56 protein-coding genes and 1 pseudogene (2 of these 57 only partly in view) are annotated in these 57,671 nt (G+C 39.8%); 33 read left to right on the top strand and 24 right to left on the bottom strand.

Translation table 11 applies throughout. From position 1 onward, the window contains the following. Together eda and edd are read right to left on the bottom strand one after the other, a co-directional pair. Positions 1–275, bottom strand: the start of a protein-coding gene (eda, locus tag HJG58_RS01075; RefSeq protein ID WP_009390833.1) for a bifunctional 4-hydroxy-2-oxoglutarate aldolase/2-dehydro-3-deoxy-phosphogluconate aldolase. The gene continues 355 nt to the left of window position 1, outside the view; the window shows 275 of its 630 coding nt (coding positions 1–275); it begins with the start codon at positions 273–275; its stop codon lies off the left edge, out of view. Positions 276–295: 20 nt separating this feature from the next. Then, positions 296–2,149 (bottom strand): phosphogluconate dehydratase, encoded by a 1,854-nt coding sequence (edd, locus tag HJG58_RS01070; protein ID WP_170247637.1) that lies wholly within the window; start codon positions 2,147–2,149, stop codon positions 296–298. A gap of 659 nt (positions 2,150–2,808) precedes the next feature. Here edd and HJG58_RS18845 point away from each other — a divergent pair. The 5 genes from HJG58_RS18845 (at position 2,809) to HJG58_RS01045 (ending at position 8,755) form a co-directional block, all read left to right on the top strand. Further along, positions 2,809–2,928, top strand: coding sequence for a hypothetical protein (locus tag HJG58_RS18845; protein ID WP_079380912.1), 120 nt, complete (start codon positions 2,809–2,811; stop codon positions 2,926–2,928). Beyond that, positions 2,910–4,112: an acetate/propionate family kinase gene (locus HJG58_RS01060; RefSeq protein WP_005079149.1), complete on the top strand. Its 1,203-nt coding sequence runs from the start codon at positions 2,910–2,912 to the stop codon at positions 4,110–4,112. Before HJG58_RS18845 ends, HJG58_RS01060 begins: the two co-directional genes overlap by 19 nt. Before the next feature lie 45 nt (positions 4,113–4,157). Beyond that, complete coding sequence (gene pta / locus HJG58_RS01055) at positions 4,158–6,302, top strand: phosphate acetyltransferase (protein WP_170247636.1); 2,145 nt, start codon at positions 4,158–4,160, stop codon at positions 6,300–6,302. Positions 6,303–6,531: 229 nt separating this feature from the next. Continuing rightward, entirely contained in the window at positions 6,532–8,058 is a 1,527-nt protein-coding gene (locus HJG58_RS01050) for a fumarate hydratase (protein ID WP_002115045.1), read from the top strand. A gap of 142 nt (positions 8,059–8,200) precedes the next feature. After that, positions 8,201–8,755, top strand: coding sequence for a DUF2059 domain-containing protein (locus tag HJG58_RS01045; RefSeq protein ID WP_033849457.1), 555 nt, complete (start codon positions 8,201–8,203; stop codon positions 8,753–8,755). A gap of 24 nt (positions 8,756–8,779) precedes the next feature. On the opposite strand, the gene HJG58_RS01040 is transcribed toward HJG58_RS01045, so the two are convergent. From HJG58_RS01040 to tig, 4 genes are all read right to left on the bottom strand, one after another. Next, positions 8,780–9,496: a DUF2846 domain-containing protein gene (locus tag HJG58_RS01040; RefSeq protein WP_170247635.1), complete on the bottom strand. Its 717-nt coding sequence runs from the start codon at positions 9,494–9,496 to the stop codon at positions 8,780–8,782. A gap of 151 nt (positions 9,497–9,647) precedes the next feature. Continuing rightward, on the bottom strand, positions 9,648–10,961 hold the full coding sequence (clpX, locus tag HJG58_RS01035) for an ATP-dependent Clp protease ATP-binding subunit ClpX (RefSeq protein ID WP_002114726.1): 1,314 nt from the start codon (positions 10,959–10,961) through the stop codon (positions 9,648–9,650). Between the two features lie 105 nt (positions 10,962–11,066). Further along, a complete protein-coding gene (clpP, locus tag HJG58_RS01030; protein ID WP_002114870.1) occupies positions 11,067–11,672 on the bottom strand; it encodes an ATP-dependent Clp endopeptidase proteolytic subunit ClpP in 606 nt (201 codons plus the stop codon). A 193-nt stretch (positions 11,673–11,865) separates the two neighbouring features. After that, the gene (tig, locus tag HJG58_RS01025) at positions 11,866–13,200 is read right to left on the bottom strand and encodes a trigger factor (protein ID WP_002114878.1); all 1,335 of its coding nucleotides are present in this window, start codon (positions 13,198–13,200) and stop codon (positions 11,866–11,868) included. Between the two features lie 414 nt (positions 13,201–13,614). Here tig and HJG58_RS01020 point away from each other — a divergent pair, with 414 nt between their 5' ends. The 7 genes from HJG58_RS01020 (at position 13,615) to rdgB (ending at position 22,071) form a co-directional block, all read left to right on the top strand. Continuing rightward, the gene (locus HJG58_RS01020; RefSeq protein WP_170247634.1) at positions 13,615–15,903 is read left to right on the top strand and encodes a TonB-dependent receptor; all 2,289 of its coding nucleotides are present in this window, start codon (positions 13,615–13,617) and stop codon (positions 15,901–15,903) included. Positions 15,904–16,009: 106 nt separating this feature from the next. Beyond that, positions 16,010–16,693: a Fe2+-dependent dioxygenase gene (locus tag HJG58_RS01015; RefSeq protein WP_309171548.1), complete on the top strand. Its 684-nt coding sequence runs from the start codon at positions 16,010–16,012 to the stop codon at positions 16,691–16,693. A gap of 458 nt (positions 16,694–17,151) precedes the next feature. Then, on the top strand, positions 17,152–18,849 hold the full coding sequence (gene leuA / locus HJG58_RS01010; protein WP_046811427.1) for a 2-isopropylmalate synthase: 1,698 nt from the start codon (positions 17,152–17,154) through the stop codon (positions 18,847–18,849). 83 nt (positions 18,850–18,932) lie between these two features. Further along, positions 18,933–20,093: a homoserine O-succinyltransferase MetX gene (gene metX, locus HJG58_RS01005; RefSeq protein ID WP_002114709.1), complete on the top strand. Its 1,161-nt coding sequence runs from the start codon at positions 18,933–18,935 to the stop codon at positions 20,091–20,093. Continuing rightward, positions 20,093–20,686 (top strand): methionine biosynthesis protein MetW, encoded by a 594-nt coding sequence (metW, locus tag HJG58_RS01000; RefSeq protein WP_001217230.1) that lies wholly within the window; start codon positions 20,093–20,095, stop codon positions 20,684–20,686. The genes metX and metW overlap by 1 nt, the downstream gene beginning before the upstream one ends. Next, entirely contained in the window at positions 20,683–21,270 is a 588-nt protein-coding gene (locus HJG58_RS00995; protein ID WP_017385717.1) for a tetratricopeptide repeat protein, read from the top strand. The genes metW and HJG58_RS00995 overlap by 4 nt, the downstream gene beginning before the upstream one ends. Before the next feature lie 174 nt (positions 21,271–21,444). Next, positions 21,445–22,071: an RdgB/HAM1 family non-canonical purine NTP pyrophosphatase gene (gene rdgB, locus HJG58_RS00990; protein WP_170247632.1), complete on the top strand. Its 627-nt coding sequence runs from the start codon at positions 21,445–21,447 to the stop codon at positions 22,069–22,071. A 210-nt stretch (positions 22,072–22,281) separates the two neighbouring features. Here rdgB and HJG58_RS00985 read toward each other — a convergent pair whose 3' ends face one another. Continuing rightward, positions 22,282–23,157 carry an AEC family transporter gene (locus HJG58_RS00985; protein WP_170247631.1) on the bottom strand — a complete coding sequence of 292 codons (876 nt, stop codon included), beginning with the start codon at positions 23,155–23,157 and terminating at the stop codon, positions 22,282–22,284. 253 nt (positions 23,158–23,410) lie between these two features. On the opposite strand from HJG58_RS00985, the gene HJG58_RS00980 reads away from it, so the two are divergent. The 5 genes from HJG58_RS00980 to HJG58_RS00960 all read left to right on the top strand — a co-directional run bounded on the left by HJG58_RS00980 (position 23,411) and on the right by HJG58_RS00960 (position 29,372). After that, positions 23,411–23,629, top strand: coding sequence for a Sec-independent protein translocase subunit TatA (locus tag HJG58_RS00980; RefSeq protein WP_002114991.1), 219 nt, complete (start codon positions 23,411–23,413; stop codon positions 23,627–23,629). A gap of 12 nt (positions 23,630–23,641) precedes the next feature. After that, on the top strand, positions 23,642–24,079 hold the full coding sequence (tatB, locus tag HJG58_RS00975) for a Sec-independent protein translocase protein TatB (RefSeq protein ID WP_086265047.1): 438 nt from the start codon (positions 23,642–23,644) through the stop codon (positions 24,077–24,079). Continuing rightward, entirely contained in the window at positions 24,076–24,846 is a 771-nt protein-coding gene (tatC, locus tag HJG58_RS00970; RefSeq protein WP_032005632.1) for a twin-arginine translocase subunit TatC, read from the top strand. Before tatB ends, tatC begins: the two co-directional genes overlap by 4 nt. 175 nt (positions 24,847–25,021) lie before the next feature. After that, complete coding sequence (locus tag HJG58_RS00965; protein ID WP_170247630.1) at positions 25,022–26,974, top strand: PhoX family protein; 1,953 nt, start codon at positions 25,022–25,024, stop codon at positions 26,972–26,974. Positions 26,975–27,179: 205 nt separating this feature from the next. Beyond that, positions 27,180–29,372: a PhoX family protein gene (locus HJG58_RS00960; RefSeq protein WP_170247629.1), complete on the top strand. Its 2,193-nt coding sequence runs from the start codon at positions 27,180–27,182 to the stop codon at positions 29,370–29,372. A 49-nt stretch (positions 29,373–29,421) separates the two neighbouring features. Here HJG58_RS00960 and HJG58_RS00955 read toward each other — a convergent pair whose 3' ends face one another. After that, positions 29,422–30,201, bottom strand: a complete 780-nt coding sequence (locus HJG58_RS00955; RefSeq protein ID WP_171545189.1) for an NRDE family protein — start codon at positions 30,199–30,201, stop codon at positions 29,422–29,424. A 93-nt stretch (positions 30,202–30,294) separates the two neighbouring features. Between HJG58_RS00955 and lgt the strand changes: the two genes are divergently transcribed. From lgt to msrA, 7 genes and pseudogenes are all read left to right on the top strand, one after another. Continuing rightward, a complete protein-coding gene (lgt, locus tag HJG58_RS00950) occupies positions 30,295–31,113 on the top strand; it encodes a prolipoprotein diacylglyceryl transferase (protein ID WP_170247628.1) in 819 nt (272 codons plus the stop codon). 80 nt (positions 31,114–31,193) lie between these two features. Beyond that, positions 31,194–31,553, top strand: a complete 360-nt coding sequence (locus HJG58_RS00945; protein WP_033849483.1) for a hypothetical protein — start codon at positions 31,194–31,196, stop codon at positions 31,551–31,553. 9 nt (positions 31,554–31,562) lie between these two features. After that, a pseudogene (locus tag HJG58_RS00940) lies at positions 31,563–31,950 on the top strand (hypothetical protein); the annotation flags it as partial. Positions 31,951–32,093: 143 nt separating this feature from the next. After that, positions 32,094–32,936, top strand: a complete 843-nt coding sequence (gene thyA, locus HJG58_RS00935) for a thymidylate synthase (RefSeq protein ID WP_017482022.1) — start codon at positions 32,094–32,096, stop codon at positions 32,934–32,936. A 44-nt stretch (positions 32,937–32,980) separates the two neighbouring features. Further along, positions 32,981–33,490 (top strand): dihydrofolate reductase, encoded by a 510-nt coding sequence (locus HJG58_RS00930; protein WP_032035374.1) that lies wholly within the window; start codon positions 32,981–32,983, stop codon positions 33,488–33,490. 14 nt (positions 33,491–33,504) lie between these two features. After that, positions 33,505–34,560: an Lnb N-terminal periplasmic domain-containing protein gene (locus tag HJG58_RS00925; protein ID WP_170247627.1), complete on the top strand. Its 1,056-nt coding sequence runs from the start codon at positions 33,505–33,507 to the stop codon at positions 34,558–34,560. A 100-nt stretch (positions 34,561–34,660) separates the two neighbouring features. Further along, on the top strand, positions 34,661–35,185 hold the full coding sequence (gene msrA, locus HJG58_RS00920) for a peptide-methionine (S)-S-oxide reductase MsrA (protein WP_086400286.1): 525 nt from the start codon (positions 34,661–34,663) through the stop codon (positions 35,183–35,185). Positions 35,186–35,243: 58 nt separating this feature from the next. Here msrA and HJG58_RS00915 read toward each other — a convergent pair whose 3' ends face one another. From HJG58_RS00915 to HJG58_RS00895, 5 genes are all read right to left on the bottom strand, one after another. Next, entirely contained in the window at positions 35,244–35,648 is a 405-nt protein-coding gene (locus HJG58_RS00915; RefSeq protein WP_000885432.1) for an ExbD/TolR family protein, read from the bottom strand. Beyond that, positions 35,648–36,268: a MotA/TolQ/ExbB proton channel family protein gene (locus HJG58_RS00910; RefSeq protein WP_001011664.1), complete on the bottom strand. Its 621-nt coding sequence runs from the start codon at positions 36,266–36,268 to the stop codon at positions 35,648–35,650. The genes HJG58_RS00915 and HJG58_RS00910 overlap by 1 nt, the downstream gene beginning before the upstream one ends. 43 nt (positions 36,269–36,311) lie before the next feature. Continuing rightward, the gene (locus HJG58_RS00905) at positions 36,312–37,070 is read right to left on the bottom strand and encodes an energy transducer TonB (protein WP_216076481.1); all 759 of its coding nucleotides are present in this window, start codon (positions 37,068–37,070) and stop codon (positions 36,312–36,314) included. Between the two features lie 383 nt (positions 37,071–37,453). Further along, on the bottom strand, positions 37,454–38,317 hold the full coding sequence (purU, locus tag HJG58_RS00900; RefSeq protein ID WP_005066088.1) for a formyltetrahydrofolate deformylase: 864 nt from the start codon (positions 38,315–38,317) through the stop codon (positions 37,454–37,456). Between the two features lie 74 nt (positions 38,318–38,391). Then, complete coding sequence (locus HJG58_RS00895; RefSeq protein ID WP_086265051.1) at positions 38,392–39,084, bottom strand: TetR/AcrR family transcriptional regulator; 693 nt, start codon at positions 39,082–39,084, stop codon at positions 38,392–38,394. Positions 39,085–39,196: 112 nt separating this feature from the next. Between HJG58_RS00895 and HJG58_RS00890 the strand changes: the two genes are divergently transcribed. The 4 genes from HJG58_RS00890 (at position 39,197) to HJG58_RS00875 (ending at position 43,074) form a co-directional block, all read left to right on the top strand. After that, the gene (locus tag HJG58_RS00890; RefSeq protein WP_086265052.1) at positions 39,197–40,645 is read left to right on the top strand and encodes a coniferyl aldehyde dehydrogenase; all 1,449 of its coding nucleotides are present in this window, start codon (positions 39,197–39,199) and stop codon (positions 40,643–40,645) included. A 167-nt stretch (positions 40,646–40,812) separates the two neighbouring features. Continuing rightward, the gene (gene rpmB / locus HJG58_RS00885) at positions 40,813–41,049 is read left to right on the top strand and encodes a 50S ribosomal protein L28 (protein ID WP_000048256.1); all 237 of its coding nucleotides are present in this window, start codon (positions 40,813–40,815) and stop codon (positions 41,047–41,049) included. Positions 41,050–41,061: 12 nt separating this feature from the next. After that, positions 41,062–41,217, top strand: coding sequence for a 50S ribosomal protein L33 (gene rpmG / locus HJG58_RS00880; RefSeq protein ID WP_001205031.1), 156 nt, complete (start codon positions 41,062–41,064; stop codon positions 41,215–41,217). 147 nt (positions 41,218–41,364) lie between these two features. Further along, entirely contained in the window at positions 41,365–43,074 is a 1,710-nt protein-coding gene (locus HJG58_RS00875) for a cation:proton antiporter (RefSeq protein ID WP_170247626.1), read from the top strand. 36 nt (positions 43,075–43,110) lie between these two features. Here the strand turns inward: HJG58_RS00875 and HJG58_RS00870 are convergent, their stop codons facing one another. The 10 genes from HJG58_RS00870 to HJG58_RS00825 form a co-directional block, all read right to left on the bottom strand. Then, positions 43,111–43,389, bottom strand: a complete 279-nt coding sequence (locus HJG58_RS00870; RefSeq protein WP_002114792.1) for a hypothetical protein — start codon at positions 43,387–43,389, stop codon at positions 43,111–43,113. Positions 43,390–43,501: 112 nt separating this feature from the next. Next, positions 43,502–44,005 carry a DUF6586 family protein gene (locus HJG58_RS00865; protein ID WP_005066079.1) on the bottom strand — a complete coding sequence of 168 codons (504 nt, stop codon included), beginning with the start codon at positions 44,003–44,005 and terminating at the stop codon, positions 43,502–43,504. Positions 44,006–44,085: 80 nt separating this feature from the next. After that, complete coding sequence (locus HJG58_RS00860) at positions 44,086–44,448, bottom strand: ASCH domain-containing protein (protein WP_170247625.1); 363 nt, start codon at positions 44,446–44,448, stop codon at positions 44,086–44,088. Between the two features lie 9 nt (positions 44,449–44,457). Beyond that, positions 44,458–44,697 carry an RNA recognition motif domain-containing protein gene (locus HJG58_RS00855; RefSeq protein ID WP_170247624.1) on the bottom strand — a complete coding sequence of 80 codons (240 nt, stop codon included), beginning with the start codon at positions 44,695–44,697 and terminating at the stop codon, positions 44,458–44,460. 73 nt (positions 44,698–44,770) lie between these two features. Beyond that, positions 44,771–46,750 (bottom strand): ATP-dependent helicase, encoded by a 1,980-nt coding sequence (locus HJG58_RS00850; protein WP_170247623.1) that lies wholly within the window; start codon positions 46,748–46,750, stop codon positions 44,771–44,773. A 114-nt stretch (positions 46,751–46,864) separates the two neighbouring features. Then, the gene (locus tag HJG58_RS00845; protein ID WP_170247622.1) at positions 46,865–47,446 is read right to left on the bottom strand and encodes an HdeD family acid-resistance protein; all 582 of its coding nucleotides are present in this window, start codon (positions 47,444–47,446) and stop codon (positions 46,865–46,867) included. A gap of 126 nt (positions 47,447–47,572) precedes the next feature. Then, entirely contained in the window at positions 47,573–48,331 is a 759-nt protein-coding gene (locus HJG58_RS00840) for a hypothetical protein (RefSeq protein ID WP_170247621.1), read from the bottom strand. A gap of 88 nt (positions 48,332–48,419) precedes the next feature. Further along, positions 48,420–51,056 carry a type I DNA topoisomerase gene (topA, locus tag HJG58_RS00835; protein ID WP_170247620.1) on the bottom strand — a complete coding sequence of 879 codons (2,637 nt, stop codon included), beginning with the start codon at positions 51,054–51,056 and terminating at the stop codon, positions 48,420–48,422. A gap of 35 nt (positions 51,057–51,091) precedes the next feature. After that, positions 51,092–51,541: an ammonium transporter gene (locus HJG58_RS00830; RefSeq protein WP_170247619.1), complete on the bottom strand. Its 450-nt coding sequence runs from the start codon at positions 51,539–51,541 to the stop codon at positions 51,092–51,094. 148 nt (positions 51,542–51,689) lie between these two features. Next, positions 51,690–52,067 (bottom strand): winged helix-turn-helix transcriptional regulator, encoded by a 378-nt coding sequence (locus HJG58_RS00825; RefSeq protein ID WP_069141742.1) that lies wholly within the window; start codon positions 52,065–52,067, stop codon positions 51,690–51,692. Positions 52,068–52,166: 99 nt separating this feature from the next. Here HJG58_RS00825 and HJG58_RS00820 point away from each other — a divergent pair, with 99 nt between their 5' ends. Then, a complete protein-coding gene (locus HJG58_RS00820; protein ID WP_170247618.1) occupies positions 52,167–53,177 on the top strand; it encodes a zinc-binding alcohol dehydrogenase family protein in 1,011 nt (336 codons plus the stop codon). Positions 53,178–53,232: 55 nt separating this feature from the next. Here the strand turns inward: HJG58_RS00820 and HJG58_RS00815 are convergent, their stop codons facing one another. Then, entirely contained in the window at positions 53,233–53,478 is a 246-nt protein-coding gene (locus tag HJG58_RS00815; protein ID WP_002115104.1) for a SlyX family protein, read from the bottom strand. Positions 53,479–53,510: 32 nt separating this feature from the next. Here HJG58_RS00815 and HJG58_RS00810 point away from each other — a divergent pair, with 32 nt between their 5' ends. The 4 genes from HJG58_RS00810 to HJG58_RS00795 all read left to right on the top strand — a co-directional run. Further along, positions 53,511–55,421 (top strand): ATP-binding cassette domain-containing protein, encoded by a 1,911-nt coding sequence (locus tag HJG58_RS00810; protein ID WP_002114959.1) that lies wholly within the window; start codon positions 53,511–53,513, stop codon positions 55,419–55,421. A gap of 227 nt (positions 55,422–55,648) precedes the next feature. Continuing rightward, positions 55,649–56,281: a LysE family translocator gene (locus tag HJG58_RS00805; protein ID WP_170247617.1), complete on the top strand. Its 633-nt coding sequence runs from the start codon at positions 55,649–55,651 to the stop codon at positions 56,279–56,281. 110 nt (positions 56,282–56,391) lie between these two features. Then, complete coding sequence (locus HJG58_RS00800; protein ID WP_170247616.1) at positions 56,392–57,327, top strand: LpxL/LpxP family acyltransferase; 936 nt, start codon at positions 56,392–56,394, stop codon at positions 57,325–57,327. 263 nt (positions 57,328–57,590) lie between these two features. Further along, positions 57,591–57,671: the 5' end (the start) of a glycosyltransferase family 4 protein gene (locus HJG58_RS00795; RefSeq protein WP_170247615.1), read on the top strand. It continues 1,020 nt past the right edge of the window; the window shows 81 of its 1,101 coding nt (coding positions 1–81); its start codon is at positions 57,591–57,593; its stop codon lies off the right edge, out of view.

Here is a 57,671-nt window from a genome sequence, read left to right as displayed (position 1 = left end):
AAACCAGGAGATACCCCAAATTGAGCGCCTGCTTTTTTGGCTTGAGCACAGTGTTCTGGTTTGGTAATTGTTCCTACACCCACCACAATGTCATCAGCCAATTGGCTAGCACGCTCGATAGCAGCAAGACCAGCAGCGGTACGTAAGGTAATTTCAAGGACTTTCACGCCACCTGCATGTAAAGCACGTGATACATCCTCACCTTGCTCGGCAGAATCAAATGCCAATACAGGGATGACTGGGCCTAATTTGACGATATCTTCAATTTTAATCATTATTTTTCAGTTCCTTTGATTCAAATCTGCTCTGGTGAATTTTCACCAACCAATGCACCAAACACAGATGCTCCATGTTCAGCTGGCGCAGCAGCAGCACGGAAAACACCAAATAATTCACGGCCAAAGCCAACTTCGTTTTCTGCCTGATGTTCTGGCTGTGCAACAGGGCGCGACTGCCATACAACGTCATCTATTTCGACATCAAGTACACCAGCTTCAGCATCAATGATTAACATATCGCCTGTTTGAACTTTAGCAATCGGCCCATTTAATAAGGCTTCAGGAGATAAATGAATGACCGCCGGAACTTTACCTGAAGCACCAGACATACGGCCATCAGTGACTAAAGCAACATGGAAACCTTGATCTTGTAAAACCCCCAACACAGGCGTTAAACGATGCAATTCAGGCATACCATTCGCACGTGCACCCTGGAAACGAACAACCGCAATAAAGTCTCTGTGTAATTCACCACGATCAAATGCAGCTTGCACTGCTTCTTGCGAATCAAACACAATTGCTGGAGCTTTAACTTTGCGATGTTCTGGCGCAACAGCAGAAATCTTGATTACGCCACGGCCAAGGCGACCCTGCATTAAACGCAAGCCACCATCTGCTTGAAACGGCGCATCAATGCTACGTAAAACTTTGTCATCAAGGCTTTGAACCACACCGTCAACCCAAGTGAGCTTACCATCAATCAGTTTCGGTTCTTTGGTGTAATGCTGCAAACCTTTACCAGCTACAGTCGTTACATCGTTATGTAATAAGCCAGCTTCAAGTAGATTACGAATGAGGAAAGCTACTCCACCCGCAGCTTGGAAATGGTTTACATCCGCCTTACCATTTGGATAGATTTTTGCGAGTAATGGAACAACAGCCGACAACTCATCGAAGTCATCCCAGTCAATCAAGATGCCAGCGGCACGAGCAATCGCAATCAAATGCAAAGTATGGTTCGTTGAACCACCTGTAGCGAGTAACGCCACAATACCGTTTATAATTGCTTTTTCATCGACAACATGACCAATCGGCGTGTAGTTTCCACGCTCAACTGTCAAATCAAGTACACGAATCGCAGCTTCTGCGGTGAGTGCATCACGTAATGGTGTATGAGGATGAACAAATGCAGCACTTGGCAAATGCAAACCCATGACTTCCATCAGCATCTGATTACTGTTGGCTGTACCATAAAAAGTACAAGTCCCTTGTCCATGATAAGCAGCTGACTCAGCTTCTAACAAAGCATCTCGTCCAACCTGCCCCGTTGCAAATTGCTGACGAATTTTGGCTTTCTCATCGTTAGATAGACCACTGGTCATTGGTCCAGCTGGCACAAAAATAGTAGGTAAATAGCCAAACTGCAAAGCACCAATGAGCAAGCCCGGCACGATCTTATCGCAAACCCCAAGACATAAAGCTGCGTCAAACATGTTATGAGACAATGCAATCGCTGTACTCATCGCAATGGTTTCACGAGAAAACAATGATAGTTCCATGCCAGCATTACCTTGGGTAATACCGTCACACATCGCAGGAACGCCACCTGCAAATTGTGCTACGCCACCATTTTCGCGAGCGGCACTTTTAATTAAATCTGGAAATGTTTTATAAGGTGCGTGCGCCGACAGCATTTCGTTATACGAAGATACGATGCCAATATTTGGTTCACGGCCTACTTTAATAATTAATTTTTCATTATCGTCCATACTGGCAAAACCATGAGCCAGATTGGCACATGAAAGTGCTCCACGGGCAGGAAATTTGCCTTGTGCATGTTCAATACGTTGTAAATATGCAGAACGAGTTTTTTGACTACGTGCTATTACACGCTCGGTCACTTTTGCCAATATTGGATTCGGCAAGTCCATGCTGGACGCTCCTGTACAACCGGATAAGCCGGAACATAAAAAATAGACCAAATGATATATTTCATAATCATTTGGTAAGGGGGAGGAACAATATTATTAAGGCAAAAAGCGACATGCAAGCCCTAGTCAACTTTACGGGAATACCCAAGCATGAGTATTAAAGACAAATAATGTTTAAGTTATAAACAAGTGAAGGGTTTTATTTTGGACTATATTTACAGGTATATTACACTCTAAAAACTATGAGAAAATTCTCATAATATCAATGCAATGAAATATCTTTATAAATGTACAGATACCGACTTTTTATAATAAGTTTTATATTAAAAATGTTTATGATTTATTCTTTTTAACTTATATATAAGCGATTAAAATTTAATTCCAGTTACGTATATTATTTGTAATATATCCATCGGGTTTGATTAAAATAACAGCAATTCTTTTTCTTTTAAAAATTTATACCGAATATTTGAAAATTACATTAATTCAAAATTTACCTTTCATAAATATATACAAAAAACTGTTTAATTCTTCTACAAAAAAACAAGGAATACAGTGGTTAAGCTTTATACTGGACAGATATTAGTTGCAAATAATTTGATGGTCGATAGTTCTTAAGTCTAATGGGCTAAAGTCTATCTTGGACAGAAAAACAACACATGCTAAAACATGACAACCCGTTCAATCTGTATCAAAAAATAATACATCTTGAACAGGAAGTTAGGAAAACTATTTTAAATCAGGACTTGGGTATTTCAACGTGGCTACATCAGTATTAGTTATCAATTGCGGCTCTTCATCTATTAAATACGCACTGGTTTCAGAGCGTCGTGAAGATCGTATTTACGGTTTAGCAGAAAACTTGGGGGCAGCTGATGCTCGTATTAAGGGAATTACAGTAGGTGGTGAACCACTTGAACTTTCAATCCCTTATGCTGACCATGCCAAAGCTTTAGAAACTTTACTTGCACGTCTTGCCAACTACAAACCGCAGGCAATCGGACATCGTGTTGTACACGGTGGCAGTTTAACCAAAGCAGAATTACTCACTCCTGAAATTATCGAACGTATTCGTGCTGCGACACCTTTAGCCCCACTTCACAACCCAGCACATTTAATTGGTATTGACGCAACCGTACGTCTATTTCCTGAATTACCTCAAGTTGCCGTATTCGACACTGCCTTCCATCAAACCATGCCACCACATGCATACCGTTATGCAATTCCTAAGTTTTTATATACTGACCACAACGTCCGCCGTTATGGCTTCCATGGTACAAGCCATGCTTATGTATCTGACAAAGCGAGTGAGCTAGCAGGTAACCTGAAAAAGGGTGGATGGTTAACAGCGCACCTAGGAAACGGCAGTTCAACTTGCGCAGTATGGAATGGACAAAGTGTTGATACCTCTATGGGTCTTACTCCACTTGAAGGTGTGGTAATGGGAACGCGTAGTGGTGACGTTGATCCAAGCTTACACAGCTTCCTTGCCAAAAACCTCGGTTGGGACTTAGCAAAAATTGATAAAGTTTTAAATAACGAAAGTGGCTTACTTGGCTTATCGCAATTGTCTAACGACATGCGTACAGTGATTGAAGCGGCTGAAAATGGTAATGAAGATGCTTGTCTTGCAATTGAAGTGTTTAGCTATCGCCTTGCAAAATCACTTGCTGCATTAAGCTGTGGTTTACCAACTTTAGACGGCTTAATCTTCACGGGCGGTATTGGCGAGAACTCAGCCTATATTCGTGAAAAAACCTTAGCTTATTTACCTCATTTTGGTTTGCAGCTTGATAAAGATCAAAACAATAACTTAAAGCGTGGCACCGAAGGTCGAATCGACAATGGAACAGGTCCTCAAATTTGGGTCATTCCTACAGACGAAGAAGGCCGTATTGCCAAAGAAACTCGTCAAGTTGTTGAAGCGGCAGAAAATACAGCATCTGTAGCAAGCCTTGCTTAATCAGATCCTAGCGAAAACTCGATATTCGTTTATTTATAGGTTTATATGAATACAATTTTATTGATTCCTACAGGCGAAGGGGTTGGCCTAACCTCTGCCTGCTTAGGTATGATTTACGCACTTGATTGCAACGGGATTAAAGCTGGCTTTTTAAAACCATTTTCTCAAGAAGACCAAGAGCATCTTGACCGAACAACTTCATTATTTGGTCATTTATTTCAAAGTAAAACCGTTCAATCTATTTCGCATGAAAAATTAACTCAGCTTATTGCCGCTGGGGAAGTAGATGAATTACTTGAAGAAGCGGTTAGCCTTCATCGTAGTGTGGCAGCAGACCATGATGTCATTATTGTGGAAGGCTTATTACCAAACGGACAAGACCATTTTGCCAGTGAGCTCAACGCAAGTCTTGCACAAGCACTTGATGCAGAAGTCGTGCTGGTCAGCACAGCAGATATTCAAAACCCGAAAAAAGCAGCAGAAAAAGTAGATGCTCATTTACGTCAGTTTGGTGGTGCAACATCAAATCGTACTGCTGGCGTACTGTTTATGCGTACCCGTGGATTAACCGAAGAAACAGCTCAAATTCCTGTTGCGTTTGATCCATCGTTACGACCAACTGAAGAAATCGCGAAATTTACAAGTGAGCTGCAAAAATATAATCGTTATTTTGGCTCTAGTGATTTACCAATCATTGGTTTAGTCCCATTTAGTAACACGCTAAGCGTACCTAGAACACTTGATATTGCAAATGTCATTGATGGGCAATGGGTACATCAAGGTGAAGCTAAAACACGTCGTATTTTGCATTCAAGTTTAATTGCTTCAAGCATTGAATATGAACTGAATAAGTTTATTGCAGGCGAATTAATTATTAGCGCATCTGAGCGTACCGACGTTTTACTTGCAAGTAGCTTAGCAACCAGCAACGGTATACCTCTGGCAGGTTTAGTCCTTACCGAAAGAGAAGCGCCAGCACCAGAGCTTTTAGAATTTTGTCAAAGTGCAATTAAACAAGGGTTACCGATTTTACATACCCGTTTAAACACACTTGAAACTGCACAGCGTTTATCTAATTTTGGTAATGAAATTCCAACAGATGATACTGAACGTGCTGAGCAAGTGACTCGATTTGTTTCAAGTCACATTGATGTCGAATGGCTTAAGCAGCACAGCAACAATGCCGCTACCCCTCGCCTGTCGCCATCGGCTTTCCGTCATGAACTGGTGCAAAAATCAATTGCAGCTAAAAAACGGATTGTACTACCTGAAGGTGATGAACCGCGCACCATTCAAGCTGCGGCAATTTGTCAGGCACGTGGTATTGCTGACTGTATTTTGTTAGCTAAACCAGATGCTGTGCACGATGTTGCAAAAGCACGCGGTATTGAATTACCTGCCGAATTGGCAATTGTCGACCCCGATAGTATTCGTGATCAATACGTTGCACCAATGGTTGAGCTACGTAAAGGTAAACTCAACGAGCTTCAAGCGAAAGAACAACTTCAAGATACCGTAGTGCTTGGCACCATGATGTTAGCCTTAGATCAAGTCGACGGTTTAGTTTCAGGGGCGATACACACTACGGCAAATACGGTTCGCCCAGCATTCCAGCTCATCAAAACAGCCCCTGAATATTCATTGGTTTCATCAATATTCTTTATGCTTTTACCAGATGAAGTCTATGTATATGGCGACTGTGCGATTAATCCAGACCCGACAGCAGAGCAACTTGCTGAAATTGCAATTCAGTCTGCTGACTCAGCGAAAGCTTTTGGAATTGACCCGCGTATTGCCATGATCAGCTACTCAACTGGTACTTCCGGAACAGGCGCTGATGTTGAAAAAGTACAGCAAGCAACTCAAATTGCGCAGCAACGTCGCCCGGACTTACTGATTGATGGTCCACTTCAATACGATGCAGCTTCAGTTGAAAGCGTAGGACGTCAAAAGGCACCAGACTCACGCGTTGCTGGCCGCGCAAATGTATTTATTTTCCCAGACTTAAATACAGGCAACACAACTTATAAGGCGGTACAACGTGCTGCAAATGTAGTCAGTGTAGGTCCAATGCTGCAAGGCCTCAACAAACCAGTAAATGACTTGTCTCGCGGCGCATTGGTAGATGACATCGTCTTTACCATTGCGTTAACGGCAATTCAGGCAGAACAGCAAGCCGCCGCCAAATAATTAATATAATTAACCTTTACTACCTCTCGCCATTTGATGTCCGCTCAAATGGCTTTTTTTTATTTTAGTCATTCAAAAATAAATAATTTTCCGATCTATCTCTTTTAAATCACATCAATATGTTCTTATGCGACTTTCGGTCAAAAGATCAACCAATCTCCCACAACACTGTCTTTTTGTCATATAATTTAGCCCGCTAGCTAACAGCCCGCTCAAGAGATTTTCTGGTATGACAACGATTATCAAACAAGATGACTTGATTACATCGATCAAGGACGCCCTACAGTTTATTTCGTACTATCACCCGCAAGACTTTATCCAAGCGATGAGCCGTGCTTATGATCGCGAAGAAAACAAAGCCGCAAAGGATGCAATTGCACAGATTCTAATTAACTCTCGCATGTGTGCGGAAGGTCATCGTCCAATTTGCCAAGATACTGGTATTGTTAACGTTTTCCTTGAAGTGGGCTTAGATGTTAAATTTGATTTAACGATGAGCTTAGACGATGCAGTAAATGAAGGTGTTCGCCAAGGTTACCTTGAAAACAGTAACGTTCTTCGTGCATCTGTACTTGCTGACCCTGCATTTGGTCGTAAAAACACAAAAGATAATACCCCTGCTGTAATTCACTACAAACTCGTTCCGGGTAATAAAGTAGATATTACTGTTGCTGCTAAAGGTGGCGGTTCAGAAAACAAATCTAAACTTGCGATGCTTAACCCATCTGACTCGATTGTTGACTGGGTACTTAAAACCGTTCCAACTATGGGTGCAGGCTGGTGTCCTCCTGGTATGCTCGGTATTGGTATTGGTGGTACTGCTGAAAAAGCCATGATGCTTGCTAAAGAAGCACTCATGGAAGAAATCAATATGGACGAATTACTTCGCCGTGGACCAGAGAACAAAATCGAAGAGCTTCGTATCGAAATCTTTGAAAAAGTAAACGCACTTGGTATTGGTGCTCAAGGCCTAGGCGGTTTAACGACTGTTCTTGATATTAAGATTAAAGATTACCCATGTCATGCTGCTGGTAAACCAGTAGGTATGATTCCTAACTGTGCTGCTACTCGTCATGCTCACTTCCAGCTTGATGGTACAGGTGTAGCTCATATTCAAGCACCAAAACTTGAAGATTATCCATCTGTAACTTGGGACTCTTCACAATCTAAACGCGTAAACCTTGATACCATTACACAAGAAGAAATGGACTCTTGGAAACCGGGTGATACATTACTTCTTAGCGGAACAATGTACACAGGTCGTGATGCTGCGCACAAACGTATGGTTGAAATGATCGACAACGGTGAAGAATTACCAGTTGATCTTAAAGGTAAATTTATTTACTACGTTGGCCCTGTTGATCCAGTGGGTGATGAAGTCGTTGGTCCTGCTGGTCCTACAACTGCAACACGTATGGATAAATTCACACGTAAAGTACTCGAGCATACTGGTCTATTCGGTATGATTGGTAAAGCTGATCGTGGTCCTACAGCAATTGAAGCAATCAAAGACAACAAAGCAACTTACTTAATGGCAGTTGGTGGTGCAGCTTACCTCGTATCTAAAGCTGTTCGTGAAGCTGAAGTTGTTGCGTTTGCAGACTTAGGTATGGAAGCCATCTACAAATTCGTAGTTGAAGATATGCCTGTTTCTGTTGCAGTTGATGTAAACGGTACTTCAATTCACGCAGTAGCTCCAAAAATCTGGCAAGCGAAAATTGGAAAAATTCCAGTAGTCGATGCAGCAGCTGGCTAATCAAGAAAAGCACCGAATTCGGTGCTTTTTTTATGCATTCTTTTTTTATTTTAAAATCTGAAAAGAATTGTAACAATTAGTTTGTCAATCTGTGCTATTAATGAAAGCACCCTCTCGCCAAATATTGAATATAGGTCATTTCATGACTATTCGCCCTATTCTTAAAAATCTCTCAATCAGCCTTTGTCTAAGCTGTATTACCACAAGCTTGTTTGCCTCTCCTGCCAAGTTAAGTTCAGTTAAAGAACTCATGCAAATGAGCCAAATTGATTACCTGCTTAAAGAATCAATTGATGAATTAACGCCTTACTATGATCAACAGGCAGAACAGATCGTTAGCAATATCACGGGTATCAAAACTTTAGGTCCAAAAGAAAAAGAGGCCGCGAAGAAGTTAGGTTCTCTCTTAAAAGATTCGAGCAATCAGCTCATTAGCAACCCAAAAACCACCCAAGCCTTACAGGATATTTACCTAAAGACTTATACTGAAGAGGAAATTCAGGCTAATCTGAAATTTTTAAAAACCCCAGAAGGCCAATCAATTACACGCAAGAACGTACAGATTATGGGACAAATTTCAGAATATATGATGGAGTTGGGACAGCAAACGTTTAATGACCCTAAAGCACGAGATCATATGCAAGAAGAAATGCTTAAAATTCTTGCACCATTAATGAAAGATAAAGAAAAGTCTTAACTTTTCTTTATCTTTTGCAGCTCATTACCAAGTTAAAGGATTCCATAATTTAAATGGTTTAATCAGATGTACATCTGATTTCTCATCATATTTGGCTGGCTTTAATTCTTGTGGTTTATGACGGACCTTTCCTGAAGTATCTTCAGCAACAAAGTTGTAGCTAGAAGATTTAAGCTCGGTAAATGCTATCTCTCTACGTCCAATATTGTCTTGCATTAACATAAATGGACCAGTATGTTCACTTCGGTCCATTTTATTTTCTTCATCATATTTCAAATAATAAGACGTTCCTGCCTCAACAGTAATATCAATATATTTTGGTTCTTGAAAATGGATACCAAGTAAAGGGCGACTTGCTGAAAGACGATACGTTCCTGCTGGTAACTCAATCCAGTAATAATGATTATGTAATAGACTCGGAATGCGCTTACCATTCACAAAGAGATTAATCGCTGCAATTTCTTGACGATTCCATTTTGTGTCCGGTCGATATAAATAAACTACAGCAGCCTGTTCATTTTGTGGTTTGATTGGAGCAAAAGTCTGACCCAATTTTTGGTTGACCCACCCTCCCACGGTAAAGCCGCCTAAATGATATTGATCTAATAAACCAGGTTCTTTTTCAACATCAACTTTAGGTAGAGTCGCGGTCAATTCACTCGGATTTTTTTCTAAATGAGATGAACTTTGACAGCCCACAAATAGTCCAGCACAGCACAAAGATACGATTAAATAACGCATGGCATCCCTCAAAGCGTTTTGTTTTTGATTTATTTTTTACACCGCAAAACTATGCGTATTTTGTATTTTAAGATTAACACTACCCATATAAATTGAAAACAAAAAAAGCATGAATCACTAACGCGATTCATGCTTTTTAGATGAATGAAATCTATGCAGACTTCGAATCAATAACCTTTAAATCTGCCTTAGCAACACTTTCATGCGTTGCAGCTTCTTTAGGTTGGCGTTCAGCCTGATAAACAGGTTCTGCTTCACCATTAATAACTGCTTCATTGATAATGACTGTTCCAACATCTGTACGACTTGGTAAATCATACATAGTTTCAAGCAGTACGTTTTCCATAATAGAACGCAGACCACGCGCACCCGTATTACGTTCAAGCGCTTTTTTAGCAACAGCACGCAATGCAGAGTCTTCAAAGATCAGATCAACATTTTCCATAGTGAAAAGATATTGATACTGGCGAGTTAATGCATTTTTTGGCTCAGTCAAAATTTGCATTAAAGCTTCTTCATCTAGCTCTTCAAGTGTCGCAATCACTGGTAAACGGCCAATGAATTCTGGAATCAAACCAAATTTCACTAAGTCAGTTGGCTCAACCTGACGGAACAATTCAGCAAGCTTTTTGGTTTCATCTTTGTTTTTAACATCAGCTGTAAAACCAATACCGCCTTTCTCTTGACGCTGTTGTACAATTTTCTCCAAACCAGAAAATGCACCACCACAAATAAATAAGATATTTGAGGTGTCAATTTGGATAAACTCTTGCTGTGGATGCTTACGACCACCTTGAGGCGGAATCGAAGCAACTGTACCTTCAATCATTTTTAATAATGCTTGTTGTACACCTTCACCAGATACATCACGCGTAATTGATGGATTTTCAGATTTACGAGTAATCTTATCAATCTCATCAATATAGATAATGCCCTTCTGAGCCTTCTCTACATCGTAGTCTGCTTTTTGCAAAAGCTTTTGCACAATATTTTCAACATCCTCACCCACATAACCAGCTTCGGTTAATGTTGTTGCATCTGCCATCGCAAATGGAACATCTAAAAGGCGAGCTAATGTTTGCGCAAGTAAAGTTTTACCTGAGCCAGTAGGTCCAATCAGTAAGATATTACTTTTAGCAATTTCTACTTCTTTAGACACATGGCCATTATGACCAACTTTTAAGCGTTTATAATGGTTATAAACCGCAACAGATAATGTCTTTTTGGCAAGATCTTGACCAATAACATATTGATCAAGCGCAGCACGTATTTCATGTGGTTTTGGCAATGCCTTACTCGCCCAGTCACCTGCTTCAACCTGTTGGCTGGTTTGTACAAGGTCTAAGCAGACATCCACACATTCATTACAAATATATGCGTCCTCACCTGCAATCAGTTTCCCGACTTCAGACTGCGTTTTACCGCAAAATGAACAATGTTTTTGTCCTTGAGGATGTTCGGACATATTCACTCCACAAATAGAATCTTAAATATTAGGGCAAGATGCACTGCATAAATAACTAAATGGAGATCTTTTTCAACATCTCAAGTTATTTATATAAGAAGGTCCTTATGGACGCTTACTTAACACCTGATCAACCAGACCATATTCTTTAGCAGCTTGGGCTGTCATAAAGTTATCACGGTCAGTATCACGAGCAACGGTTTCATAGTCTTGACCACTATGCTCTGCCATTAAGCGGTTCAAGCGCTCTTTAATAAAGAGAATTTCACGCGCATGGATTTCAATATCCGATGCTTGACCACGGAAACCACCCAATGGTTGATGAATCATGACACGGGCATTTTCCAAACAATAGCGTTTGCCTTTAGCACCCGCATTTAATAAGAATGCACCCATTGAAGCAGCTTGACCCATACAATATGTCACAACATCAGGCTTAATAAACTGCATCGTGTCATAAATGGCCATACCCGCTGTCACAGATCCACCTGGAGAGTTAATATAAAGGTGGATATCTTTATCAGGATTTTCAGCTTCTAAAAACAACATTTGGGCAACAATCAGATTTGCCATGTTATCTTCAACTTCACCTGTCAAAAAAATGACGCGCTCACGTAAAAGTCGTGAATAAATATCAAAAGAACGTTCGCCGCGAGAAGATTGTTCAACCACAACAGGAACTAAAGCATTTTCAATTGTTGGAACATACATACGTTATTTATTCCTAAATTTTTTGTGACTTAACCTATGGCAACAATATGCGGGATAATTTCTCAAATTGCAAAAGGTTCGCACTGAAATATTATATTATTTATACCTAAGTACTTAATGCCGCACTCAAATTGACCACATAATGAAAAACAAAAAAGGCGCCTTCGGCGCCTTTTTCTGACTTCTTAAAAGATTAGCCCATACGGCGAGCTTGTTGTTCTTTCAATAAGTCATCATAAGATACAGCTTTGTCAGTCACTTTAGCACCAGCTAGGATGTGATCAACAACTTGATCTTCTAATACAACTGCTTCGATTTGAGCACGTTGTTGAGCATCATTTTTGAAGTATTCAATCACTTCAGTTGGATCTTCGTAAGAAGAAGCCATGTCGTCAATGTAAGCATCAACGCGAGCTTGATCAACTTCAAGTTTAGCATCAGCTAAAACTTTGCTTACCAATACGCCAAGCTTAACAGAACGTTCTGCTTGTTCTTTGAACAATTCGTCAGGAAGCATGCTCTTGTCAAAAGATTGCGCGCCTGCACCACCAAATTGTTGAGTGAACTGTTGAACCATTTGTTGACGTTGACGGTCAATTTCTTGAGCAACCATTGCAGTTGGAACTTCAACTTCATTCGCAGCAACAAGAGCATCAAAAGCAGCTTGTTTAACTTGGTTACGTAAACCATTGCGAACTTCACGTTCCATATTCTTACGAACGTCAGCTTTTAACTTCTCAACGCCTTCCTCTTCAGTTACACCGAAGATTTTTAAGAATTCAGCATCAATTTCTGGAAGTTTAGATTTTTCAACTTGCTTCACAGTGATTTTGAACTGAGCTGCTTTACCAGCCAAGTTTTCAGCTTGGTAATCTTCAGGGAAAGTAACGTCAATTACTTTCTCTTCACCAGCTTTCATGCCAATGATGCCATCTTCGAAGCCAGGGATCATACGACCTGAACCTAACACAAGTTTAAAGTCTTCAGCAGAACCGCCTTCAAACTTCTCACCATCGATAGTGCCTTCAAAGTCAAAAGTCACTTGCATGTCTTTTTTCGCCATACCCTTGGTTACAGCCCAAGTTTGACGTTGTTTTTGCAAGTTTTCGATCATAGCGTCAACGTCAGCGTCTTTGATTTCAGCTGATTTACGTTCAACTTCTAAGCCGTCAAATGCTTTTACTTCAACTTCTGGATAAACTTCTACAGTTGCTTCAAAAACTAAAGCGTCTTCTTTATGTTCAACTTTCTCAATGTTCGGCATACCTACCGCATTGATTTTTTCTTGTTGAATTGCTTCAAAAACGCTATCACGAATGATGTCATTTACAACTTCTTGATAAATGCTTGCACCGTATTCGCGACGAACAACGTTTTCAGGTACTTTACCTGGACGGAAGCCGTTGATCTTCACAGTTTTGGCAGTGCGCTTCAAACGAGCTTCAAATTGCTCGTTAATACGGCTCGTCGGTACAGACACATTTAAACGACGGGCAACGCCCGAAACCGCTTCAGTCGTTACTTGCATGGCTTCCTCGATAAAAATTAGTTAGTAGGAACAGTTTTTAAAAAAGTGCTGTATTATATGACAACTTTCAAGATATACAAAATTAACCGATCACTTGATGTAAGTGAAGGACATTATTCTAGTAAATTTCACAGTAATTTTATGATTCTTTAAATATTTTTCATAAGTACTTAAGTAAAACTAATTTTTTAGTTATTCTTTATAAATCTAAAATTACAATTAAACTTTGAATTTAATCGCTTTAACAAACAATTACCAATAATCAGTAGATTAGCTACACAAAAGTACAATTTACCATTCAATTATTCATTTTCTCTTCATAATTCAATTGGCAAATCCAATTAACACAAACTGTACATATAAATAAGAATTATTATTATTCGCATAACCTTTTAGTTTTAGAGTCCTGAAGTTATGTCTTTGATTAGAACACGTAAAAAAATTGTTTCTTCTGCAATAGCTTCATCGCTATCAATGATTGCAACAACAGCCATCGCGCAAGAAGCAGTTTCACAATTACCAACAATTCATGCTAAAGCGACTCAAGAAGAATCTTTAAAAGTAGATCAGTCTGCAAACTCTAAATTCGTAGTTCCTCTCAAAGACACACCAAAATCAGTCTCTATCCTTTCTCAAAAATTAATTAAAGATACAAACTCTAATACCCTACTCGAAGCGTTACGCTATGAACCTGGTATTACGTTAGGTGCTGGTGAAGGTGGTACCCCGTTTACAGATATGCCTTACATTCGTGGTTATAGCGGTCAATCTTCTATTTATGTTGATGGTGTTCGTAATACAACGTCTCAAAATCGCGATATGTTTGCCATTGAACAAGTAGAAGTCATCAAAGGCTCTTCTTCTGCTCTTGGTGGTGGTGGTAGCGTTGGCGGAAGTATTAACTTAATTCCTAAAGTTGCTCATGAAGGTGACGTTTATCAAGGCAGTATCCAAGGCGGTACTGATAACTATCGTCATATCCAACTTGATGCCAACAAAGACTTTGGAAATGGCATTGCTGGTCGTGTAGTTATCATGGGTCACGAAAATGAAAAAGCTGGTCAAAGTAATGGTGCAGAATATGCCCGTGCCGGTATTGCCTCAAGTCTTGCATTTGGCTTAGATACTGCAACTCACGGAACACTGAGCTACTACTATTTACGTAGTAATGATGAACCTGATGCAGGTATTCCATTTAATAATGCAAACCCAACCAAACCTCCAGTTGGGGTTACTGTAACTCCTGGTGACGGCAAGCCTGTTGACGTAAAAGCTGGAACCTACTATGGCTGGAAAGCGCGTGATTTCGACAAACGTGAAAACCACATTGGTACGTTTAAGTTGGAACATGATTTTAATGAAAATCTTACCTTGTCTAATATAGCAACCTACAACAAATCTAAATCTGATTATGTTTATACGAATGCTGATGACTCTAAGGGTAACATTTACAGAGGCACAATCGCTCGCCGTGCGTTAAGCCGTATCTTAGATAGCGATGCTTATAGCGATCAGCTTTCTTTAAGAGGTAAATTCAACACAGGTAGCTTAAAGCATTCTTTTAATGTTGGTACCGAGTGGAGCTTCCAAGAAACTGACCAAGGTGTACATACTTTTACTAATGCTGCTGGTGAAACCACATCGACCATTTTAGACAGCAATATTCAAAACTGTACTTCAGCTGCTGCTGTGGCAAATGGCTGGTGTACGAGTTTAAATAATCCTGGAAATGGTGCCTTCACAGATAAGCGTGGATCTATCACAGCACAATCGACCACTCGTAGTCATAATGTAGGCGTGTATGCTTTAGATAGTATCGAATTTAATCCACAATGGTTACTTAACCTAGGCGTTCGTTGGGATAAATTTGAAACTGAGAAAAAATATAATAAGGACGTAAGTGGACGTACTCCTCATAAAGCTGGTGATAAATTAGAAAGCGATACAGATTACTTCTCTTACCAAGCTGGTTTAGTTTTTAAACCAACAGAAGATGGTAGTATTTATTTAAGCTATGCTACGTCAGCAAACCCAGTAGGCGTGCTTGCTGAGGGTGACACAGGTTCAGATTCTATTAGCGACTCAGGTACTGCAAGTGCGAGTGCAAATGCTCTCAAGCCAGAAGAAGCACGTACTTTCGAGTTAGGTACAAAATGGGACTTATTTAATAACCGTGCGAACTTAACAGCAGCATTTTTCCGTACTGAAAAGCAAAATACACGTATCCAAATTGACCCTACTACGACTGCCAATGCAGGTAAAAGTAAAGTTGATGGATTTGAAATTAGTCTGAACGGAAAAATTACCGATAAGTGGGATGTTTCTACAGGCTATAGCTATTTAGATAGTGAAATTACCGAAGCTGCCTATAATGCAGTTGCTCAAGAAGGTAAACCTCTCCCATTTGTAGCGAAAAACAGTGCTACCCTATGGTCTACTTACCGAGTAATGCCTCAATTGACTCTAGGTGCTGGTGTTGAATATCGCGATCAAGTTTTTGTGAACACAACTGCTCCGAAATATCTGCCAACCTATACCATTTACAATGCTATGGCTAAATATGATGTTAATAAGAATGTGAATTTGCAGCTTAATATCAACAATATCTCTGATAAGCGCTATTTTACTAGTGCGCATGCAGCTCACTACGCGTTTGAAGGTAATGGCCGTAATGCTGTCTTAGCGATTAACTTTAAGTACTAAAGTTAAATTCCATAATTTATTTATGGAATTAATTAAAGTTCATATAAAATAGCCTCGTCATGAGGCTATTTTTACAAATGAAGTATCTATTTAAAAGGTGTTTGCCGTGATTCATCATATCCCCAATGTTTTAAGCAAAGAGCAAGTTGCCGAGTTTCGTAAGCTCATGGAAGACGCCAATTGGGTAGGTGGAAAAGTGACTGCCGGCACCTTGTCTGCTTCAGTGAAAAGAAATCAGCAACTTTCAGAACAGGACCCGCTTACTCATCATTTAAGTGATCTCGTCATCAAAGAAATTTGGCAAAATCCAGTATTTCAGGCTGCAGCCCTACCCCACAAAATTATTCCACCGCTTTTTAATCGTTATGATGAACATGAAAGCTTTGGTTTCCATGTAGATAACTCAATTCGCCTTATTCGTGGAACTTCAGAGCAGCTCCGCACTGATTTATCTTGTACATTATTTTTAAGTGAACCCGATGAATATGAAGGTGGTGACCTAGTGATTGAAGACACTTATGGTTATCACGAAGTTAAATTACCAGCAGGTGATGTCGTGCTCTACCCGTCTACTAGTCTGCACGAAGTCAGTAGCATTACCTCAGGTACTCGTTTTGCTTCTTTTTTCTGGGTACAAAGTTTGGTCCGTGACGATAGTAAACGCCACCTTTTATTTAATCTTGATGAGAGCATTCGAGAACTACGTAAATCACACGGTGATAACTACTCAGAAGTCATGAAGCTGACCAACATTTATCATAATTTAATCCGTATGTGGTCAGAACTGTAACTATATTTATTTTTGCCTTTTTAAGACCAGATAATCTTTTTTACCTTAATAAGGCAAAAATATGAAAATTATTTCCCACAAAAAACAAAACAGCGCAAAATTAGAAAATTATTTTCTAAACAACTTAACTAAAATTATGATAAGAATTTCGCACAAGGTGTAATCATTGTTTAGATGTGATATATCTAAATAACAAGATTACCTGCAAACCACCAAACTTATTATTTCACGGTCTAGAGATGAAAACGAATTACTTGTTTGCCCAGCCTACTCAAGCAAGACATCATCTGCAACTCCTGATGCTGCGCCAAGCGCGCGTATAAAAATTTTGTCTGCTTTTTAAAGCAACACTTTGAAATTACCTTTAATTTTTCTGAATTAGATACCATATATTAAGTAGAGACGTTGCCTTTTAAATATATCCAGAGCAACCGCGCTACGAGACAAGGAGTTTTCTCATGATGTTGGCTGACCCTAGCAAAAAATACCGCCGTATGTACCAGCGTGTGGATTTACCAGATCGCCAATGGCCAAATAAAGAAATTACAAAAGCGCCAATCTGGATGAGTACAGATTTACGTGACGGTAACCAAGCAATTTTTGAACCAATGAACATGGAACAAAAATTCAAAATGTTCAAAATGCTTGTGAAAATTGGTTTTAAGCATATTGAAATCGGTTTCCCTTCAGCATCTCAAATTGATTTCGATTTTACTCGCATGTTAATCGAAGAAAATCATATTCCTGATGACGTATACATTGAGGTTTTGGTTCAAGCACGTGACCATTTAATTGAACGTACTTTTGAATCTTTGGCAGGTGCTAAACGAGCGATTGTACATATTTATAACTCGAACTCTCCAACCTTCCGTCAAAAGGTGTTGAATGTAGATGTTGATGGCGCAAAACAATTAGCAATTAATGCTGCTCAAAAAGTTAAAGAGTATGCGGCTCAATATCCTCAAACTGACTGGATTTTCCAATACAGTCCAGAATGTTTCTCTGCAACTGAATTAGAAGTCGCTAAAGATGTCTGTGATGCCGTCACAGAAATCTGGGATGCACGTCCAGATCATAAAGTGATTTTAAACTTGCCAGCGACTGTAGAAGTTTCTACACCAAATGTTTATGCAGACCAAATTGAATGGATGCATCGTAATTTGGCACGTCGTGATGGCGTAATCATTTCTGTTCACTGCCACAATGACCGCGGCTGTGGTATTGCTGCATCAGAACTTGCCATTATGGCGGGTGCTGACCGTGTTGAAGGCTGTGTGTTTGGTAATGGTGAACGTACAGGTAACGTTGACGTTGCAGCAATTGCATTGAACATGTATACCCAAGGTGTAGCACCTGAGTTAGATTTCTCTAACATTAATGAAGTGATTGCAACGGTTGAAGAATGTACTGGCTTACCGGTACACCCACGTCATCCATATGCAGGTGACTTGGTATTTACTGCATTCTCCGGTTCACATCAGGATGCGATCAAAAAAGGTTTCGAATACCAGAAAAATGAAGAAATCTGGGATATGCCTTATTTACCAATCGATCCAAAAGATTTGGGCCGCGACTACGATGCTGTAATTCGTGTAAACAGTCAGTCTGGTAAAGGTGGTATTGCTTATTTATTAGAATCAAACTACAACGTTGTGTTGCCACGTCGTTTGCAAATCGAATTCAGCCAAGTTGTTCAGCAATATGCTGATGAGAACGGTACTGAAATTAATGCCAAAGAAATCTGGACCTTATTTAAAGACACTTATGTTGATGTGAAAAACCATCATTACACAGTTAAAAACTACAAATTATCTGACATTAACGGTACTCAGATTATCGAACTTGATGTGGATGTCGAAGGTGAAACTCAACAACTTCGCGGTGAAGGTAACGGGCCAATCTCTGCGTTCTTAAATGCTCTTCAATTACCAATTGACGTATTGAACTATGAAGAACGTAGTATTAGTTCTGGTGCAAATGCGAAAGCATTAACCTTAATTGAGCTTCAAGTAAAAGGTACTGGTAAAGGTTCGTTTGGTGCCGGTGTTCATGACAACACAGTCACCTCATCCATTGAAGCAATTATTGCGTGTACCAACCGTTTGATTGATCAAGGTGTTTTAAGTACAGATCAGGTTGTTGCCGCCGCTGTTTAATTAAAAAAAAGACTTTGGAAAGGATACCTAGCTTGGTATCCTTTCTTTTTATTCCTGAAAGATTTAAAAGGCGAAATGTTCCCGTGTCTTTTCCAGCTGATTCAGTGGGGTTAGTCACTCCGCAAAAGTTCCAATTTGAAGAACCATTACACCTTGAATGTGATCGTGTTTTGCCACGTTTTGAACTAATGGTCGAAACTTACGGCACTTTAAATGCTGATAAATCAAATGCAATTTTAATCTGTCATGCTCTTTCCGGACATCATCATGCAGCGGGTTATCACCACGAAGATGATAAAAAAGCTGGATGGTGGGATAGTTGTATTGGCCCGGGTAAGGCAATTGATACGAATAAGTTTTTTGTAGTTTCGCTAAATAATATTGGTGGCTGTAATGGCTCAACTGGCCCGACCTCACCAAACCCTGAAAATGACAATCGCCCATATGGACCTGATTTTCCATTAGTAACGGTACGTGACTGGGTCAAAACACAAGCCATGCTTTCGGACCGTCTAGGTGTAGATGTCTGGTATGCAGTGGTTGGTGGATCATTAGGAGGCATGCAAGCACTACAATGGTCTGTAGACTACCCTGACCGCCTGCAAAAATGTGTGATTATTGCCAGTGCACCAAAGCTTTCAGCACAGAATATTGCATTTAATGAGGTTGCTCGTCAGTCAATCTTGTCTGATCCAGATTTCCATCATGGCCGTTATTTAGAAAATGATAGTTACCCGAAACGTGGACTAATTCTGGCTCGCATGGTAGGTCATATCACCTATCTTTCAGAAGAAGCCATGAAACAAAAATTTGGCCGTGATTTAAAATCTGGCAAATTTATGTACGGTTTTGATGTCGAGTTTCAGGTCGAAAGCTATCTACGTTATCAAGGTGAACAGTTCAGCCGTAACTTTGATGCCAATACCTATCTCATCATGACTAAAGCTTTAGATTACTTTGACCCATCACGTGAGTACGGTCATTCTTTAACTGAAGCAATGGGCAAAACTAAATGCCAGTTCCTTATTGTCTCGTTCACAACTGACTGGCGTTTTGCACCAAGCCGCTCACAAGAAATTGTAGATGCGCTTATTACCAATCATAAGCCTGTAAGTTACCTTGATATTGATGCTGAACAAGGTCATGACTCGTTCTTATTTCCTATTCCACTGTATGTCAAAACCATGCGCGCTTTCTTAGGCGGTGAAGAACACTTAAAATCGACATCACTGGAGGCAAGCTAATGCGTATTGATCAACAACTAGCAGAAAAGTGGATTAAACCCGGCTCAAGCGTACTCGATTTAGGGTGTGGTGACGGTGAATTACTCGCTCATATGAGTCAAAAGCATCAAATTCGTGCTTATGGTTTAGAAATTGATCAAGAAAAGATTGCAATTGCCGTCAGTCGCGGGTTAAATATTATTCAACAAGATTTGAATCTCGGCTTAAGCCGCTTTGCAGACCAGTCCTTTGACTATGTGGTTATGGCACAAGCTTTGCAAGCCGTAGATGCACCCGATGTTTTATTAAGAGACATGGTGCGTGTGGGTAAACAGGCAATTATTACATTTCCAAACTTTGCACATTGGAAGACTCGCTCTTTTCTTGCATTAAAAGGAATGATGCCTGTATCGGATGCTCTACCATATATGTGGTATAACACCCCCAACATTCATTTATGTACATTTAAAGATTTCGAAGCACTATGTGCTGAAAATCAGATACAAATTATTAATCGACTCGCCGTCAATGGAAATCAGCAGGGAAGCCTGTTAAGCAAACATGTTCCAAATTTGTTTGGTGAAGTCGCTATTTATCGAGTGAGTGCACTATGAAAAAGACATTATTTAGCACACTATTTGCAGGACTGCTAAGTATGCAGGCTCATGCAGATTATATCGCCCAGCCACAATCGGTTGCGAGTCAGGCCGCACGCTTTTCAACAATGGGGATTAACGATCTTCAGAAAGCGGCAAAAGCTGGTCAAGCAGGCGCACAGTTTTACCTTGGTACCCATTACCAATATGGTAAAGATGTAGCAAAAGACGAGAAACAAGCTTTCGCATGGTTTAAAGCAGCAGCCGATCAAGGTTTATCACCAGCACAATTAAACGTAGGCCGCATGTATGCCGACGGTATTGGCGTTAAAAAAGATGAGTCTATGGCTCGTAAATATTTTGAAAAAGCAGCAAGCAATGGTGATAATCGTGCAAGCTATAACCTTGCGATGATGGAAGAGCAAAAGAAAAACTACGTTGGTGCTTACCAATGGTATGAGCTTTCAACTCGTGATGGCATGCTCGACAATAAAGTGATTAGCCTATCTGAAGGTAAGAAAACTGCTCTAGCCGCGAACTTAACCCAAGAACAAATCCGTACAGCTCGTGACCGTGCGGACAAATGGATTCAAGCACAATAATAACGGTTCATCCGTAAAAAACCTTACTCGACTAAAGCCACCTTGTATGCTCTACAAGGTGGCTTTAGTTTAGGTTATCCCATTTTATATTCTATTTGTTTTTCTCTATATCCTCTTCCAAAAAACACGTAACATAACTGCTGTTCGATATTAGCTATAAAGTTTGGTTTTATTATGTCTACCCCACATTGGTTTGATCAGGGCAGTTTAGTTCTTGCCAGCAATAACAAAGGTAAAGTCGCAGAGTTTGAAAAACTTTTTGAACAGCTTAAGTTACCAGTAGAAATTATTCCTCAAGGTCGCCTTAATATTCCTGATGCAATTGAAGATGGTTTAAGCTTTATTGAAAATGCCATTATTAAAGCTCGTCATGCCTCTAAAATTTCAGGTAAACCTGCTATGGCTGACGACTCTGGTATTTGTGTACCAGTCTTAGGCGGCGCACCTGGTATTTACTCAGCACGCTATGCTGGAGAGCATGGTGACGATGCAGCTAACAATGCAAAATTATTAAATGATCTTATGCCATACCGTAAAAATGGTGAAGCGATTGAAGGCATGTTTGTATGTGTACTTGCTTTAGTCACTCACGCTGAAGATCCGTTACCACAAATTTTCCAAGGCATCTGGCACGGCGAAATTTTAGAAGCGCCACGTGGAGAAAATGGCTTTGGTTATGACCCACTGTTCTGGTTGCCTGAGCTACAAGTTTCTAGCGCTGAATTGTCTAAAGAAGACAAAAACAAGATTAGCCATCGTGGGCAAGCGATGCGGTTATTTAAAGAGAGCTTGCAGAAGTAAAACTTTATATCAGTTTTAGTTTAACGTTAAAGCCATTTGCTATCGTGCTAGGCGACATGGATGTCGCCTGTCGAACTGCGACATCAAGGATGTGTCGTCAGTTCGACAAATGGTTTTGTTACTTTTGACGAAACAAAAGTAAATATTGCCTACATACACAAAATAAGCATATAACCACGATTCAAAGGCCGTCGGGTTTAACCATCTTTCTTAGAAATAAAAATGCAAAAAAACAGCATAAATCGCAATACACACACAACTCACAATCGTCCCCGAAGCAATATAAGCCGCAGATCTACCAGTTCCTTGATAATGTGTTTCTAGCGCTACAATATTCGCTGCTGGTGGCAGACAGAACATTAAAAACATCACTCCAATTTGCTGGCTGATATTTGGAATGGGTAAAAATCTATAAGTTAAGCCACAGAGAATAAATCCGCACACTACTTTAAATGCTTGAGCTTTAGTACTGTAAATTAAGTCTTTCAAATGCACTCGAGTACGGCGTAGCCACATTCCTAGCACGCACATACCAGCAAATGTCATGACAAACTTGGCAACTTCATATACCCAATGTATAGCAGGATGCTCGATATGTTGAGCACCTAATGACCTAAGTAAAAGTGCACAAAATATTGAAATACATGGTGGAGAAGTTAAAACCTTTTTTAATATGTTGAGCTTACTTTGTGGTGCAGTGGTGACTGCCGTAACAGCCCATGCATTTCCAAAAAGAGACATACCAATATATAAAGCCACAATAGGAGCCGTAGCATCAGGGCCAAATAAAGCCATAGCAAAAGGAAAACCAAGCCACCCCATGTTGGTATAACTCACGCATAGCGCTAATAATCTGTCTTTAAATAGAGCTAAATAGGCAAAGAAAATAAGAAATGCTGAACCGAAGCTAAACAGCATCAAACTCAAACTACCTGGCTGATAAAATACCATGTTGTAAATAATCACAATCGGAATCAGGAGTCGTGCAAGCCAAGCTGAGAGAATAGGTTTTATAGTTTCTGCAATCGAAGTCTGAGCAAGTAGAAGTCCTGTGATAAATGCCAATACAGGCAGTAGTAGCGCCACGCTCTCTCCTCTTGCTCATTAAAATCAGCTTGCTATGCTACACCTTTTCAAAATGCAATGTACTCTCCATTTCAAGTAATTTAAGTGACTCTTTTCAAACTATGTATAAATAAAAAAAAGGAGATATGCAGTTTATAAAATTAACTTTTTAGATTTTGGCAGCCATTCATTGTCTTAAAAATGACATATAAATGTCACATTCCTGTCATGGCAACCTGTTGATATAAAGCAAACTGAAAAGAGGTATAAGATCATGGCCGGTTTATCTATTTGGCATGTCGTTATTTTTGCAATTGTCGTTATTTTATTATTCGGTACGTCGAAATTAAAAAATATCGGTAAAGACGTAGGCGGTGCAGTAAAAGACTTTAAAAAATCAGTCCGTGAAGAAGATGAGACTACTGCTCTTAATACTCCACGTACAATTGATGCCCAAGTCAAAACACCTGACAGCACATCAGTAAAAAGCTAAAGGTTTTCGACCATGCTTGATGTAGGAATGACAGAGCTACTCTGTTTTGCAATTATTGCAATTTTAGTTTTAGGCCCGGATAAACTTCCAGAAGCTGCACGCTTTGCTGGTCGTTGGTATGTTCGCCTAAAACGTTATATTACAAATTTGCAAAATGAGATTGATCAAGAGTTGCGTCTTTCTGAGTTTCGAAAAGAAATGCAAGAAGAACTCAACCGCATTGAAGCACTAGAACGTAAAGTACAACAACAGCTTGAAGAAATTCAAAAGCAGAATATTTCTGAAAATATAGATAAGGCTGAGGCAATCAAATCAGTGCCCCAACCTATTCGGATATGTCTTCCTATATCTGGCCATTATAAAGTCCCATACATTAGAAAATTTATGCCTTTAGCATCATCAACTGATATTTCAGAGACATCACCTGTTAAATTGAAGATTGCCGTATGAACCAACTGCCTTCAACCACTGTAAATAATCAGGAAAATTTAGACCAAATGCCAATCATGAGCCATTTGGTCGTTTTACGACGTCATTTATTTAGGATTGTCGGAGTAACCTTATTTTTATTTTTTTGCTTATTACCTTTTAGAAATAATACTTACCAATTACTATCTGAACCTTTGAGGCTGCAACTTCCGACCTCCTCGTCAATGATTGCAACCGATGTCACTGCAACATTCATGGCGCCTTTTAAACTCAATTTATTTGTCGCACTTGTGCTGGCAATGCCATTTATTCTTTATGAAATATGGTCATTTGTTCGTCCAGCGCTCTATCAAAAAGAACGTCATTTAGCACTGCCATTACTCATCGGTAGTATTGTCTTATTTTATGCGGGCGTTGCTTTTGCATATTACATTACCCTTCCGGCAATTTTACATTTCTTTATTAGTGTATCGCCTGAAACTGTTGCACCGATGACGGATATTAATAGCTACTTAAGCTTTTGCTTAAAGCTATTTTTAGTTTTTGGACTGACTTTTGAAATTCCAATCGCGACGCTTCTACTGATTTTAATCGGTGTGGTAAATACAAAAAGCCTTGCTGAAAAAAGACGTTTTATCATTGTTGGATGCTTTTTTGTAGCGATGTTTATTACACCACCAGATGCAATTTCAATGGTAATGTTAGCAATTCCAATGTGGTTGCTTTTCGAACTTGGTCTACTCTTTGGTAAAATTCTTGAGAAAAGAAAAGCCCATCCTGCTGAATAAAATAGTTTTTAAGAAAAAGCCTGAACCTCCAAGTTCAGGCTTTTTTATGTAGAACACTTTTTAATCTACAAAGCAATAAACTGTCTTCAAAGTGACTTAAAAATGTAAGAAAAGTGTCATTTTCAGTCCATAGAATCAACTCAACAAATATACCCACAAAATTTACGGATTTCTTATGACAACTGCTTCTACTCAACCAACGCGTCGCGAAATTTTAAAATGGTTTTCGGGGATTCCTTTTCTACCATTAGGAGCGATGGCTACGGCAGCAACGTTAGCAGGTTGTAATGATAGTGATGACAGTTCAGCAATCACTCCAACACCACAACCAAGCAAATTTAAAAATGCAAAATTCACAGCAATGCCAGCGCCAACAACTGCAGCAGATCGCGCAACTACTTTAGTGAATTCTAAATTAAAAATTGATTGGGAAAATTCAACCAGTACTGAATACCAACTCGCTTATAAACCCTTCTTTAAAACAGGTGATAGCGTACCAAAGCACGGTGGTGGAACAATTATCGCTGGTGGTTATTTTGATGTTAATGGCAATCCAATTATGGATAAATCAATTGCTGGCAAAGAACGTCAATTCTTTTCAGACTGTCCAGATGGTTCATCTCTAATTCAATTAGAAGGTGCGAAAGTTGAAGGCGTAGCAAACCCAGTGTTTCACGTTGTTCAATTTGAGTACAACTCAAAAGACCAAGCAGGTGGTGATACTTACGGTCAGTTACCTTCACCAATTGCAATTTTAACGTTGGATCAAGACCCAAAAACAGGTCACCTAGAACTTAAAAAATACTTCAACGTTGATACTGCACCAGTACACGGTTTATGGATTACTTGCGGTGCTAGCTTATCACCTTGGAACACTCACTTATCAAGTGAAGAATACGAACCAGATGCATTCAATCAAGGCATTGGCGGTACAGATCCAAAATATCTTGGTAAATACTTCTTTGGTGATGAAACTAAAGCAAACCCATATAACTACGGTCATTTGCCAGAAGTAACAGTTAACCTTGATGGTACGGGTAGTATTAAAAAGCACTATTGTTTAGGTCGTATTTCTCACGAACTTATCCATGTTATGCCAGACAACCGTACAGCGCTTATGGGAGATGACTACACCAACGGTGGTTTCTTCATGTTCGTTGCTGATAAAGAAAAAGATTTATCGGCAGGTACGCTCTATGTTGCTAAATACATTAATACCCTAACTGAGACCTCAACTGCTAGCATTCAATGGATCAAACTTGGCCATGCGACAAGTAAAGAAATTGAGGATTTAGTTGCTGGTGGGATCAAATCAACTGACATCATGGAAAGTTTAACAACCAATCCAAATGATGCCAGCTATACTGAAATCACTTTGGCAAAGAAACAGCTTTGGGTAAAACTTAAACCAGGTATGGAAAAAGCGGCCGCTTTCTTGGAAACACATCGTTATGCAGCACTAAAAGGTGCAAGTATGGCGTTCACCAAGATGGAAGGTACTAACGTAAATATTAAAGATAAAATTGCGTACTCTGCTTTAGCTAATATTCAAGATTCAATGGTCATTGGCGGTAAGGGTTATGTGGCTGGACATAATGTTGCGTTCTCTAAAAAAATTACTGCTGGTGGCGTGCTTGCACACAAATTAGGTAATAGCTTTACAGACAATGAGGGTAGCGCAATCAATAGTGAGTGGGTTCCACTTTACTCATATATGCTACTAATGGGTGAAGATCTTGCTACAGCAGATAAGTTAGGTAATACAGCGAACCCAGACAAAATTGCTAGCCCAGACAATCTGAAGTTCTCTGAAACTTTACGAACATTATTCATTGGTGAGGACTCAGGTAACCACGTGAATAACTTCTTATGGGCATACAATGTAGATACCAAAGAGTTAACACGTTTACTTTCTACACCAGCAGGTGCAGAGTCAACAGGTTTACATGCTGTAGATTCAATCAACGGTTGGACTTACATCATGAGCAACTTCCAGCACCCAGGCGATAGCAGCAGTGTACCTGATGATGTTAAGGCATTAATTAACCAAAATTACAATAATGGTTATAGTGCTAACGTCGGCTATATTACAGCCGACCCAATTGCCCCTTCAGTCACAACTAAATAATTTTTCATAACCTCTTTAAACATTAAAGCTGGCTAAGGTCAGCTTTAATGTTTTTACATTCAGCTTTTACTTTTGATGAAAATTAAATGAAAAATTACAGAACTTTTCATTAACTTATCATCAAAACGTCAACGCCTCGTCACATTCACAAACTAAGCTCATGAAGAATTTTAGAACAATCTCTTTATTTACTTAGGAATTTCCCATGACAGAGCTGACGCCATATAATGAAGACCAAGAATTGGATAATAATACTTCTGACAATATCCACTTCCGCGACATCTTAGAACAACACATCAGTCGCCGTAGTTTAATTACTAAAGCAGCAAGTGGTGCTGTAGCGCTAACTTTAGCCTCTACCTTAACAGGCTGTAATGATAGCGATGATGATTCAGGTTCAAACAATGGCGGAACTACACCTGTAGATCCAAATAAAAAACCAGAAAAACTCACATTTACCCCAGTTGCTAAAAATTTACATGATATTGTGACAGTGCCTGAAGGTTATGAAGCCAATGTCATTTATGCTTTAGGTGATTCAATCAACCCTGATATTGGCGAATGGGATGACAACAATATTCCATCTGGCCCAAGCTTCCTTTTACGTTCTGGTGACTGCCATGACGGCATGCATTTCTTTGGTTTAAATACTTCAACAGACAAATTTGATGGGAATGTTTCAGCTGAAGGCTTATTAGTGATGAATCACGAATATATCAACCAGACCTTCCTTCACCCAAAAGGTCCAACAAAAGTTGATGGACGCCGCCCTGAAGATGAAGTGATTCGTGAAACAAATGCACATGGCGTATCTATTGTTCACATTAAAAAAGATCCAATAACTCAAAAAGTAGTAATTGATAAAAGTTCTGTTTTTAACCGCCGTATTACAGCATCAACAGAAATGGATTTTGCAGGTGCAGCAGCTGGTTCTGGCTTGCTTGCAACTCGATTCTCACCGACTGCCCGTAAAACACGTGGTACCCATAATAACTGCGGTAATGGTCATACCCCTTGGGGCACATACTTAACTACCGAAGAAAACTTTATTGGTTACTTTGCTCGTAGTACGACTGATGACGCGTTACGTACTCCAGAAGAAATTATTGCACTGAAACGCTATGGCTTAAAAGCAGGATCTGGTTCACGTTACAGCTGGGAAACAGCAATTGGTCAAGTAGAGTCACAAGACTTATATGACCGCTGGAATGCCGACGTAAATGCTGCACAAGCTACCCAAGACTATCGTAACGGTCCAAATACATTCGGGTGGATGGTTGAGATTGATCCATTTGATAGACGTCAAAATCCAGTTAAACGTACTTCACTTGGTCGTTTTGCACATGAAGACAGTGCTTGTCGTGCCGTAGTAGGTCAACCATTAGCATTTTATATGGGCGATGACTCAACTGGCGAGTATATCTATAAATTTGTATCAACGGCTGCTTGGGATGCTAAGGATATAAATGGTGGCTATACGACTGGTGACAAATATATGAACGCAGGTAAGCTCTATGTTGCCAAATTTAATAACGATGGGTCAGGTCAATGGATTGAACTTGCTTATGGCAAAAATGGTTTAAATGAAAGCAACACCACCTACCCATTTAAATCTCAAGCAGATGTTGTGACATTTGCACGTTTGGCGGGTGACGCCGTCGGCGCTACAAAAATGGATCGCCCAGAATGGTGTACAGTTAATCCAGTGAACGGCGAAATTTATGTCACTCTAACCAACAACTCGAATCGTGGTTCAAGCTACCCAACTGATGCAGCTAACCCACGTAATTACACAGATATCAAAGGTAAAGAAGAGCAACAAAAAGGTAATGTAAACGGTCATATCATCCGTTTTAAAGAAACTGATGACAAAACCACTGCTGAAACCTTCAAATGGGATATCTATCTGTTTGGTGCAGAAGCATCTATGGCTTCAAACATTAACTTATCGGGTCTGACAGACAACAATGATTTGTCATCTCCAGATGGTATGTGGTTTGACCCACGTGGTGTACTTTGGATTCAAACAGATGATGGCGCATACACTGATGTTACTAACTGTATGATGCTTGCTGCGTTACCAGGCCAGATTGGAGATGGTACTACTGCAACTACGTCAAATGGTCAGCAAACTTTAGTGGGTGCTAAAGTAACAGATGAAACGCTACGTCGCTTCCTTGTTGGGCCCAAAGAGTGTGAAATTACAGGTATTGCGATGACTCCAGACCACAAAGCAATTTTCATTAATGTTCAACACCCTGGGGAAAAGTCTAAAAAATATGATGCCCCAACAAGTAACTGGCCTGCAACCCAGAAAGATCCAAACAACAAAACTGCGCGCCCACGCTCAGCAACTGTTGTGATTACCCGCAAAGATGGCGGTGTGATCGCGGGCTAATTCTTTTATAACTATGAAAATGCCGGTCGATTGATCGGCATTTTTATTATCATCGATTTAAGAGAACCTGCTGCTGAACAATTTGCCCACTATGCTCGCCTTGCTGAGTCTTTTCCAGCCAAAGCCATTCATTATTGGTCATTCTTAGAAAGTTTGAACAACGTGTGCCATACACAGGACTTTGAATAAAAGTCGATGACAATAACTCTTCCATTTCTGGCTGAATGCCCGTATTGGGTAATAATGCAGTTGTGACCTTACGTTCATCTTCAAGAATATCCCATGCAGCGTGTTGCAAAGTTAACTCTTCCGTCTGGTGCTGAAGCATAGGCAAAAACTCTTGCGTAAAACGTGTTCTTAAATGTCTGGTTTTTTCCCAATGTTCAGACATCAAGCCATTCGAAACCACATAAACACCATTGGCTAATACTTGCGGTGCTTCACCACGATTACTCATATAAACTGCTTGATCAGCATTTCCCATAAACAGGTTAAAGCCAGCGAAGTTCTGTTGCTGCTGTTCTAATTGCTGAGCAAATCGAATCGGCAATAAATCAGACTCTAAAAAAGCCTGAACCAAATGCCCCCGAGAAGTTTCATATTTTTTTTGATCTCGTCCATCACGAAAATTGGTCAAGACAGCCCATCGACCTTGAGGTGTTACGCCCATCCAAGTCCCACCCGACTGTAAATCTTGGCCAGCAATAATCGGTGTGTGTTGCCACTGATGTAATAAAGCTGTTGGTCGATGATAGAACTCATCCCGATTTGACATAAGACATAAGGGCATATCATCAAGAACATGCCATGCTAAAGCCACAATACACATCTTTTCTTATTCCCTATCTTTACACATTGAATGTACAACATTTTTCACATCATTCCGCTACAATCTGTCAAAACGTAAGATCAAGGAGCAGCAATGCTGACCTATCCTAATATCGATCCGGTCGCAATACATCTAGGACCTCTTCAAGTCCATTGGTATGGACTCATGTATTTATTGGCATTTTTATGCGCTTGGGGACTTGCCTCCTACCGTGCCAAACAGCGTGATGGCTGGACATCGGACATGGTTTCCGATCTGGTGTTTTACGGTGCTTTAGGTGTCGTTCTGGGCGGTCGTGTCGGCTATGTCCTTTTCTATGAGTTTGATAAATTCCTTGAAAATCCGATTTGGCTATTCCAAGTCTGGACAGGCGGTATGAGTTTCCATGGCGGCTTTTTAGGCGTCATGATTGCGATGTTATTTTGGTGTAAAAAATATCAAAAAACATGGTTCCAAACTCTCGACTTTATCGCCCCATGTGTACCGACTGGCTTAATGTTTGGGCGCTTTGGTAACTTCATTGGTGGAGAGTTATATGGTCGTGCAGTAACTGACCCAAATTATCCATTTGGTATGATCTTCCCAACTGATCCATTGCAACTGGTACGCCATCCATCACAAATTTATCAAGCAATTTGTGAAGGCTTAATCCTATTTATTGTTTTGTGGTGGTTTAGTTCAAAACCACGCCCACGCATGGCGGTTTCTGCTCTATTTTTAATGGGCTACGGTGTTGCACGCTTCGTAATGGAATTCTTCCGTCAACCAGATGCCGATCAAGGTTTCATTTTATTTGGCTGGATGACTAAAGGTCAGATCCTTACCGTTCCAATGTTGCTGATTGGCCTTTGGATGATGTGGTATGCCTACCAAAAGAAAATTTATGACTGGGGCCCACAAAAGAACAGTTAATATGATAAATCAGAGGAGTTTCGGCTCCTCTTTTCTTTTTTATGCTACAGTTTTTACTCTCCCAAAAATGAAGATATGCCATGCTGGAATTCTGGTTTGACACACAAGTCCCGACATTTAAAAAATTAGTGATTTTAATTATTACTTTGGCTATTTGTATTGGGCTATATCAATACCAGCCTTTGCCCTTAGATACGATTTTAATGTTTACTGGCACGGGTGTTATCTTTTTAATCTGCCGCTATTTTAAATTACATTTTGCTCAGAAAAATCCAACTGGCCTACTTTACCGCCTGCTGACTTGGATTCCTATCGCTCTTTTATTTGCACTTATTTTTGTTAAAACAATGCCCAACTTGCTGATCTGGGGTGTGCAAGGAATCGCTTTTATGGCACTTGCAGCTTTTATCTTTTCTCCTCAATCACTTTTTAATAAATAGGCTTGATATATGTTGGCTTATTGGTACAACGCACCACGTCACATCAAACTTATGTTCATTATTGTTGTTTGTGTTGCAGTTTATGCTGCTAATCAAGTTCAGCCCTTATCTCCTATTTATACAATACTCAGCCTTATTTTCGGATTTGGTTTACATATTGGGCATTACTTGAATACTAAACTTTCAAACAACACATCAGGCAAATCGAGCTTGGGACTTTTAATCAAAATCTATCCTATTTTGATCATTATTATTTTGATGTATTTGCTCCCTGTTCAGCATAAATGGATTCATCTCATACAAGCTTTAGGCTTTGTACTAGTTGGCTTTTTTCTTGTCTCGATTTATCAAAATCGAGCTAAAAGATTTAACTAAACACATTCAGCAAAAATATCTTAGAACTAATTTTAGATTTTCATCTTGAGCTACAACAGGTATCATCTTCAGTGGTTCATGATGAAGCAGCTCTATTGAGTAATTATTTATCTTCTGAGCTATCTCCCTTCTATTTTATGGAATTAATCCGAACTCGAGAGTGTTATGCGTGCATATTTAGACCTACTACAACATATCCTTGATAATGGCGGTGACAAAGGCGACCGTACAGGCACAGGAACCCGTTCTGTATTTGGTCATCAAATGCGTTTTGATCTCTCTAAAGGTTTTCCTTTACTCACCACAAAAAAAGTTCATTTCCGCTCGATTGTGATTGAGTTACTTTGGTTTTTAAAAGGTGACACCAACGTCCAATATCTAAAAGACAATAAAGTTTCAATTTGGGATGAATGGGCAACCGCAGAACAAACAGCTCGTTTTGGCCGTCCAGAACATGAACTTGGACCAGTCTATGGTCATCAATGGCGTAATTTCGGCGCAACCAAAAATGCAGACGGCTCTTATAACCAAGATGGTTTTGACCAGATTAAATGGTTAATTAACGAAATTAAAACTAACCCAAATTCACGCCGTTTAATTGTTTCTGGCTGGAACCCGAATGAAGCTGGACAAGTTGCTTTACCACCTTGCCACACACTTTTCCAATTTTTCGTACAAGATAACAAATTGTCATGTCAGCTTTATCAACGTAGTGCTGACGTCTTCTTAGGCGTACCTTTTAATATCGCGAGTTATGCTCTACTCACCCATATGATTGCTCAAGTTTGCGGTTTAGGTGTAGGTGATTTTGTCTGGACTGGTGGTGATACGCATCTTTATGCCAACCATTTTGAACAAGCTAAACTTCAATTGACACGTGAGCCTTTACCGCTATGCCAATTGAAACTAAATCCAGAAATAACCGATTTATTTGATTTCAAATTTGAAGATATTGAAATTGTAGGTTATGAATCACATCCTGCAATTAAAGCACCAGTTGCAGTATAAAGACGGCTTAAATTTCATTAGATTACGGTTTAGAGAATAAGATTATGGCATGGCAAAATGTAGAAGTTGTCCACGTTGTGGCAATGGACAAAAATCACTGTATTGGTAAAGGCAATGCGTTGCCATGGCATATTTCTGCCGACTTAAAACACTTTAAAGAAATCACACAAGGTGGCGTGGTCGTGATGGGTCGTAAAACCCTTGAGTCTATGGGCCGTGCTTTACCAAACCGTGTGAACTGGGTAATTACCCGTGACATTAACTGGCAATTTGATGGCGTTAAAGTTGCGTATTCAATTGAAGATGCTTTAAATGCAGCTTTAGAAGATGTAAAGAATACCGAAAAACAAGCTTTGTTCATTATTGGTGGTGGTGAAATCTTTAAGCAAACATTGTCGATTGCAGACCGTCTTGAACTTACTCATGTTGACTTAGATGTGCAAGGTGATGCACATTATCCAACAATACCGAGTGAATTTCATAAAATTGCGAGTGAACAGCAAGTTGATGAAAAATCAGGAACTTCATTCGAGTTTGCGACTTATAAAAAATAATTTTATGGATGCCTATGCACAATATCGGAACACGTGAATTTATTATTGCTCTACTTTTTGGGCTGTTACATAGTCTATTCACGTTGTTTATTGTGTTCTCTAGTATTTGGGTATGCGTAGCGCTCTGGGTCCAACAACCTTTTGGCTGGTTAGGTAGTCGCATACTTATTGGCATCTGGATTGCTTTTGCACTCAGTATGGTTGGCTTATATGTTGAAGGTCATCTTATTAGCCGCCGTACCGATATCCTGATTTACCTTGCTGCCTTTGCTTGTTCACTAGTCTGGTATTTTTCGATTACCGCACGTCAAGATCGTGATTGGAACCCAGAAGTTGCCAATATGCTGAGTTACGAAAAGCATGGCGATGTAGTTACTTTACACAATGTTCGTAACTTCAACTGGCATCCTGACGGAACCTATGATGTCCGCTGGGAAACCCGAACTTTTGATCTAAACCAGTTGAATGGTATAAATATCATTGCCTCTTACTGGATGGGGCCACAAATTGCCCATACACTGGTAAGTTTCGAATTTGCTCACCAACAACCTTTAGTCTTTTCAATTGAAATTCGCAAAGAAAAGAGTGAAGAGTTTTCGGCAATTGGCGGATTTTTTAGGAAATATGAACTGAGCTTAATTGCTTCTGATGAAAAAGATATTGTTTACACACGCAGTAACATCCGCAAAGAGCAAGTTTATAATTTTCCTGTTAACATGCCTCGTAGTGAGCAAAAGGCTTTATTTTTAGAATATCTAAAGAAATCCGATGAACTTCGTGCAGAACCAAAGTGGTACAACACTTTAACCAGTAACTGTACAACCTTAATTTTTGATATGGTTCAAGCGATTAACCCCTATCAGCTTCCTAAAGATTATCGTCTAATCGCTTCAGGTTACTTACCTAATTATTTATATGATCTTAAAGCACTTAATCAAAATATCAGTTTAAAACAGTGGTATCAAATTGCGCATATCAATCCACGTACTGAAAATTTTGAACAACTTTCAGATCAGAGTAGTGAACACTTCTCTCAAATCGTTCGACAAGGTTTACCTAAAGCTAAATGAAATAAGTAATGCACTTTTCTTTACTTTTTTATACATGCTTTACTTTGTATTTTAAATACATAAACCCTATTGTAATAGGCAGGAAATAGAGGGAAAAACAATGCAACAAGCATTATTTGGCGGCGGCTGTTTTTGGTGCGTCGAAGCTGTATTTTTACAAATACGCGGTGTAGAAAAAGTAACTAGTGGTTATGCAGGTGGACACACGACTAACCCTACATACGAGCAAGTATGTCAAGGAGATACCCAGCACGCTGAGGTGATCTTGGTTGATTTTGATGAAGAGCAAGTAACTTACTCCCAATTACTTGATGTGTTCTTCGCGACTCACGATCCAACGACTTTAAATCGCCAAGGTAATGATATTGGCACACAATACCGCTCTGTTATTTACTATTATAATGAAGAGCAAAAGCAGGCAGCGGAACAGACGATTCAGACTCTAAAAAATGACGATCTTGATATTGTGACTGAGCTGTCTCCTGTTCCGACATTCTATCCGGCAGAAGAATACCATCAGAATTACTATGCAAAGAACCCTTCACAAGGTTATTGCAACTTTGCGATTCCACCAAAGCTGCTCAAGCTATATAGTAAATTCCAGCATCTGATGAAAGATCAATAAATCAGAGCAATAAAAAAAGCAACCAAACTGGTTGCTTTTTTATTGAGTAAACTAAATTTTAGTTTTCACTTACAAAGGCAATATCGCTCAGTCCGGCTTCACTGGCGCGAGACATTACCTGAGCAACAGTATCGTACTTCGACTCTTTATCAGCACGAAGTTGAACTGTTGGCTTAACATCACCTTGACCTGCTTCTTGAAAACGTTTTTGAAGCTCATCTAGGCTAATTACTTGAGTATCCCAAGCCACTTCACCATTTGCATTGATACTAATCGTAATAGCTTTTGGTGGTGGATCAATAATTTCAGCAGTTGTTTTAGGAAGCGTTAATGGAATCGATGGGTTGGCAACTGTTGCTGTGACCAAAAAGATGATCATTAACACCAACATAATGTCGATTAGCGGAATGAGGTTCATCTCATTCATGCCACTATCGTGGTCTTCACCCAATTGAAAAGCCATTAAGCTTGACCTCCAACATAACTTTGCTGTGCAGTTTTAACATCAGACTTTACAGTTGAGTCTTGCTGCAACATCGTGTCAATTAATAAGCTGTGTGCTTGATCTTGTAAGTCATGAGCAAGACCACGGTTTGCACGTACACAAATGTTATAAGCCAATACCGCAGGAATCGCAACTGCAAGACCAAGACCCGTCATAATCAGTGCTTCACCTACTGGTGTAGCCACTTGAGCCAAACCAGCTTGTCCGCTTTTACCAACGGCAACCAGCGCATGGAAAATACCCCAAACCGTACCAAACAAACCTACGAATGGTGCAATTGAAGCAATCGTTCCTAAAACAGAAATACCTTTATCAGCATTGGCCTTTTCAGCAGAAATCTGACGAAGTAATGCCTGCTCTGCAACCGCTTTACGCTGTTCAAAACTCAAAGGTTGTAACTTTGCTTTTAGCGAAGTGATAGCCTGAGAAAGTTGAGCATAAGCTTGTTGTTTTAGCTGGCGAGTCCCCATCAAACGTAAGATGAAAACTGTCCAAGTAGCAATCGACATTGCCAATAAGATGAAATACAGGGTTTTACTCACTGCATCTGCATGTTGCCAATAGATTGAAAAGTTCATATTGAACTCCTGATTAAGGTTAGCCGTTGGGACTCAAAGTTATTTAAGGAACGAAATCAAATGGTTGCTCTGGACCTTTAATTGGATAAGCAACCCCGTTTTCCGTATAAGGTTTAAACTTCGCACTTTTTACAGCACGCAAAATCTTTGCCTCTACAACAGGAGGACAGTTACTACGCAAGAAGCGAACATCAGTCACTCGACCTTTCTCATCCGCATCTATAGAAACGTTTGCAGAACAAGCTTTATTATCTAATTCCTTCGTTGTTATAGATACCTTCGGTGAACGGCTCCACTGTACACCTGAACCACCAATTGAAACTCGTTTCGGTGATGGATCTGGAGCAGGTTGAGCTTTAGGCGCTTCTTGTACTACCGGCTTAGGTTTTTCGACAACTTTTTCAGTAACTGTTGTCGTCGTTGTCACCACTTTGGTTTCAACTTTAGGTTCTGTCTTTACTGTTTGTTTTGGTGTTTCGGCCTTTTTCACCTGTTGAATTTTTTCCACTTTTTTGGGTGGTGTCACAGGCTTTTCAACAACTTTAACTTCTTTTACCTCTTTCTTAGGTTCCGGCTTTTTAGGTGGTTCCTTCGGTTTAGGAGGCAGTGGTTTTGGTTGCTCTTGAATTTTTACGAAACGTACCTGTAAAGGCTTCTTCTCGATTGGCTTTAATTCAGCAGGCTTAATATGGCTGACCGCCCATAAGACCCCGATATGACCAATTGCAACCGCAATTAGTGCAGTGATGACTTTCTTTTTCATCGGATTGGGAGAGTTTAAGGCTGCGGAAGATTGACTCATAAGAATCTAATTACCTAATGGATGATGATTTCAGATTTCTATTTGTAGAAACGATTTCAAACATCGGATAGAACAATAAAGTGCCACAATAATAAATGAGAAGTGTTTTCATTTGCAACTATTTTTTGAGAAAAACATTTGCTCAAGATCCCTACTTTGTATCAGTTAAGTGTCTTTGCTTTTGTTTTCTCATAGTTACATGAACGAGTATCTCTTGTTCACAAAGTGTTTAATCTAACTTATATAGCTAGGCTAATTTCACTATGAAGAGATCAAATCCTAACATAAACTCATTCATCATTGTTACGTTATATCATTTCAATATTTTTTTTGATATAAAAAAACACGCATGAAGCGTGCTTTTTTTTTTAAATAAGCGTTATTTAAAAAACAACCGTCTTGTTGCCATCAACAATGATACGGTCTTCCAAATGCCATTTTACTGCACGTGCCAATACATTACGCTCTACATCTTCACCTAGCTCACGAAGTTGCTCAACATTATAGTCATGGCTTACACGCTCAACGTCTTGCTCAATAATTGGGCCTTGGTCTAGATCAGCAGTCACATAATGAGCTGTCGCACCAATTAACTTCACACCTTTTTCATAAGCTTGCTTGTATGGGTTAGCACCCACGAAAGCTGGCAAGAAAGAATGGTGAATATTGATGATTTTCATTTCCCATTTCGCAACAAAATCTTCGCTTAAAATCTGCATGTAACGTGCAAGAACCAATAAGTCATTGCCTTGCATCATTTCATCAATTTGTGCATAAGCTTCAGCTTTATTGTCTTTTGTTACTTTAATTACAGTAAATGGAATACCGAAGTTCTCAACGGATTCACGTAAATCTTCATGGTTAGAAATTACATGCGTAATTTCACAAGGTAACGACCCACGTGCATGACGCCATAATAACTCAAGTAAAGCATGGTCGACTTTAGAAACTAAAATACCAACCTTTTTAATTTCGTTTACGAAAGCCAGACGCCATTGCATGCCATAACGCTCAGCAACGTTCGCAGCAAATGTTTGAATTAATGCATCTTTACGCGACTGTAAATGGTCAAGTTCAAATTCAACACGCATGAAATAACGTCCGCCCTGAGCTTCCGTCGCATACTGGTCAAGCGCGGTAATGTTTGCACCTTGGTGGTACAAAAAGCTCGATACAGCCTGTACGATCCCAGGCTTGTCTTCACAAGTAATCAGTAAACGGGCTGTATTGGCAGTGGTCATATTCATTTGGTTAATATCACTTAATTGAGTCAATTTTTTAATAAGCCGAGTATTCTAGCGCTCTAAATAAACAAGCACAACTATTCATCTTTTAACGACGATAAGCTGGCGAATAGATCAGAAGGTCCCAGTGACTCAAGCAACTGCTCATAAGTTGCTCGGCTTTCTCCCATCAGATAAGGACCTTCAAGGAAAACCATTTGACGTAATGCCTGCCAAACCCATTTTTCTTCTAAGTGGTTATTGTCACTAATGTGACCAGACATATATAAAAAGTTTGTCCAGTTTGTTAATACAATCCACAAGTTAATAATGAGTGCTTCAATTTCAGACGGCGTCATTTTCATAAGACCTGCATCGACAAAGGCTTGATAAATCTTTTGCCCCTGCTGCATGACCTGTCCAGCAAACCGTGGATAAATCTTTTTAAAGTCTTCGTTACTTTCAACTAAATGATACACATCGCGATGAATAAAACGATAACTCCATAGTTGACCGCTTAACACTTGAAAATAGCTGATTTTATCATTGGTCGTTAATGGCCTGTCTTCAGGTAAAGAAAGCATGTCTAAAGTCTCAACCTGATATTGGTACATTAACTCTTTAATGATTTCATGCTTATTCCGAAAATGATAATACAAGTTTCCCGGACTAATACCTAACTCTGCAGCAATATGATTGGTTGTAACCGACCGTTCACCTCGCTCGTTAAAAAGCTGCAAACTGATTTGTAAAATCCGGTCTTTTGTCTTCAGAGCTTTAGGTAGAGACATTTTAATAACCTTTAATAATTCACATGGTTAAGACTTAAACACATAAACTGACTTGACTATTTAGAGTATTTACTCTAAAAAATAAGTATATCAGTATATTTGGTAAGTACCGATGAACAGTCAAACAAAAACAAATCCAGAGACTCAGCTTCCTTATGATGTAAAGCATTTACATGACTTGCTTGAACAACAAAAGCTTGCTTATTTACGTCATCCGGTACCCACTGCTAAAGAGCGTATTGATCGTTTAGCTCGTCTTAAAAGAGTCTTGGTAAAATATCAAGATCAGATTGCCGAAGCAATTAACCTTGATTACGGCAATCGTGCAATTATGGAAACAAAAATTGGTGAGCTACTCACTAGTTTGGAACAAATCAAATATTACAGTAAGCATCTGACTGCGTGGATGAAACCTTCAAAACGCCATATCAGTGTATTACATCAGCCAGCAAAAGGTTGGGTACAATATCAGCCTATGGGTGTAATTGGTATTATTACACCATGGAATTACCCATTATTACTTTCGGTTGGACCTCTGATCTGTGCACTAGCTGCGGGCAACCATGCCATGATCAAAATTTCTAGTGCCTCTCCAAATTTTGGACGTGTCCTTGAAAGTGCATTAGCAGAAGCATTCCCACAAGAATTAGTTGCTGTGGTAAATGGTGGTGGCGTTATTTCAGATGCGTTTAGTCATTTGCCTTTTGACAAAATGATTTTCACAGGCTCAACTTCTGTTGGTAAAACAGTGATGGCAGCCGCAGCTCAAAATCTAGTTCCAGTTATTCTTGAGTTAGGCGGAAAATCTCCTGCCCTAGTACATGCGTCAATGGACATGAAAGATGTTGCCCAGCGTATTGCTGTAGGTAAATTATGGAATGCAGGACAAACTTGTGTTGCGCCAGATCATATTTTCTTACCACGAGGCAAAACTGCCGAGTTCATCGAAAACTTTAAATTGATTGTGGCTGGAATGTATCCTCATTTCCGCAACAACCAAGACTACACCTCTATTATTAATGATAAACAGTACAACCGCATTCAGGGTTATCTTGAAAATGCCCGTGATCAAGGTGCACGTATTGTTGAAATTAATCCGCAAAATGAAATTTTAGATGATGTCCGTAAAATTGCGCCAACTTTAGTCACTGGGGTGACGACCGCAATGGATATTATGCAAAATGAAATCTTCGGGCCTATTCTACCGATTTTAGAATATGACCAAATAGAAGAAGTCATCGAATTCATTAATAGTCGTCCACGTCCTCTAGCGATGTATTATTTTGATTATGATCAAGCGCGTGCTGACTATATTGCACAGCACACCCATTCAGGGCATTTCGGAATTAACATGGTGATTACCCATGTTGCACAAGATGATTTACCGTTTGGCGGAATTGGCGCATCAGGTATGGGTAAATATCACGGACCAGAGGGCTTTTTTAGCCTTTCTCATGAGCGTTCGGTGATGTCAAATCCAAAACTTTATAGCCTTAAATACATTCTTCCACCGTTCAATAAGCCGATTCATCGTTTCATTTCGAAAACCTTGTTGCGCTAACTGATCAAGGCATGATCTGTTATACTAAATCATGCCTCGTTTTTACCAATTTCGCTTGTCTTTTAATCGTATTTTTGGTATAAAACGCCCCTTGAATGAATTCATCCGTTTACATTTAGTATGACTGGCCACAGATTTGCTGTTGGCTGAATCAATGGAGTTACACCATGTCTAAGGTTTGCCAAGTTACCGGCAAGCGTCCAGTCGTTGGTAACAACGTCTCACACGCCAACAACAAAACCAAGCGCCGGTTCGAGCCGAACCTGCACCACCACCGTTTCTGGTTAGAAAGCGAAAAACGTTTTGTACGTCTTCGTTTAACCACTAAAGGTATGCGTATTATTGACAAATTGGGTATCGAAAAGGTTGTTGCAGACCTTCGTGCTCAAGGTCAAAAGATCTAAGGAGTCTGAGCAATGCGTGATAAGATTCGCCTCGTTTCTTCAGCTGGTACAGGTTACTTCTATACCACGACTAAAAACAAACGTACTATGCCGGAAAAAATGGAAATCAAAAAATTTGATCCAAAAATCCGTCAACACGTGATTTTCAAAGAAGCTAAAATCAAATAATTTTAGCCTCGAAAAAAACGACTTCTTTATGAAGTCGTTTTTTTTTGCATTTTTTTTATACCCACCTTTTTGTTAAACTTTCTCTACATTCCGCCTTGGCATTTTTTATGCTTGTTTTTAGCCTAACTCACGTAAAAGGAGTTTTTAGTGCCGCATGACGTAGATTTAATTATTTTACTTGCCGTTGGTTTCGGTGTTGCCCTCATTTTTGGCTATATTGCAGCCCGATTACGACTCCCCCCTCTTATCGGCTATTTAATTGCCGGAATTATTATTAGCCCAAATACACCTGGTATCGTCGCAGACATTCACCTTGCCAACCAGCTTGCAGAACTCGGGGTCATGTTCCTAATGTTTGGTGTAGGGATGCACTTTTCATTAAAAGACTTATTACTAGTTCGTCGTATTGCCTTGCCTGGCGCAATTTTACAGATCGCTGTTGCAACCTTACTTGGTATTGGCGTTTCAATGCTATGGGGATGGAGTTTCGGGTCTGCACTCGTTTTTGGCTTAAGTCTATCGTGTGCGAGCACGGTTGTATTATTAAAAGCATTAGGAGACCGAGGTCTTTTAGACTCAGTTAACGGCAAAATTGCTGTGGGTTGGCTGTTAGTCGAAGACTTAGTGATGGTACTGGTTTTAGTACTTCTTCCGGCTACAGCTGTTTTACTCGGTGGAAAAGCACCAGCAGGTGCAGACGGAAATATCTGGTTAACCCTTGGAATAACTTTATTAAAAGTGATTGGCTTTATTGCCTTTATGCTTATTGTAGGCAAGCGTGTTGTGCCTATTATTATGCAATTCGTTGCTCGGTTAGGGTCAAGAGAGCTATTTACGCTGACTGTCGTCGCTGCTGCTGTTTCGATTGCTTACGGCTCTTATGCCATCTTTGGGGTTTCAATGGCTTTAGGCGCATTCTTTGCGGGTATGGTCGTTAAAGAATCAGACTTTAGCCATCGTGCAGAAGAAGAAACTCTTCCTCTACGTGAAATTTTCTCGATTTTATTTTTCGTTTCTGTAGGCATGCTGTTTGATCCACATATTCTTGTGGAGAGTCCGCTACATATTTTAGCTGTTATCGCGATTATTATGGTGGGTAAGACTCTTGCTGCAATGGCATTGGTTTTATTCTTCCGCTATCCAATCAATACAGCTTTAACAGTCGGGGCAAGCCTTGCACAGATTGGTGAGTTTTCATTTATTTTGGCGACACTTGGTGTTTCTTTAAGCCTATTAAGCCTAGAAGCTCAGAATTTAATTCTAGCTGGCGCTTTATTTTCAATTACGCTTAACTCTTTCATCTTCTCAGCCATTGAGCCTGTACAACGCTGGATTCGTGAACGCTCTCACTTAGCTCGACTGCTTGAACGTAGTGGTGACCCATTAGCAATGTTACCCGATGAAGTTGATCAAGCTTACTTACGTGATCAGGTCGTGATTGTGGGATATGGCGGTGTAGGACGACGCATTACTGAAAATTTAATTAATGAAAATATTAAAGTCGTTATTGCAGAAGAGAATCGTGAAATCGTAGAAAAACTACGTAATGCAAATATTGCTGCTGTGAGTGGTGTTGCTACTGAACCAAGTGTTTTAATTCAAGCACATATCATGCATGCACGACTATTAGTGATCTCACCTATGGATATTTTAGATATTCACCGTATTGTGGCGATTGCCAAGCAATTAAATCCTCAAATTCAGGTATTAATTTGCGCGGAAAGCAAAGAAGAAGCAGCGGTTATCCGTGACGAAAATATTGGAGAGGTGTTCTATGCAAAAGAAGAAATGGCAAAGAATATGAGCCACCACATCTTAAATCAGATCGAGCTTGCTCATCAGTCAACGGTTCATTAACTCCATATAAAAAGCGTACTCAAGAGTACGCTTTTTTTAACTCAAGAATTTAGGCTGTTCGTCTAATACCTCAGCCTGCCACTCGTTTACCTGCTTTTCCAGCAGTCCAAACAATGCAGCCTGAATCATATGCTGAGCAACAACTGGAGTCTGCTCACCCAAGATTGCTTTGACTTCATCGCTAAATTGAATTTTAACCAAGGGTTCATTCTCAGAACCTGCATTACGCAAGGCGAGTTCACCACCTTCGAGTTGAACTAATTCCAACACTGCTTCTTGATTTCCAAATAACTCTTTCAATTGCTGTATAGACATATACTTCCTCCATGTTTCAACATGGTGGCAAAGCACCCTTGCACTTTGCATCTCTTGTCTTATTTATATAGGCACACCTAGTCTAAATTTCAAGCATCTAGGCAGTTTAATTTTAGAACTCGACCATTTCGTTACGAAAACCATCAATTAAATGACTTAATTCTCGGTGCCATTCACGCAAGATTTTAACATCTGGCAACCAAGACTGAGGCCCTTGTGTCACTTTAATAATGAGGTTAGAAGAAGTTTCTTCTTCTGGAGTCGGTTCTTTGGGTTCTGGGGCGTATTGGCACATACGATAAGCTCGTTTTAACTCTGCAACAAAACCATCTTTTGCCAATTGCTGCAAAACGGACACTTCAGGAGAAACCTGCCCTTTTGCAGCCATATGTTCCTCTATAGATTTTAAGGTGGGTTGCAAATCATTTAAACGGTAATAACGTACCAATTCTTGTAAGAACGCTAACATTGCGCCATGTAAATGAAATACAGCTGCTTCACGGTAAGCTTGTACCTGCTGCACATGATCGGTCTGCTCTGCCTGTTGACACGCTAGACGTGCAAAATAGAGCTTCTGATTGGTACGATCGGCATGATAACGAGCAACACGTGACATAACTAAACTTTCCTGTTCTAAAATCGCCATTGCAATAGCTATTCTTAGCTTAACGACTCCATTGATAAAATCAACGTTATTTATGGTAAATCCAGCTCAACTTGATAAATTTTATGTTTAGCTAAAATTTTCACTGGCTGTTTTATAGGACGAACATTACTTAAGACCCAAGCAAAATAGCCTTCACTCCAAGCAGATGCACAGGCTAAATTGACCTCGTCATTTCGCCAAGCATGAATAGAGTCGACATCAACTAAAGCGACAGCAACTCCTTCCTCTTCATCAGTATCTTTAATCAGAAAGTTCTGGTTTTCGACAATTAATAGATCTTTCACTGGTAACTGCGTAGGCACCCATGAACGCACTTCAAGTGTTTTGATACCTTCAGCAATACGAGTACCATTGGGCGTTACAATCGAGAGAGCTAAAAATTGTCTTTTCATCAGAAAAACTTATTCTTCGGCTGCTTTAACTCGAATTCCATAGCCTTTAACTTTAAGCATATTTAAGCCTTTAATTGCCTTAATCGCTTCACGTGGATTCGGCATTTCAACAAAACCAAAGCCTTTCGATTTACCTGTGTCTTTATCAGTCACAAGAACACATGTATCAACTTTACCATATGCCTTAAACAACTCTAAAACTTCAGCTTCACTTACAGCACGATCTAAATTACGAACTAATATTTTCATTTTCTAACCTTAATTGGCAATAAAAGGGAGGGCCAATATACATTTAAGTAATCACAGCGTCTTATACAGTAGTTTAGTCCAGATCGATACCAAAACCTAAATTTACTGCAGGAGATCTGTTCCATTGTTTTTTAGTAAATTGCTGAGGTACTTGCCTATGAATCTTTGTTTGAACCAAATGTGCAGGCAGATCATTTAAGAAATAACTCTCGACTTTACGACCTTGCTCATCATAAGTGTCTTGCGACCACGTATTAAGATTTTGCTTCGTCAAAATTAATTCATTTTCAGCACGCGTTAAGGCAACATATAGCACACGGCGTTCTTCCTCAACATCATCAAAATCACCCTGAGCCCTTGCATAAGGATATTGATTTGGCGATACGTGAGGTACATAACAAACTTTCTGTTCGGCACCCTTAGCTGAATGAATCGTAATTAAAGTTACTAAATCTTGATCAGCAGCTTTTTCAATTTCAGAAACTGAAATCGGCTCAAGTACATATTCCTCAAGGAATTCACCTAACGACGCATGCTTTCGTGCAAGTTGCTTAACCAAATCAAAGTCTTTTAAACGACGTGACCAATCTTTGGTTTTATAATTTTGCTCTAGCTGTTCACCTAAAGCATCAAGAGCCAAGCCAATACTTGCCTCGACATGCTGCTGTAATACATCTAGTTGTTTTAAAATTAAAATCGCTTGTAGAGGTACCTTGCCATGACGTTCAAGTCGCTGACAGCGCTCCTCGACATCAACAATTCCCATCAGCTCTTGGGCTAACTTACTCGCTCCAACATCGCCAATCCCATCCCACAAGGTTAAAAACCGCATCCAAGCCAAATCATCGTGAGGGTTACTCACAATACGTAACAGGCTAAGTACATCTTTTACATGAGCCGACTCAAGAAGCTTTACCCCACCAATAAAACGATAAGGTATTTCAGCAGCAATAAAAGCCCCTTCTAGATATCGGGCACTATAACCAGAACGGACTAACACCATGTGGTCATGCCAGTTTGCACCTTGCTGGTGGCGCGTTATTAAATCCTGTGCAATCCAGTTTGCTTCTTCAAATTCATTGCCAAACAAATGTAGTTGTGGCTTTTGCCCTTGACCACGATGCGCTTGTAGCTGTTTTTGATAATCAATTGGGCTATGTGCCAATAACCAATTTGATAAATCTAGAATTTCTTGAGTCGAGCGATAATTTAAAGCGAGTGTAAGTACTTCTGCATCGGGTATTCGTTCTTTAAAAGAATGAATATTTTCAAAGTCTGCGCCACGAAAGCCATAAATGGACTGAGCGTCATCACCCACGCAAAATAACTTCACTTTACCAATTAAGGGCTGCAACAAAGCCCATTGCAAAGGGTTTGTATCTTGCATTTCATCAACTAGCAATGCCTGACAAAAGCCTGCCACCCAATTGGTCAACGCTTCTGAGTTTTGTAAATGAACAGCCACAATCGACAAGATATCGTCGTAATCTAAAAAATTACGCTCTCTTTTACGTTGCTCATAAGTTTTCATCAACTCAGCAATTTGTGCCTTGTGCTCATAGGCTTCTGGAAGTTGCTTAAGCAGTGCTTCAGAAAGCTTGGTTTGAGTATTTCTTGCATAGGAATATAGATCGCACAGCTCTGCCGCTTTAGGTAAAACATTATCTTTGTCTTTACCTCTTAATAAACGGAACATCAGCAACTGATCATCACGATCAATAATACTAAATTGATTTAAGCCAAAAGCTTGTGGATTACGACGCAGTAAATACATACAAAAAGTATGAAAAGTCGAAGCTCTTAGGCCCTTTGCCTGTGCTCCTACATGCTGCTCTACTCTTGCAACAATCTCACTCGCAGCACGTCGAGTAAAAGTTAAAATCTGGATTTGATTCGCTGGTAAGCCTTGATCAATTAAATAGGCGGCACGTGCAACAATTGTCTTTGTCTTGCCACAACCAGCGCCCGCCAAAACTAAACAGTTCTGCGCAGATGTCGTGGCTGCTTTTTTTTGCTGAGCATTTAGTTCATTAATTAATTTTGCAAGACTCATAACACATATCGCTAAAACACCAAGACATAGTTTAACAGACCCAACCATAGATGCGTCTGCCCGTCATAAAAACAAAAAGAGCACCTAAAGTGCTCTTTGATTCAATATTCTTATTTAAGATACTGTTTTTGAACTAGATGGTAGATGCTTAATCGCAGAAGCCAAACCTAGAAAATTAATGCCTTGAAATAAGATATCTATGGCAAGGAACATTCCTAGCACCCAAAAAGGTGAATCTTTAGAAACCAAAATTAAAATACCTGTAGCGAGTGTTAATAATCCGGAGAATAAAGTCCAGCCCCAGCCCGTAATTGGCTTAAGTAAAATTGCGTTTATTGTACGTATAGTCCCAGCGATGATAAGTGCAATCGATAGTAAGCTTGTTAAAACTACCGCTGTTTTTACAGGAGTAGAAAAAGCGTAATAACCCGCTATTAAATAAAGTACACCAAACAGTGCCCATAACCATCGGCTTGCGCCTTTAAAAACACTAATAGCCGCAACAAGATGTAAAACACCTCCGACCATCATGAGTATTCCAAATAAAAAAACGACAGAAAAAGTCGCAAATGGTAATGAACTAAACAAAATCAGACCGAAGCCAATAAGCACAAAGCCTAATATCAAATACCACTTACGATCAGCATGTAACTGATTGCGCACCAAATCATTACCGACAGTTTTCATCATGGCCACTCTTATTATCAGGTATTAGAATTTCATCTACCTAATAATAGTGATACACTTCACATTTTTTGTCTGTATAAGATCTGCATCGTTTATTATCAATTAATGTGGATAAAGCAGTATTTATCCACAATTTTATTTCACCCAACCAATTTCTTGAGCTGTAGGTAAACCTATTATCGTTTCATGTAAACCATTCGGCATTTTACTGCTCTGCTCAGATAATGGTGTTCGACCACCCATGATTTCAGCGTCAGTTTGCGGATATAAAGGCACTTTTTCAGGTTGCGCATAACCTAGAGGGTAAAGCGGTTGACCAGTTTTTAAATCATATTTGTCTTGTGCCCCAAAGCCATGTAATAGCTCATGAACAATCACGACCTGATTTTGGGAAGCTTGTGTGTTGGTCGCAAATAAATTCACACTACCAATACGACCTTTTTCCAAAGCAGTCGAATGGATCAAAACTTTTTGATAATGGGGATCGTAATAATTTAAATAAAGCTTAAGTGATGCCCCATTGTCTTCAGGTTGTTGATGCCGCCATGCATAAAAACGGAACTTTAAACTCCACCACATCACATGAAAGATATTGGCATTTTGAGGAGCCTCAGGAGGTCGTTGTTGTAATGGCTGACCTAAACGAATTACAAAGTTTCCTGATTGACTACGATAGTGTTGCGACCATTCTCCTAAATAATTTCTTATTCTCTCAAAATCAGTGTATTGCAACTGATGAATATAGCTCTGTGTTGTCTGCAAACCGTCTGCATTAATAGGATGTAAAACGACAACAATAGGTTGATTCCAATCTTGGTTTTGATCTCGCCATGCCTGAACAGCAACAATCAATAAAATAATTAACAAACATAAAACTCGAATGTTTTTCCACATTCTTTTTCCCCATAGATTTAAAATTTTCTTTTATTGTTTTAGATACAAAAAATGCTAGCTGAGCTAGCATTTTTTATTGTGGACTTAATTAGCCCTCAACCCATTTACCATTTTGATAAATTAGGCTCCATTTAGTTTGTTTGCCTTCTGGAGTTTCCGAGCCTACATATTGTGATTGATTCTTACGACTGAATTTCACAACTGTCGGATTACCTTCAGGGTCTACATCTGGAGCTTGTAAAATAAACTGGTATTTAGGATCAAGCTGAGCAGCAACACTACGCAATTCCGCAACTTTTGGCGCACGTGTTTCACGAATTTTCGGGAATTTACTTGCGGCCAAAAACAGACCAGCAGCACCATCACGCAACACGAAATAGTCATCATGCTTTGTTGAGCGCAAATGTTCCATCTTGATCGGTTCTACACGTGGAGGTGCAGGTTGACCGCTTTTCAAGACTTTACGGGTGTTGTCACAGCTTGTACAAGCGAAATACGGGCCAAAACGACCAGTCTTAAGCTGCATCTCACCATCACATTTATCACATGGAATGGTTGGTCCATCGTAGCCTTTAATCTTGAACTCGCCTTCTTCAAGCTCAAAACCGTCACAATCAGGGTTGTTACCACATACATGTAGTTTACGACCACCATCAATTACATAGCTGTCCATGGCTGTGCCACATTTTGCACAACGATGTTTTGACATCAAGTCTGCGGTTTCAGCACCATCATCATCAGAAAGAGCAGCTAAGGACTCAACAGGTGTTAAGTTCAAAGTACCTTTACAACGCTCTTTAGGCGGTAAGTTATAACCAGAACAACCTAAGAACACGCCTGTTGTACCTGTACGAATCTGCATTGGACGTGAACATTCAGGACAATGTACTGCTGGCACTTCAACCGGCTGGTTACGACGCATGCCGTGCTCGCCTTGAGCATTGGTAAGACGTTTCTTGAAATCACCATAGAAAGTATCAAGTAACTCTTTCCAGTTACGCTCGCCTGTTGCAACTTTATCGAGCTGCCCCTCAAGGTCTGCTGTAAAGGCATAATTCATCAAATTATTGAAACTTTCATCAAGTCGGTCCGTGACAATTTCACCCATTTTTTCGGCGAAAAGACGACGGTTTTCTAACTTAACGTAGCCACGTTCTTGAATCGTAGAAATAATCGCTGCATAAGTCGAAGGACGACCAATACTACGTTTTTCGAGTTCTTTTACCAAAGAAGCTTCAGTAAAACGTGCAGGTGGTTTAGTAAAGTGCTGACTTGGGTCTAACTTCTCTAATTTTAAAATTTCGCCTACTTTAATTGCAGGCAGAATAATATCGTCATCAGACTTGTTGGCACCACGCACTCGTGTAAAACCATCAAATACAAGCGTACGGCCTTTTGCCTTCAATTCAACATCAGCAGCTTCAACCGTTAAAGTTGAAGATAAATATTCTGCTGGAGTCATTTGACAAGCAACAAACTGACGCCAGATCAAATCATATAAACGCTGAGCATCACGCTCTACACCTGCAAGTTGGTCACCTGTAAGCGCAACATTAGAAGGACGAATTGCTTCATGGGCTTCTTGAGCACCGGCTTTGTTACCATAGCGGTTTGGTTTTGCAGGTAAATATTTCTCACCAAATTGGCTTTCAATATGAGCACGTACCATGCTTACTGCATCGTCACTCAAGAACGTTGAGTCAGTACGCATATAGGTAATAAAACCTGCTTCATATAGACGCTGTGCCAACATCATGGTTTTCTTTACAGAAAAACCTAGACGTGTACTTGCAGCCTGTTGCAGCGTTGAAGTGATATACGGTGCACTTGGATTGACCTTAGTCGGTTTATCTTCACGCTGTGCAACTTTATATTCAGCACCTTTTAAAACATCCAATAAAGCATCAGTTTCAGCTTTATTTTTCAGTTTAAGGGTTTTACCAGCTTGCTTAACTGCTTCAAGACGAATGTCATCTTTCTTGGCTTGCGTGTCTGCAAAAACTTGCCAGTATTCTTCTGGTATAAAAGCACGAATTTCTCTTTCACGCTCTACAACCAGTTTCACTGCTACAGACTGTACACGACCTGCCGATAAACCACGGGCAATCTTTTCCCACAGCAATGGTGAAACCATAAAGCCAACAACACGGTCTAAGAAACGGCGTGCTTGCTGTGCATTAACTCGGTTTAAATCTAGGCGGGTAGGTTGTTTAAATGCTTCTTGAATGGCATTTTTAGTAATTTCGTTAAATACCACGCGATGATAACGACTGTCATCACCACCAATAACTTCTCTTAGGTGCCAAGCAATGGCTTCCCCTTCTCTATCCAAGTCCGTTGCGAGATAGATTGCATCGGCATCTTTGGCGAGTTTCTTTAGTTCAGCAACAACATTTTCCTTACCTGGCAGAACTTCGTAATGAGCTTCCCAACCATGTTCAGGATCAACCCCCATACGATTAACTAAAGCCTGACTGGCTTTTTGTTCTTTTTCTGCTTCAGTGAGTTTAGTCCGTGCAGCCGGCTTTTTCTCAGTTGATTTACTGCCACCTGTTGGCAAATCACGCACGTGACCTACAGAAGACTTTACAATGTATTGCGAACCCAGATATTTATTGATGGTTTTCGCTTTGGCAGGCGACTCCACAATCACTAAGGCACGTTTATGTGCAGCAGATGCAGTAGATGCTGTGCTTTGAGATGCAGAGCGCGAGGTATTCGCCATATAAAATGTTATTCCTATACCAATAAATTTAAAAATCAGGCTTTAGCCAAGTTCAACAGATAAGCCTTCATCTCATCTAATTGTGTTGCTCTCAGGTCTGATTCCTCATCCCAATAAAGCCCTACACAGTTTGCCTGCATATCAATAGCATAAATCCCTTTTAATGCAATGGGAGAATCATTAAATTTCTCATCACCCTGAAGCACTTTTAATTTGCCGTCTACAACGCGAGCGCGCATTAAAGATAAACGGGCATCGGGAATCAATACACTATAATAAGCAACCATGCTGGCACGCTTTTCAGTCGCCATTGGGACATGTGTCCATTCAGGTGCAACGATTACACGCGGGTGTAAACCCATTTTACGAGCTTTATCACGCATAATACCAAGTGCCTTTTCACGTGGGCTCACTCTTAAACCAAAAATGGAGCCTAGTACGAAAAGAACAATGATAACGGTAACCCAAATTCCCATATTGTCCATAGCAAAACCTATTAATCTCTTTTATTAGAGTTGCATAAGCGGACCAGAAAACGCAAGTTTCATCATAAAAATAATGCCCAATCCAGGGGCAAGCTTAAAAATAGTCAGATTTCACAGTGCAAATTACAATGAGCTAACTCAAATATAATTAAGGATTCGAATTACGATCCACAAGTGTCAGCTTTCCAAACTGGTCAATATGAGCATCCCCCCACTGTTTTAAAGCAAACAGAATTTTCTCAAGACTTTGTCCCAAATCAGTCAGGCAGTATTCTACTTTAGGTGGTACCTGAGGATAGACTTCCCGATGAATAATTCCATCTTGTTCCAATTCACGTAGCTGATTTGTCAGCATTCTTTGGGTAATGCTCGGAACACGCTTTCGAATTTCGTTAAACCTCAAGGTACCTTCATTAAATAAATGCCAAAGAATGACGCATTTCCATTTTCCATCAATCAAACTAATGGCTGCTTCAACAGAACATCCCGGAGAACAATCAAAACTTGAATGTCGTACTTTTGCCATTTTACAGTATCCTTTTTGACACTATGAGCGTTATTTGTCTGTAGTTACTTATTTTAAGCTTACGTTATGATCAAACTCTCAACAAGAGGAATGATAATTATGAAAGCTGTGGCATATCAAAAAGCGGGGCCTATTACATCGCCAGAAGCACTCGTCGATATTGAACTCGATGCCCCTATTGCTGAAGGACACGATTTACTTGTTCGTGTACAAGCTGTTTCAGTAAATCCGGTAGATACTAAAATTCGAAAGAATGTAAGCCCTGAGAATAATCAGTGGAAAACTCTTGGCTGGGATGCAGTAGGTGTAGTTGAAGCGATTGGAGATAAAGTTACTCAATTTAAGATTGGCGATATTGTTTGGTATGCAGGTGCTCTTAATCGTCAAGGTAGTAATAGCGAATTACAACTCGTTGATGAACGCATTGTTGGCCATAAACCAAAAACTTTAGAAGTAACCGAGGCGGCAGCTCTCCCTTTAACTGCAATCACGGCTTGGGAGATGTTATTTGATCGCCTGCAAGTTCCAAAGAAAGCGCCAGAAAACACAACAATATTAGTGATTGGTGGAGCTGGTGGTGTTGGTTCAATCACCATTCAACTTCTTAAACAGCTGACAAACCTAACAATTATTGCAACAGCTTCACGAGCAGAAACTCAAGACTGGGTTAAGCAACTTGGAGCAGATTATGTGTTAGATCACCGTCAACCTTTAGCAGCCCAAATCAAGCAATTAGATTTAAAGGCACCTTTATATGTGTTCTCAACTACTCAAACAGATCAGCATTTAGCAGATATTGTCGAGTTGATTGCACCGCAAGGCCGTTTTGGGCTTATTGATGATCCTGAACAGTTAGATATCAAACCGTTTAAAACCAAGTCTGTATCTGTGCATTGGGAATTTATGTTTACACGTTCAATGTTCCAGACCGAAGATATGGCAAAACAAAGTGAACTATTAAATGAGGTCAGCAAGCTGGTTGATGATGGGAAAATCAAAACGACTGTAACGGAAGTTATAAGTCCAATTAATGCTGAAAATTTAAAACGAGTTCATCAGCAAATTGAAAGTGGCACAACAAAAGGTAAGATCGTCTTACAAGGTTTTTAAGCAAAATTGGGAAATATTCCCAAATAAAAAGGCAAGTATTGAACTTGCCTTTTTATTAATAGTGGGGAGGTTTATTCGTTAATGGGTCAAAAGGTGCAATGCCTTCTGATAAATCCGACGATTCCACACGTTGATAAAGAAATTGCATTTGTTTTTTCAAATCAGCTATTTCTTGAGTTTGAATAGCGAGTTGTTGATTTAATTGTTCAACTAAATCATCCAAAAATGTAATTCGCACTTGCAAATCTTCAATGGGTGCGGAAAATGACGCTTGATCATCATGATATGGTGGTTTAGTCATTTAAATCCTCATTTGAGATTCTGGAAAACATTATGGCCTATATTACCCTAAGGGATGTCCAACTTGCTTTTGGCGGACCTGCCCTGCTCGATGGCGCGAACTTTAATCTAGAACGTGGCGAACGAGTCTGTTTAATTGGTCGTAATGGTGAAGGTAAGTCTACTTTACTTAAACTGATCGAGGGAAGCCTATTACCAGATTCTGGTGAAGTTTCTATTCAAAATGGTTTAACTGTTTCAATGTTAGCCCAAGACGTTCCAATGGATTCAGGTAAGGTTGCTGACATTGTAGCTGATGGTGCAGGAGAAGCTGCCGAAGTACTCAGAGCTTATCATGAAGCAACTGATGCTTGTATGCTGGGAGATATGGAAGCTTGTGACCGTATGGGCAACCTACAGCATAAGCTCGACCAACTCGACGGCTGGGCACTCGAAAACAAGGTCAATGCCCTGTTAAGTAAAATGGGACTCGATCCAAATGCAGATTTGGCAGATCTTTCGGGAGGACGTAAACGCCGTGTTTTACTCGCCCGCGCTCTTTTGACACAACCGGACGTATTACTTCTAGATGAACCGACCAACCATCTAGATGTTGAAAGTATTGAATGGTTAGAAAAATTTCTACTCGATCAAAATAATTTAACGCTACTATTTATTTCGCATGACCGTTCTTTTGTAGACAGCATTGCGACTCGAATTGTTGAACTTGACCGTGGCATCCTACGTGGTTATGAAGGTAACTATTCACGCTATTTAGAGCTTAAAGCTCAGCAAATGGAAGCAGAAGAGAAACAAAATGCTTTATTTGATAAAAAGTTAGCTGAAGAAGAAGCTTGGATTCGTCAAGGGATTAAAGCACGTCGTACGCGTAATGAAGGTCGTGTGCGCGCCTTAAAAGCTTTACGTGAAGAATCGAAAGCTCGCCGTTCACAACAAGGCAAAGTGAGCATGGCGACTCAAGAAGCAAATCGCTCTGGTAAATTAGTATTTGATATTGAGCACCTAAGTGTATCTTATGATGATAAGCCACTGATTAAAGATTTCTCTACACTAGTCATGCGTGGTGACCGTATTGGCCTAGTCGGTGATAACGGTGTCGGTAAAACGACGTTAATTAAAGCCATTTTAGGTGAAATCGAGCACGGTGGTTCTGTTAAGACTGGTACACAGTTAGAAGTTGCTTATTTTGACCAATTACGTAATGCCTTAGACCTTGAAAAAACAGTCATGGCAAACGTTTCAGAAGGCTCTGACTTTGTTGATGTAAATGGTAACCGTCGACATATCTATAGCTATCTACAAGATTTCTTGTTTTCGCCTGAACGCGCACGCACACCAGTAAAAGCCCTTTCTGGTGGTGAGCGTAACCGTATTTTACTTGCTAAATTACTGCTTAAACCATCGAATCTGATTGTAATGGACGAACCAACCAATGACTTGGATATGGTGACTCTTGAGCTACTTGAAGAGATGCTTTCTGAATATAAAGGTACCCTGTTACTCATTTCGCATGACCGTGCATTTATGGACAACGTCGTAACATCGACTTGGGTATTTGATGGTAAAGGCAATATTGCAGAGTATATTGGTGGCTACCAAGACTATTTGCAGCAACGACCAGATGATAAAGTCGTAGACCAAAAGTCTGATGTTAAAAAAGCTCAGGCAAAAGCCGAAGCTGAAAAAGCCGCAGCACAAAGTAACGTTAAAAAGGTAAAACTGAGTTATAAAGACCAACGTGAACTTGAGCAACTTCCTGCCGAAATCGAGAAACTGGAAGTTGAACAAGCAGAACTTTCTGACAAGCTGGCAGATGGTTCATGGTTTGTCAGTAATGCCGATGAAGCAACTAAAGCAAGTCAGCGTCTCGCAGAAATTGAAGAGGTATTACTTGAAAAATTAGAACGCTGGGATGAACTTGAACAAATGAGCAAAGGAAATTAATTCACTTTTATTTCCTTTAAAGTAAGTAATAAAAGCCTCCTTAAATTAAGGGGGCTTTTTTCAGAATATCTATAAATTTTTTAAAGCAAAAAATCTATAAAAAAATAGATGATAAGTGATTAAGTTTAGTTAGGCTTAATAGTTTTAAATACCGCTCTGATTGAATATAAGACTTATAAAAATAATTATGTTATATCTACCCATATAATAATATTCGAGTATTTTTCATGCTAGATCTTTCTCAAATTTTAGCATTCGGATTAATCTGTTTGGCAATGGTGCTCACCCCTGGCCCAAACATGATTTATCTTATTTCTCGTTCAATTTGCCAAGGAAAAATAGCGGGATTTATTTCACTCGCTGGTGTTGGCGTTGGCTTCGTATTTTATATGCTTTGCGCTTCTTTCGGGATTACAGCCCTTATTGTTGCAGTCCCTTATGCTTACGACACCATCCGTATTGCAGGAGCAATTTATTTACTCTGGCTAGCATGGAAAGCGCTACGTCCCAATGCATCCCCAATTTTTGATGTAAAACAATTATCAGTAGACTCTCCAGCTAAACTATTTTTAATGGGTTTCGCTACAAATCTACTTAATCCTAAAATTGCGATTATGTATTTATCGTTATTGCCACAGTTTATTCATCCACAGCAAGGCAGTATTTTATGGCAATCCATTCAGCTCGGGACTATTCAAATTTTTGTCAGCGTCTCGGTAAATGCGCTGATTGTACTTTCCGCGGGTAGCATTGCCCTTTTTCTTCAACAAAAGCCTCTTTGGGCAAATATACAACGCTGGCTTATGGGAACGGTGTTAGCTGGGCTTGCTGTTCGTATTCTTTTAGAAAATCGCCGATAACCACGGTTTACTTCCTCATCTTAACCGCTCAATTCAACAGTGTATTACGACGATAAATTCAGTTCGTGATACACTTTTGCCAGTTTTAATTTTGAATTCTTTATATCGTTATGAGCCAAAAGCAGACTTATACGCCCGGTGAATTTCAATGGTCCTTTTTATTACCTAAATATTGGGGTATTTGGATTGCCATTGTTTTTTTAATGCTTTTGGCTATTTTACCATGGGCAATTCAGTGGCGTCTGGCTCATGGCTTAGCAAATCTTGCTTGGAAATATTTAAAATCTCGCCGAAAAACGACTATTCGTAATTTAGAAGTCTGCTTTCCCGAATGGTCAACTGAAAAAGTACAGCAACAAGCTAAGCAAGTTTTTGTCGATATGATGCTTGGTATTTTTGAGACATTAAACGCATGGTATAAGCCTTACTGGTTTAAAAACCGCGTCACCATTGAAGGCTTAGAACACATTACCAACGCCCAAGCTCAAGGCAAAGGCGTTTTATTATTGGGAACTCATAGTACCCTTCTTGATGCGGGTGGCTATGTTTGTGCTCAATATTTCGAGCCAGATGTTGTGTACCGCCCTCAAAATAATCCATTGCTCGATATGCTGATTTATCGTTGCCGTGGCACCATCTATAAAGCACAAATCGATCATGATGATATGCGTGGTTTAATTCGCCACCTTAAAGATGGCGATGCAATTTGGTATAGCCCCGATCAAGACTTCGGACTTAAACAAGGGGTGATGGCACCCTTCTTTGGTGTGCCTGCTGCTACCGTAACCGCTCACCGTCGTTTATTAAAAATCTCAAAAGCGGTTGCCGTTCCTTTATATTTTTACCGTCATGGTGATGTACAAGATCCTAAATATCATATTTTGATTGAACCTGCGGTCGAAAATATGCCAAGTGAACATGAAGTCGATGATGCAACTCGAGTTAATAAAATTATTGAAAATCAACTTCGCATCGCACCGACTCAATATATGTGGTTCCATCGTCGTTTTAAGACACGTCCAGAGGGTTATGAAGAGATCTATTAAGATAAAGCTGTGATAATTTTAAATTGATAGTAAGTACTGCCTCAATTTAAAGTGAAATTCAAATACTATCGAATAGGCAGCCTTACTTTTCAAGGATAAAAAGTAAGCAAAATCCTTTGTTTCACTGATGTTACTTCCTTGTAACACAGCGAAACAGCGACATCCATGTCGCTAGCACGATAGTAAATTCCGGATAATGATTTAGTTTGAAATGATGTATCTGTGGATGGTCCATCTTTTATGAATGTATAAGGCAAAAAACAATGAAAGTGATGCAACTTCTCCCAGAACTCAATAGCGGTGGCGTAGAACGCGGCACACTGGAAATTGCACGTGCACTGATT

Origin of the sequence: Acinetobacter geminorum (assembly GCF_013009345.1) — a bacterium.
Lineage (GTDB): Bacteria > Pseudomonadota > Gammaproteobacteria > Pseudomonadales > Moraxellaceae > Acinetobacter > Acinetobacter geminorum.
Note: the sequence above shows the minus strand (reverse complement) of the source record. Positions and strands in the feature narration are given on the sequence as shown.

Excerpts from the sequence above, each read along its gene's own strand:
- pta (WP_170247636.1), top strand. The coding sequence starts at position 4,158 with ATGAATACAATTTTATTGATTCCTACAGGCGAAGGGGTTGGCCTAACC.
- HJG58_RS00850 (WP_170247623.1), bottom strand. The coding sequence starts at position 46,750 with ATGAGTCTTGCAAAATTAATTAATGAACTAAATGCTCAGCAAAAAAAA.
- HJG58_RS00800 (WP_170247616.1), top strand. The coding sequence starts at position 56,392 with ATGAGCCAAAAGCAGACTTATACGCCCGGTGAATTTCAATGGTCCTTT.
- clpX (WP_002114726.1), bottom strand. The coding sequence starts at position 10,961 with ATGTCCGAACATCCTCAAGGACAAAAACATTGTTCATTTTGCGGTAAA.
- HJG58_RS00965 (WP_170247630.1), top strand. The coding sequence starts at position 25,022 with ATGACAACTGCTTCTACTCAACCAACGCGTCGCGAAATTTTAAAATGG.
- leuA (WP_046811427.1), top strand. The coding sequence starts at position 17,152 with ATGATGTTGGCTGACCCTAGCAAAAAATACCGCCGTATGTACCAGCGT.
- tatC (WP_032005632.1), top strand. The coding sequence starts at position 24,076 with ATGAACCAACTGCCTTCAACCACTGTAAATAATCAGGAAAATTTAGAC.
- HJG58_RS00805 (WP_170247617.1), top strand. The coding sequence starts at position 55,649 with ATGCTAGATCTTTCTCAAATTTTAGCATTCGGATTAATCTGTTTGGCA.
- rdgB (WP_170247632.1), top strand. The coding sequence starts at position 21,445 with ATGTCTACCCCACATTGGTTTGATCAGGGCAGTTTAGTTCTTGCCAGC.
- HJG58_RS00810 (WP_002114959.1), top strand. The coding sequence starts at position 53,511 with ATGGCCTATATTACCCTAAGGGATGTCCAACTTGCTTTTGGCGGACCT.
- HJG58_RS01045 (WP_033849457.1), top strand. The coding sequence starts at position 8,201 with ATGACTATTCGCCCTATTCTTAAAAATCTCTCAATCAGCCTTTGTCTA.
- HJG58_RS00825 (WP_069141742.1), bottom strand. The coding sequence starts at position 52,067 with ATGGCAAAAGTACGACATTCAAGTTTTGATTGTTCTCCGGGATGTTCT.
- tatB (WP_086265047.1), top strand. The coding sequence starts at position 23,642 with ATGCTTGATGTAGGAATGACAGAGCTACTCTGTTTTGCAATTATTGCA.
- HJG58_RS00915 (WP_000885432.1), bottom strand. The coding sequence starts at position 35,648 with ATGGCTTTTCAATTGGGTGAAGACCACGATAGTGGCATGAATGAGATG.
- edd (WP_170247637.1), bottom strand. The coding sequence starts at position 2,149 with ATGGACTTGCCGAATCCAATATTGGCAAAAGTGACCGAGCGTGTAATA.
- HJG58_RS00930 (WP_032035374.1), top strand. The coding sequence starts at position 32,981 with ATGGCATGGCAAAATGTAGAAGTTGTCCACGTTGTGGCAATGGACAAA.
- HJG58_RS00960 (WP_170247629.1), top strand. The coding sequence starts at position 27,180 with ATGACAGAGCTGACGCCATATAATGAAGACCAAGAATTGGATAATAAT.
- HJG58_RS00860 (WP_170247625.1), bottom strand. The coding sequence starts at position 44,448 with ATGAAAAGACAATTTTTAGCTCTCTCGATTGTAACGCCCAATGGTACT.
- HJG58_RS00955 (WP_171545189.1), bottom strand. The coding sequence starts at position 30,201 with ATGTGTATTGTGGCTTTAGCATGGCATGTTCTTGATGATATGCCCTTA.
- clpP (WP_002114870.1), bottom strand. The coding sequence starts at position 11,672 with ATGTATGTTCCAACAATTGAAAATGCTTTAGTTCCTGTTGTGGTTGAA.
- rpmB (WP_000048256.1), top strand. The coding sequence starts at position 40,813 with ATGTCTAAGGTTTGCCAAGTTACCGGCAAGCGTCCAGTCGTTGGTAAC.
- HJG58_RS01020 (WP_170247634.1), top strand. The coding sequence starts at position 13,615 with ATGTCTTTGATTAGAACACGTAAAAAAATTGTTTCTTCTGCAATAGCT.
- thyA (WP_017482022.1), top strand. The coding sequence starts at position 32,094 with ATGCGTGCATATTTAGACCTACTACAACATATCCTTGATAATGGCGGT.
- HJG58_RS00910 (WP_001011664.1), bottom strand. The coding sequence starts at position 36,268 with ATGAACTTTTCAATCTATTGGCAACATGCAGATGCAGTGAGTAAAACC.
- HJG58_RS00815 (WP_002115104.1), bottom strand. The coding sequence starts at position 53,478 with ATGACTAAACCACCATATCATGATGATCAAGCGTCATTTTCCGCACCC.
- HJG58_RS00830 (WP_170247619.1), bottom strand. The coding sequence starts at position 51,541 with ATGGACAATATGGGAATTTGGGTTACCGTTATCATTGTTCTTTTCGTA.
- HJG58_RS00865 (WP_005066079.1), bottom strand. The coding sequence starts at position 44,005 with ATGTCACGTGTTGCTCGTTATCATGCCGATCGTACCAATCAGAAGCTC.
- HJG58_RS00890 (WP_086265052.1), top strand. The coding sequence starts at position 39,197 with ATGAACAGTCAAACAAAAACAAATCCAGAGACTCAGCTTCCTTATGAT.
- HJG58_RS00820 (WP_170247618.1), top strand. The coding sequence starts at position 52,167 with ATGAAAGCTGTGGCATATCAAAAAGCGGGGCCTATTACATCGCCAGAA.
- HJG58_RS00870 (WP_002114792.1), bottom strand. The coding sequence starts at position 43,389 with ATGTCTATACAGCAATTGAAAGAGTTATTTGGAAATCAAGAAGCAGTG.
- purU (WP_005066088.1), bottom strand. The coding sequence starts at position 38,317 with ATGAATATGACCACTGCCAATACAGCCCGTTTACTGATTACTTGTGAA.
- HJG58_RS00905 (WP_216076481.1), bottom strand. The coding sequence starts at position 37,070 with ATGAGTCAATCTTCCGCAGCCTTAAACTCTCCCAATCCGATGAAAAAG.
- HJG58_RS00840 (WP_170247621.1), bottom strand. The coding sequence starts at position 48,331 with ATGTGGAAAAACATTCGAGTTTTATGTTTGTTAATTATTTTATTGATT.
- HJG58_RS00980 (WP_002114991.1), top strand. The coding sequence starts at position 23,411 with ATGGCCGGTTTATCTATTTGGCATGTCGTTATTTTTGCAATTGTCGTT.
- lgt (WP_170247628.1), top strand. The coding sequence starts at position 30,295 with ATGCTGACCTATCCTAATATCGATCCGGTCGCAATACATCTAGGACCT.
- msrA (WP_086400286.1), top strand. The coding sequence starts at position 34,661 with ATGCAACAAGCATTATTTGGCGGCGGCTGTTTTTGGTGCGTCGAAGCT.
- HJG58_RS01050 (WP_002115045.1), top strand. The coding sequence starts at position 6,532 with ATGACAACGATTATCAAACAAGATGACTTGATTACATCGATCAAGGAC.
- HJG58_RS00925 (WP_170247627.1), top strand. The coding sequence starts at position 33,505 with ATGCACAATATCGGAACACGTGAATTTATTATTGCTCTACTTTTTGGG.
- metW (WP_001217230.1), top strand. The coding sequence starts at position 20,093 with ATGCGTATTGATCAACAACTAGCAGAAAAGTGGATTAAACCCGGCTCA.
- HJG58_RS00855 (WP_170247624.1), bottom strand. The coding sequence starts at position 44,697 with ATGAAAATATTAGTTCGTAATTTAGATCGTGCTGTAAGTGAAGCTGAA.
- HJG58_RS00995 (WP_017385717.1), top strand. The coding sequence starts at position 20,683 with ATGAAAAAGACATTATTTAGCACACTATTTGCAGGACTGCTAAGTATG.
- HJG58_RS18845 (WP_079380912.1), top strand. The coding sequence starts at position 2,809 with ATGCTAAAACATGACAACCCGTTCAATCTGTATCAAAAAATAATACAT.
- tig (WP_002114878.1), bottom strand. The coding sequence starts at position 13,200 with ATGCAAGTAACGACTGAAGCGGTTTCGGGCGTTGCCCGTCGTTTAAAT.
- rpmG (WP_001205031.1), top strand. The coding sequence starts at position 41,062 with ATGCGTGATAAGATTCGCCTCGTTTCTTCAGCTGGTACAGGTTACTTC.
- HJG58_RS01040 (WP_170247635.1), bottom strand. The coding sequence starts at position 9,496 with ATGCGTTATTTAATCGTATCTTTGTGCTGTGCTGGACTATTTGTGGGC.
- HJG58_RS00945 (WP_033849483.1), top strand. The coding sequence starts at position 31,194 with ATGCTGGAATTCTGGTTTGACACACAAGTCCCGACATTTAAAAAATTA.
- HJG58_RS00895 (WP_086265051.1), bottom strand. The coding sequence starts at position 39,084 with ATGTCTCTACCTAAAGCTCTGAAGACAAAAGACCGGATTTTACAAATC.
- topA (WP_170247620.1), bottom strand. The coding sequence starts at position 51,056 with ATGGCGAATACCTCGCGCTCTGCATCTCAAAGCACAGCATCTACTGCA.